Annotated in this window: 53 protein-coding genes (1 of these 53 cut by a window edge); 29 read left to right on the forward strand and 24 right to left on the reverse strand. The window is 70.9% G+C overall.

Annotated elements, in window-relative coordinates; translation table 11 throughout:
* The 5 genes from ngcE to HOV77_RS18750 all read left to right on the forward strand — a co-directional run.
* Positions 1-108: the 3' portion of an N-acetylglucosamine/diacetylchitobiose ABC transporter substrate-binding protein gene (gene ngcE, locus HOV77_RS18730; RefSeq protein WP_290863703.1), read on the forward strand. It extends 1,320 nt beyond the left edge of the window; only the last 108 of its 1,428 coding nucleotides appear in the window; its start codon lies off the left edge, out of view; the stop codon is at positions 106-108.
* 55 nt (positions 109-163) lie between these two features.
* Positions 164-1,069, forward strand: coding sequence for a sugar ABC transporter permease (locus HOV77_RS18735; RefSeq protein ID WP_290863704.1), 906 nt, complete (start codon positions 164-166; stop codon positions 1,067-1,069).
* 128 nt (positions 1,070-1,197) lie between these two features.
* On the forward strand, positions 1,198-1,986 hold the full coding sequence (locus HOV77_RS18740; protein WP_290863759.1) for a carbohydrate ABC transporter permease: 789 nt from the start codon (positions 1,198-1,200) through the stop codon (positions 1,984-1,986).
* 14 nt (positions 1,987-2,000) lie between these two features.
* Positions 2,001-2,984 carry a MurR/RpiR family transcriptional regulator gene (locus HOV77_RS18745; RefSeq protein WP_290863705.1) on the forward strand — a complete coding sequence of 328 codons (984 nt, stop codon included), beginning with the start codon at positions 2,001-2,003 and terminating at the stop codon, positions 2,982-2,984.
* Positions 2,968-3,888, forward strand: a complete 921-nt coding sequence (locus tag HOV77_RS18750; protein ID WP_290863706.1) for an N-acetylmuramic acid 6-phosphate etherase — start codon at positions 2,968-2,970, stop codon at positions 3,886-3,888. Before HOV77_RS18745 ends, HOV77_RS18750 begins: the two co-directional genes overlap by 17 nt.
* 130 nt (positions 3,889-4,018) lie before the next feature.
* Here the strand turns inward: HOV77_RS18750 and HOV77_RS18755 are convergent, their stop codons facing one another.
* Positions 4,019-4,960: a phosphotransferase gene (locus tag HOV77_RS18755; protein ID WP_290863707.1), complete on the reverse strand. Its 942-nt coding sequence runs from the start codon at positions 4,958-4,960 to the stop codon at positions 4,019-4,021.
* Positions 4,961-4,982: 22 nt separating this feature from the next.
* On the opposite strand from HOV77_RS18755, the gene HOV77_RS18760 reads away from it, so the two are divergent.
* Complete coding sequence (locus HOV77_RS18760) at positions 4,983-5,420, forward strand: thioredoxin family protein (protein WP_290863708.1); 438 nt, start codon at positions 4,983-4,985, stop codon at positions 5,418-5,420.
* A gap of 10 nt (positions 5,421-5,430) precedes the next feature.
* On the forward strand, positions 5,431-5,835 hold the full coding sequence (locus tag HOV77_RS18765) for a DUF4395 domain-containing protein (RefSeq protein ID WP_290863709.1): 405 nt from the start codon (positions 5,431-5,433) through the stop codon (positions 5,833-5,835).
* 120 nt (positions 5,836-5,955) lie between these two features.
* On the opposite strand, the gene HOV77_RS18770 is transcribed toward HOV77_RS18765, so the two are convergent.
* Together HOV77_RS18770 and HOV77_RS18775 are read right to left on the reverse strand one after the other, a co-directional pair.
* A complete protein-coding gene (locus HOV77_RS18770) occupies positions 5,956-6,618 on the reverse strand; it encodes a class I SAM-dependent methyltransferase (protein WP_290863710.1) in 663 nt (220 codons plus the stop codon).
* A 9-nt stretch (positions 6,619-6,627) separates the two neighbouring features.
* The gene (locus HOV77_RS18775; protein WP_290863711.1) at positions 6,628-7,170 is read right to left on the reverse strand and encodes an isoprenylcysteine carboxylmethyltransferase family protein; all 543 of its coding nucleotides are present in this window, start codon (positions 7,168-7,170) and stop codon (positions 6,628-6,630) included.
* Between the two features lie 162 nt (positions 7,171-7,332).
* Between HOV77_RS18775 and HOV77_RS18780 the strand changes: the two genes are divergently transcribed.
* The 4 genes from HOV77_RS18780 (at position 7,333) to HOV77_RS18795 (ending at position 12,078) form a co-directional block, all read left to right on the forward strand.
* Positions 7,333-8,160, forward strand: a complete 828-nt coding sequence (locus HOV77_RS18780; RefSeq protein ID WP_290863712.1) for a PASTA domain-containing protein — start codon at positions 7,333-7,335, stop codon at positions 8,158-8,160.
* Positions 8,161-8,319: 159 nt separating this feature from the next.
* Positions 8,320-9,933 carry an ABC-F family ATP-binding cassette domain-containing protein gene (locus HOV77_RS18785; protein WP_290863713.1) on the forward strand — a complete coding sequence of 538 codons (1,614 nt, stop codon included), beginning with the start codon at positions 8,320-8,322 and terminating at the stop codon, positions 9,931-9,933.
* A gap of 96 nt (positions 9,934-10,029) precedes the next feature.
* Positions 10,030-10,617, forward strand: a complete 588-nt coding sequence (locus HOV77_RS18790; protein ID WP_290863714.1) for a hypothetical protein — start codon at positions 10,030-10,032, stop codon at positions 10,615-10,617.
* Between the two features lie 99 nt (positions 10,618-10,716).
* Positions 10,717-12,078, forward strand: coding sequence for a hypothetical protein (locus tag HOV77_RS18795; RefSeq protein ID WP_290863715.1), 1,362 nt, complete (start codon positions 10,717-10,719; stop codon positions 12,076-12,078).
* A gap of 160 nt (positions 12,079-12,238) precedes the next feature.
* Here the strand turns inward: HOV77_RS18795 and HOV77_RS18800 are convergent, their stop codons facing one another.
* Together HOV77_RS18800 and HOV77_RS18805 are read right to left on the reverse strand one after the other, a co-directional pair.
* The gene (locus HOV77_RS18800) at positions 12,239-13,360 is read right to left on the reverse strand and encodes an AAA family ATPase (RefSeq protein WP_290863716.1); all 1,122 of its coding nucleotides are present in this window, start codon (positions 13,358-13,360) and stop codon (positions 12,239-12,241) included.
* On the reverse strand, positions 13,347-14,129 hold the full coding sequence (locus HOV77_RS18805) for an RNA ligase family protein (RefSeq protein ID WP_290863717.1): 783 nt from the start codon (positions 14,127-14,129) through the stop codon (positions 13,347-13,349). The genes HOV77_RS18800 and HOV77_RS18805 overlap by 14 nt, the downstream gene beginning before the upstream one ends.
* A 102-nt stretch (positions 14,130-14,231) precedes the next feature.
* Here HOV77_RS18805 and HOV77_RS18810 point away from each other — a divergent pair, with 102 nt between their 5' ends.
* Complete coding sequence (locus HOV77_RS18810) at positions 14,232-14,612, forward strand: hypothetical protein (RefSeq protein ID WP_290863718.1); 381 nt, start codon at positions 14,232-14,234, stop codon at positions 14,610-14,612.
* 63 nt (positions 14,613-14,675) lie between these two features.
* Here HOV77_RS18810 and HOV77_RS18815 read toward each other — a convergent pair whose 3' ends face one another.
* Positions 14,676-15,623, reverse strand: coding sequence for a polysaccharide deacetylase family protein (locus HOV77_RS18815; protein WP_290863719.1), 948 nt, complete (start codon positions 15,621-15,623; stop codon positions 14,676-14,678).
* A 111-nt stretch (positions 15,624-15,734) separates the two neighbouring features.
* On the opposite strand from HOV77_RS18815, the gene HOV77_RS18820 reads away from it, so the two are divergent.
* From HOV77_RS18820 to HOV77_RS18830, 3 genes are all read left to right on the forward strand, one after another.
* Positions 15,735-17,033 (forward strand): NUDIX hydrolase, encoded by a 1,299-nt coding sequence (locus HOV77_RS18820; RefSeq protein WP_290863720.1) that lies wholly within the window; start codon positions 15,735-15,737, stop codon positions 17,031-17,033.
* 171 nt (positions 17,034-17,204) lie between these two features.
* Positions 17,205-18,566: an FAD-dependent monooxygenase gene (locus tag HOV77_RS18825; RefSeq protein ID WP_290863721.1), complete on the forward strand. Its 1,362-nt coding sequence runs from the start codon at positions 17,205-17,207 to the stop codon at positions 18,564-18,566.
* Between the two features lie 65 nt (positions 18,567-18,631).
* Positions 18,632-19,549, forward strand: a complete 918-nt coding sequence (locus HOV77_RS18830) for an SDR family oxidoreductase (protein ID WP_290863722.1) — start codon at positions 18,632-18,634, stop codon at positions 19,547-19,549.
* Here the strand turns inward: HOV77_RS18830 and HOV77_RS18835 are convergent.
* Positions 19,546-20,517, reverse strand: a complete 972-nt coding sequence (locus HOV77_RS18835) for a YafY family protein (protein ID WP_290863723.1) — start codon at positions 20,515-20,517, stop codon at positions 19,546-19,548. The genes HOV77_RS18830 and HOV77_RS18835 overlap by 4 nt on opposite strands.
* Positions 20,518-20,541: 24 nt before the next feature.
* Here HOV77_RS18835 and HOV77_RS18840 point away from each other — a divergent pair, with 24 nt between their 5' ends.
* On the forward strand, positions 20,542-21,273 hold the full coding sequence (locus HOV77_RS18840) for an HNH endonuclease family protein (protein ID WP_290863724.1): 732 nt from the start codon (positions 20,542-20,544) through the stop codon (positions 21,271-21,273).
* A gap of 164 nt (positions 21,274-21,437) precedes the next feature.
* On the opposite strand, the gene HOV77_RS18845 is transcribed toward HOV77_RS18840, so the two are convergent.
* Positions 21,438-21,950: a phosphoribosyltransferase family protein gene (locus HOV77_RS18845; protein WP_290863725.1), complete on the reverse strand. Its 513-nt coding sequence runs from the start codon at positions 21,948-21,950 to the stop codon at positions 21,438-21,440.
* Positions 21,951-21,994: 44 nt separating this feature from the next.
* Between HOV77_RS18845 and HOV77_RS18850 the strand changes: the two genes are divergently transcribed.
* The 3 genes from HOV77_RS18850 (at position 21,995) to HOV77_RS18860 (ending at position 24,651) form a co-directional block, all read left to right on the forward strand.
* Entirely contained in the window at positions 21,995-22,993 is a 999-nt protein-coding gene (locus HOV77_RS18850; protein WP_290863726.1) for a Gfo/Idh/MocA family oxidoreductase, read from the forward strand.
* Between the two features lie 94 nt (positions 22,994-23,087).
* On the forward strand, positions 23,088-23,414 hold the full coding sequence (locus tag HOV77_RS18855; protein ID WP_290863760.1) for a YciI family protein: 327 nt from the start codon (positions 23,088-23,090) through the stop codon (positions 23,412-23,414).
* Between the two features lie 10 nt (positions 23,415-23,424).
* Positions 23,425-24,651, forward strand: coding sequence for a sigma-70 family RNA polymerase sigma factor (locus tag HOV77_RS18860; RefSeq protein WP_290863727.1), 1,227 nt, complete (start codon positions 23,425-23,427; stop codon positions 24,649-24,651).
* On the opposite strand, the gene HOV77_RS18865 is transcribed toward HOV77_RS18860, so the two are convergent.
* The 5 genes from HOV77_RS18865 to HOV77_RS18885 all read right to left on the reverse strand — a co-directional run bounded on the left by HOV77_RS18865 (position 24,648) and on the right by HOV77_RS18885 (position 27,962).
* Positions 24,648-25,127 (reverse strand): hypothetical protein, encoded by a 480-nt coding sequence (locus tag HOV77_RS18865; RefSeq protein WP_290863728.1) that lies wholly within the window; start codon positions 25,125-25,127, stop codon positions 24,648-24,650. The genes HOV77_RS18860 and HOV77_RS18865 overlap by 4 nt on opposite strands.
* Positions 25,124-25,441, reverse strand: coding sequence for a hypothetical protein (locus HOV77_RS18870; protein ID WP_290863729.1), 318 nt, complete (start codon positions 25,439-25,441; stop codon positions 25,124-25,126). The genes HOV77_RS18865 and HOV77_RS18870 overlap by 4 nt, the downstream gene beginning before the upstream one ends.
* A gap of 33 nt (positions 25,442-25,474) precedes the next feature.
* Complete coding sequence (locus HOV77_RS18875) at positions 25,475-26,185, reverse strand: protein phosphatase 2C domain-containing protein (protein ID WP_290863730.1); 711 nt, start codon at positions 26,183-26,185, stop codon at positions 25,475-25,477.
* On the reverse strand, positions 26,182-27,099 hold the full coding sequence (locus HOV77_RS18880; protein WP_290863731.1) for an EamA family transporter: 918 nt from the start codon (positions 27,097-27,099) through the stop codon (positions 26,182-26,184). Before HOV77_RS18880 ends, HOV77_RS18875 begins: the two co-directional genes overlap by 4 nt.
* Positions 27,100-27,164: 65 nt before the next feature.
* Entirely contained in the window at positions 27,165-27,962 is a 798-nt protein-coding gene (locus HOV77_RS18885) for a Bax inhibitor-1/YccA family protein (protein WP_290863732.1), read from the reverse strand.
* Positions 27,963-27,996: 34 nt separating this feature from the next.
* Here HOV77_RS18885 and HOV77_RS18890 point away from each other — a divergent pair, with 34 nt between their 5' ends.
* The gene (locus HOV77_RS18890; protein ID WP_290863733.1) at positions 27,997-28,362 is read left to right on the forward strand and encodes a DUF1304 domain-containing protein; all 366 of its coding nucleotides are present in this window, start codon (positions 27,997-27,999) and stop codon (positions 28,360-28,362) included.
* Between the two features lie 29 nt (positions 28,363-28,391).
* On the opposite strand, the gene HOV77_RS18895 is transcribed toward HOV77_RS18890, so the two are convergent.
* The gene (locus tag HOV77_RS18895; RefSeq protein ID WP_290863734.1) at positions 28,392-28,679 is read right to left on the reverse strand and encodes a hypothetical protein; all 288 of its coding nucleotides are present in this window, start codon (positions 28,677-28,679) and stop codon (positions 28,392-28,394) included.
* A 159-nt stretch (positions 28,680-28,838) separates the two neighbouring features.
* Here HOV77_RS18895 and HOV77_RS18900 point away from each other — a divergent pair, with 159 nt between their 5' ends.
* Entirely contained in the window at positions 28,839-30,038 is a 1,200-nt protein-coding gene (locus HOV77_RS18900) for a hypothetical protein (RefSeq protein ID WP_290863735.1), read from the forward strand.
* Between the two features lies 1 nt (position 30,039).
* Here HOV77_RS18900 and HOV77_RS18905 read toward each other — a convergent pair whose 3' ends face one another.
* Positions 30,040-30,669: a uridine kinase gene (locus HOV77_RS18905; protein ID WP_290863736.1), complete on the reverse strand. Its 630-nt coding sequence runs from the start codon at positions 30,667-30,669 to the stop codon at positions 30,040-30,042.
* 67 nt (positions 30,670-30,736) lie between these two features.
* Here HOV77_RS18905 and HOV77_RS18910 point away from each other — a divergent pair, with 67 nt between their 5' ends.
* Positions 30,737-31,984, forward strand: a complete 1,248-nt coding sequence (locus tag HOV77_RS18910; RefSeq protein ID WP_290863737.1) for an FAD-dependent oxidoreductase — start codon at positions 30,737-30,739, stop codon at positions 31,982-31,984.
* Here HOV77_RS18910 and HOV77_RS18915 read toward each other — a convergent pair.
* Positions 31,981-32,940 (reverse strand): GNAT family N-acetyltransferase, encoded by a 960-nt coding sequence (locus tag HOV77_RS18915; protein ID WP_290863738.1) that lies wholly within the window; start codon positions 32,938-32,940, stop codon positions 31,981-31,983. The genes HOV77_RS18910 and HOV77_RS18915 overlap by 4 nt on opposite strands.
* A gap of 55 nt (positions 32,941-32,995) precedes the next feature.
* Here HOV77_RS18915 and HOV77_RS18920 point away from each other — a divergent pair, with 55 nt between their 5' ends.
* Positions 32,996-33,295: a GNAT family N-acetyltransferase gene (locus HOV77_RS18920; protein WP_290863739.1), complete on the forward strand. Its 300-nt coding sequence runs from the start codon at positions 32,996-32,998 to the stop codon at positions 33,293-33,295.
* A gap of 139 nt (positions 33,296-33,434) precedes the next feature.
* On the forward strand, positions 33,435-34,178 hold the full coding sequence (locus HOV77_RS18925; protein ID WP_290863740.1) for a hypothetical protein: 744 nt from the start codon (positions 33,435-33,437) through the stop codon (positions 34,176-34,178).
* A gap of 54 nt (positions 34,179-34,232) precedes the next feature.
* On the opposite strand, the gene HOV77_RS18930 is transcribed toward HOV77_RS18925, so the two are convergent.
* Together HOV77_RS18930 and HOV77_RS18935 are read right to left on the reverse strand one after the other, a co-directional pair.
* Entirely contained in the window at positions 34,233-34,757 is a 525-nt protein-coding gene (locus HOV77_RS18930; protein WP_290863741.1) for a GNAT family N-acetyltransferase, read from the reverse strand.
* An 80-nt stretch (positions 34,758-34,837) separates the two neighbouring features.
* Positions 34,838-35,878 carry a site-specific integrase gene (locus tag HOV77_RS18935; protein ID WP_290863742.1) on the reverse strand — a complete coding sequence of 347 codons (1,041 nt, stop codon included), beginning with the start codon at positions 35,876-35,878 and terminating at the stop codon, positions 34,838-34,840.
* Positions 35,879-36,487: 609 nt separating this feature from the next.
* On the opposite strand from HOV77_RS18935, the gene HOV77_RS18940 reads away from it, so the two are divergent.
* Positions 36,488-37,660 carry an arginase family protein gene (locus HOV77_RS18940; RefSeq protein WP_290863743.1) on the forward strand — a complete coding sequence of 391 codons (1,173 nt, stop codon included), beginning with the start codon at positions 36,488-36,490 and terminating at the stop codon, positions 37,658-37,660.
* A 78-nt stretch (positions 37,661-37,738) separates the two neighbouring features.
* The gene (pip, locus tag HOV77_RS18945) at positions 37,739-38,659 is read left to right on the forward strand and encodes a prolyl aminopeptidase (RefSeq protein ID WP_290863744.1); all 921 of its coding nucleotides are present in this window, start codon (positions 37,739-37,741) and stop codon (positions 38,657-38,659) included.
* Here the strand turns inward: pip and HOV77_RS18950 are convergent.
* Genes HOV77_RS18950 through HOV77_RS18960 form a run of 3 tightly spaced genes read right to left on the reverse strand, consistent with a single transcriptional unit; the run spans position 38,574 to position 40,961 of the window.
* On the reverse strand, positions 38,574-39,572 hold the full coding sequence (locus HOV77_RS18950; protein ID WP_290863745.1) for a phosphotransferase: 999 nt from the start codon (positions 39,570-39,572) through the stop codon (positions 38,574-38,576). The genes pip and HOV77_RS18950 overlap by 86 nt on opposite strands.
* Before the next feature lie 11 nt (positions 39,573-39,583).
* Complete coding sequence (locus tag HOV77_RS18955; protein ID WP_290863761.1) at positions 39,584-40,222, reverse strand: DsbA family protein; 639 nt, start codon at positions 40,220-40,222, stop codon at positions 39,584-39,586.
* 31 nt (positions 40,223-40,253) lie between these two features.
* Positions 40,254-40,961 (reverse strand): M50 family metallopeptidase, encoded by a 708-nt coding sequence (locus HOV77_RS18960; RefSeq protein WP_290863746.1) that lies wholly within the window; start codon positions 40,959-40,961, stop codon positions 40,254-40,256.
* Positions 40,962-41,138: 177 nt separating this feature from the next.
* Here HOV77_RS18960 and HOV77_RS18965 point away from each other — a divergent pair, with 177 nt between their 5' ends.
* Positions 41,139-41,993 carry a phosphotransferase gene (locus tag HOV77_RS18965; RefSeq protein WP_290863747.1) on the forward strand — a complete coding sequence of 285 codons (855 nt, stop codon included), beginning with the start codon at positions 41,139-41,141 and terminating at the stop codon, positions 41,991-41,993.
* On the opposite strand, the gene HOV77_RS18970 is transcribed toward HOV77_RS18965, so the two are convergent.
* Complete coding sequence (locus tag HOV77_RS18970; RefSeq protein ID WP_290863748.1) at positions 41,990-42,400, reverse strand: HIT family protein; 411 nt, start codon at positions 42,398-42,400, stop codon at positions 41,990-41,992. The genes HOV77_RS18965 and HOV77_RS18970 overlap by 4 nt on opposite strands.
* Before the next feature lie 66 nt (positions 42,401-42,466).
* On the opposite strand from HOV77_RS18970, the gene HOV77_RS18975 reads away from it, so the two are divergent.
* Complete coding sequence (locus tag HOV77_RS18975) at positions 42,467-43,009, forward strand: YbaK/EbsC family protein (RefSeq protein WP_290863749.1); 543 nt, start codon at positions 42,467-42,469, stop codon at positions 43,007-43,009.
* A 58-nt stretch (positions 43,010-43,067) separates the two neighbouring features.
* Here the strand turns inward: HOV77_RS18975 and HOV77_RS18980 are convergent, their stop codons facing one another.
* Both HOV77_RS18980 and HOV77_RS18985 read right to left on the reverse strand, forming a co-directional pair.
* Entirely contained in the window at positions 43,068-43,814 is a 747-nt protein-coding gene (locus HOV77_RS18980; protein ID WP_290863750.1) for a methyltransferase domain-containing protein, read from the reverse strand.
* Positions 43,811-44,740: a DMT family transporter gene (locus tag HOV77_RS18985; RefSeq protein WP_290863751.1), complete on the reverse strand. Its 930-nt coding sequence runs from the start codon at positions 44,738-44,740 to the stop codon at positions 43,811-43,813. The genes HOV77_RS18980 and HOV77_RS18985 overlap by 4 nt, the downstream gene beginning before the upstream one ends.
* Before the next feature lie 106 nt (positions 44,741-44,846).
* Here HOV77_RS18985 and HOV77_RS18990 point away from each other — a divergent pair, with 106 nt between their 5' ends.
* The gene (locus HOV77_RS18990) at positions 44,847-45,158 is read left to right on the forward strand and encodes a helix-turn-helix transcriptional regulator (protein ID WP_290863752.1); all 312 of its coding nucleotides are present in this window, start codon (positions 44,847-44,849) and stop codon (positions 45,156-45,158) included.
* Positions 45,159-45,311 lie beyond the last annotated feature (153 nt).

The following is a 45,311-nucleotide window of genomic DNA, read 5'->3' on the forward strand; positions in this document are numbered from 1 at the left end:
TTCTTCTCCGGGCGTACCACGCCGGAGGAGTTCCTCAAGGCGTGCCAGAAGGGCGCCGACGAGATCGCCGCCGACAGCTCCTTCAAGAAGTACAAGCGCACCGCGTGATCCGGCTAGACGGAGGGGGAGCCCCGCGTGGGCTCCCCCTTTGGGAGGTGACACCGTGAAGCATGGGAAATGGCCGCTGCTGGCGACCTTCCTGCTGCCCCCGTTGGCGCTGTACGCGTACTTCGTGCTCTCCCCGTACGCGCAGACCTTCGTCATCTCCACGACGGACTGGCACGGGCTGAGCCGCAACTACAACGTCGTCGGGCTCGACAACTTCAAGAAACTGTGGAACGACGAGCACGTCTGGAACGCGCTGCTGCACAACCTGTGGCTGCTGCTGTTGCTGCCCGTCGTCACCATCCTCATCGGGCTGTTCCTGGCCACCATGCTCAACGTCGGCGGGCGCAGCGGGCGCATCACCGGCGTACGCGGGTCGTCGTTCTACAAGCTCGTCTACTTCTCCCCGCAGATGCTGTCGGTCGCGGTCATCGGCGTGCTCTGGACCGAGGTCTACAACCCACGGTCGGGCCTGCTGAACGCCGCGCTGCGGGCGATCGGCCTCGACGGCCTGGCCCAGATCTGGCTCGGCGACCCCGACGTCGCACTGTGGGCGATCGTGGCCGTCATGGTCTGGGCGAACGTCGGCTTCTACGTCGTGCTGTTCGGCGCGGCCATGCAGTCGGTGCCCAAGGACATCTACGAGGCCGCCGCGCTCGACGGCGCCAGCCGGTTCGCCACCATGTTCAAGATCACCGTGCCGCTGCTGTGGGACACCATCCAGGTCGCCTGGGTGTACCTGGCCATCATCGCGATGGACTCGTTCGCGCTGGTCCAGATCATGACCCGGGGTGGGCCCAGCTTCTCCACCGACGTCATCGGCGAGCGCGTGTACGACGTGTCCTTCGGGGACTCGCAGTTCGGCTACGGCTCGGCCATCGGCGTGGTCATGTTCTTCCTGACCCTCAGCATCACCGTGGTCGCGCTGCAACTGACCCGCCGCGAGAGGATCGAGCTGTCGTGAGCACTCTGACTTCGTCCGACCCGGCGCGTACGCCGGCCGCCGAGGAGGCGGTGACGACCCGTCGCGCCCCCGCGAAGGACAAGCGCAGCTTCGTCGACGGCACGCTCAACGTCTTCTCCCACGGGTTCCTGCTCGTCTGGGGCCTGCTGACCGTGCTGCCGCTGCTGTGGGCGGTGCTCAGCGCGTTCAAGAGCGACAACGAGATCCTGACCGACCCGTGGGGCCTGCCGGGCAAGCTGCGCTGGGACAACTTCACCCGCGCCTGGACGCACGGCCACATCGGCCAGTACTTCGTCAACACCGGCATCGTGCTGGTCGGCTCCCTGACGCTGACGATGCTGCTCGGTGCGACCGCGGCGTACGCCCTGGCCCGGTATCAGTTCTGGGGCAACCGGATCGTCTACTTCGCCTTCGTCGGCGGGATGATGTTCCCGGTCGTGCTCGCCTTCGTGCCGCTGTTCTTCGTCGTACGCGACGCGGGCATGCTGGACACGTTGCCAGGCCTGATGCTCGTGTACACGGCGTACTCGCTGCCGTTCACGGTCTTCTTCCTGACCGCGTTCTTCCGTACGCTGCCGACGGCGGTCAGCGAGGCGGCCCTGATCGACGGCTGTGGCCCGTTCCGGCTGTTCTTCCGGGTGATGCTGCCGATGGCCAAACCCGGCCTGATCAGCGTCGGCATCTTCAACTTCCTCGCGCATTGGAACCAGTACCTGCTGCCGGTCGTCCTGCTGAAGGACGAGAACAAGTACGTCCTGGCGCAGGGACTGGCCGCGTTGGCGGTCAGTGAGGGCTATCGGGGCGACTACTCCCGGCTGTTCGCCGGTCTGACCCTGGCCATGCTGCCCGTCCTGGTGGTCTACGCCGTGTTCCAGCGCCAAATCCAGGCCGGACTGACCGCCGGTCAGATGAAGTGACGGATGATGTGCCCATGACGACTGTTTCCTCCGGCGCCGCTTCCCCGGGCGCGCCCGCCTCCGGGGCGCTGCGCGACACCCCGCCGATCGACGCCGACTCGCTGCTGGCCCGGCTCCGGGGACTGCTGCCTTCACTGCCCGACTCGGAGCAGGCCGTCGGCCGGCTCGTCATCGAACAGCCCTCGGAGATCGCCCGGGCCAGCATCTCGGAGCTGGCCCGGCGGGCGGGCACCTCGGCGACGACGGTCACCCGGTTCTGCCGCGACGTCGGCCTCACCGGCTACCACGAGCTGCGGCTGCTGCTCGCGGTGGCGGTCGACCGGCAGCAGTCGGCCGGCCGGCACGTGCCGATCGGCGCGGAGACCGACATCGCCCCCGAGGACAACCTCCCGGCCATCTCCCAGAAGATGGCCCACGCCGCCCAGCGAGCGATCCAGGACACTGTGGACACGTTCGACCTGGAGGCGCTGGCGGCGGCGGTCGACGCCCTCAACGGGGCGCACCGGGTCTACCTGTACGGCGTCGGCTCCAGCGACGTCGTCGTGTCCGACCTCGACCACAAGCTGTCCCACCTCGGGCTCACCTGTCTGGCGTACTCGGACGTGCACCGCTCGGTGGCGTCCGCCGCGCACGTGAGCGCGCAGGACGTCGTCATCGCGGTGTCGCACTCCGGGCGCACCGTGGAAGTCCTCGACCCGGTCCGCGTGGCGAAACAGCGGGGCGCCACGACCCTGGCCATCACCAACTACCCCCGCTCACCCCTGGCTGAGATGAGCGACATCGTGCTGGCCAGCGCCGGCCGGGAGAGCATCTTCTTCCGCACCGGCGCGACCGTCAGCCGCATCGCTCAGCTCTACGTCGCCGACTGTCTGTTCGCCGCGCTCGCGCAACGCCGCGGCGATCAGACGTGGGAGGCGTTCGACCGCGCGCACGACGCGGTCTCGTCCCGACACTCTGCAGGCAGGACCAACAACCGTGTACGTGGAAGTCGAACCTGACGCTCCGACCGAACGCCGCAACCCCGCCTCCGACCGGATCGACGAGTTACCGCTGGCCGACGTGCTGCGGCTGATCAACGAGGCCGACGCGACCGTGCCGGCGGCGGTGGCGGCGGTGCTGCCCCAGATCGGCGAAGCCGTGGAGGCGGGCGTTCGCGCGCTGACCGGCGGCGGCCGCATCCACTACTTCGGTGCGGGCACGTCCGGCCGCGTCGCGTTCGCCGACGCCGCCGAGCTGCGCCCCACCTACGCGCTGCGGCCGGACCAGGTCGTCCCGCACGTCGCAGGGGGAGTGGACACCCTGTGGCGGGCCGCCGAACAGGCCGAGGACGACGAGACCGCCGGTGCGCGCGACGCCTCCGACGTCCGGCCCGGCGAGCTCGTGCTCGGTGTGGCGGCCAGCGGCGGCACCCCGTACGTCGGGGGCGCGCTGCGCCAGGCCCGCGCGCTCGGTGCGACGACCGGCCTGATCACGTCGAACCCGCAGGCGTCGCTGGCCGAGCACGCCGACATCTTCATCGCCGCCGACACCGGCCCGGAGATCATCACCGGCTCGACCCGGATGAAGGCGGCCACCGCGGCGAAGCTGATCCTCAACACGTTCTCGACGGCGCTGATGGTCAAGTGCGGGCGCACCTACGGCAACCTGATGGTCTGCGCCGTGCCGACCAACGCCAAACTCCGCCGCCGGGCAGTGTGGACGCTGTCGGCGGCCGCCCACGTCGACGGTGATCTGGCCGCCGAGGCGCTGGCCGAATCCGGCGACGACCCGTCGGTGGCGTTGCTGATGCTGCTCGGCGCGCCCGACCACCAGCTAGCCGACGTCGAAGCCGCGCGGCGGGCGCTGGCCGAGACCGGTGGCGCCATCCGGCCGGCGGTTTCCCGCCTCACCCGTTCTTCTTGAGCTGCGGGCGCTTTCGCGCTGGCCTGCTTGAGCGCGCTGGATCAGGGTTCCGGGTCGAATCTTGGGCCAAGATTCGACCCGGAACCCTGATCCAGCGCTTGCCCACGGCGGCCGCAGCTGATGCCGGCGCTCAGACCGGGTTGGGTTCGAGCAGCTCGCCGAACCAGCCCCAGATGCCCTCGCCGTACTCGGTGAGCAGTTTCTCGTCCGCGTCGCGCAGCGCCCGCCGGTACGACATCGCCCGGCTGATCTTCGTCACCGTCATCGCGGCGTCGGCCCACCGGACCAGGTCCGCCCGCGCATGCGTGTCCGTCCACGGCTCCAGATACGCGTCCCGCAGCCGGGCCAGCAGCGGATCGCCCTCTTCGACCTCCGCCTTGCGGGCGGCGACCCGCAACGTCACGAGCAGCGTCCCGAACGGGTACGCCACACTGGCGTCGCCCCAGTCGAAGAACGCGTGCTTCGGTTCGCGTACGAGGACGTTGGCGTCGTGCAAATCGTCGTGTTGCAGCGTCGGGGCGATGCCGGAGGCGGCCAGCTCCTCGGCGGCCCGCACGACGGCCGGCCGGACCGCCGCCAGCGCGTCGAGCTGATCGGTGACGTTGGCCCGGACGAAGGGATCGCCCAGCAGCAGGTCGAACAACTCCGGCAGTCGCTGCGGGCGCAGGTCCGGCGTACCCACGGCGAGCAGGTCGTCCACGTGCGGGGTGAGGCTGCGCTGGAGGTAGGCGTACTCGGCGAGCATCTGCTCCCACACTTCGAGCCGGAACTTGCCGTCCTCGGCGGCTCGCAGCGTCACGCCGCCGTCGGGGCTGAGCGACCAGCCGCGTTCGGCGTCGACCGCGAGCGGCACCACCACGTGCGCGGGGACGAGCGTCCCGAGCAAGCGCAGCAGCCCCGCTTCGTACGCGGTGTCGCCGAGGTTCAGCTTGAGCCACATGTCCCCGGCGCTGGTGGTGATCTTGGCCACTTGGGACCAGGGATATCGGTGGGGCCACGTGACCTCGTACGCGCTGATCCCGCGCGCTGTGAGTTCCGTCGTCGCCCAGTCTTCCGGCCGCAATTCGTTCACACCGGGAAGCTACCGTTGACGGGTGCCCTTGGTCAGCTTGTTTACCGTCGTCGTCGCCCTCGCCGCCGCGAGCGCGATCGGCGTCGCGTGGCAGCGCCGCAACGGGCGGTTCACGGTCCCACCCAGCGGACAGGAGGCTCCCATGCTGCAGGAACTCGGCTGGCAGCCGGGTACGCCGCTGACCCTGCTGCAGTTCTCGTCGGCGTTCTGCGCCCCGTGCCGGGCCACCCGCGTACTGTGCGAGCAGGCCGCGCAGACCATCGACGGCGTGCGCCATGTCGAGGTGGACGCCGAGTCACATCTCGACGCCGTCCGGGCGCTCGGCATTCTGCGTACGCCGACGGTCCTGCTCGTCGACGGCGAGGGGCACATCGTCCGCCGGGCGAGCGGGCAGCCGACCCGAGCCCAACTGCTGGGCGCGATCGACGCCGTTCTCGGCCAGTTCACAACCACTCGGTAACTTGGCATTCATGCAGCTGGACGTGCGTGGCCCGCGATTCGCGGCAGCGCTGACGACGGTCGTCCTCATCGTGATCGCGCTGACCCGGAGCGGCTGGCTGGCCGCCGCGCAGGCGATCGTCTTCGCCATCGGCGCGATCAGCGCCCGGCACGCCCCCTACGGCGCGCTCTTCCGAGTCCTCGTCGCGCCCCGGCTCGGCCCGCCGCGCGAAGTCGAGCCGGCCGAACCCGTCCGCTTCGCGCAGGCCGTCGGCTTCGTCTTCGCCCTCGTCGCCGCGATCGGCTTCCTCTCCGGCGCGACTGCCGTCGGCTTGATCGCTACCGCGTTCGCGCTGGTCGCGGCGTTCCTCAACGCCGTCTTCGGGCTGTGCCTCGGGTGTGAGGCGTACCTGTTGATGCGGCGACTGCGCGCCTGACTGCCCGCTGCGGCTGCGGGGCAAGATCATCGCAGGATGGGGGGATAACGCGGCCTTCCAGCGCGAGAAGGGGACGTTATCCCGGATAACGCGCAGCGCCAGTGCCAGCGTGGGCGCGGATCAGCCCGGCCGCCGGAACTCCGCCCGCCACCGCGCCCCGTTGCCGTCCGCGTCCGGCAGCAGTTCGATCTGGTCGGCGACGAGGCCGTTCGCGGTGAACAGGTCGATGTCCGCGCGGGTCAGTGGCCACGGCGGCCCGTCGGGCACCGGACCGTCCGGCCGTCGCCGCTGGATCACGATCAGCCGCCCGCCCGGCGCGACCGTCTCGCTGATCGCCGCGACAGCCGCCTCGCGGAGGCGTACCGGTAGCGCTTGCACAGTGAAGATCTCGATCACCAACTGGTACGCCTGACGCCAAGCCGGTGGCAGTTCGAAGAGGTCAGCGGCGACATAGTGGACGGAGGAGCCGGGGAACCGATCGCGTACGCCCGCGATCGCGCTCGGGGAGACGTCGAACGCGGTCACGTCGAAGCCGCGCGCGGCGGCGAACTCCGCGTCGTCGCCATACCCGCAGCCGATCACCAGCGCCGGTTCGCCGCCACCTTGCAGCTGCACCGCGTCGGCCCACTCGACCAGCAGCGGATGCGGCACCTTCGTGTCCCACGGCACGGTGGCGTCACCGGCTTCGGCCTCGGCGTACAGGCGCTCGAACCAGCCGGTCGCGTCGTTGTCCGCCGCCGCCTCGGCCGCCAGGGCCCGGGCGTGCTGATCAGGATCGGTCATGTTCCGATGCTATCGGGATGATCGGGTTTCGCCCGGCGAGTCGGACGGCCGCCACGGATACAGCCGCGGCAACCAGGCCGGGACGTGCCGCCGATACTCCTCGTACTCGTCGCCGTACGCCCGCAGCAGCGTCGGCTCCTCGTAGAACTTCACGAACGCGGCCGGCAGGATCCAGGTGACCACGGCGTAGGCGACGAGCACCGGACGGCCGAGCATCATCGCCTGCCCGACGACGCACGCGATGACGGCGACGTACATCGGGTTGCGGACGAAGCGGTAGAGCCCACCGAGAACGAGCCGCCGGGTGGGCGCGACCGGGGCGGGCGTCCCCGCGCCCTCCCAGACGAACTGGCCGAACGACCACAAGAGAGCGCCTGCTCCGACGGCCAGCAGAATCGCGCCGACCAGCTGCAGCACGAAGACGGTCGACCCGGTACGCCATCCGCCGGTCAGCCACCAGGGCACCAGCCCGGCGACCACTCCTGGCGCGACGACCAGGAACAACAGGCTGCCCAACGCGGCACGCCACCGATCCGGCCCGTTCTCCGGCATGACCGGCAGCGTAGTCCCGGCATCCGCAGTGGACGCCCCCGGCCCGCGTACGCTGACCGTTCGGCGTGAATCACTCACCTTGCGGGCGAGTGCCGGGAAGGACGCTGAACCTCACGATGTCCGATGGAAATGCCTGAGTTCCCCCGGACTTGAGAGGCTTCAGTGTCTGACAACGAGGCCGCCGGCCTCCCGAACGACTCCCAAGACAGCCCGCCGCGCGACGAGCGTGGCAGGTACGTCAACTCGCGCCGCCAGGCGGCCGACGCCGCGGCAGCGGAAGCGGCTGCGGCGAGCGCTGCTGCTGCCGACACGCCGTACGCCGCACCGTCGAACGAGCCGGTCGAGCAGGCGTACGCGGAAGAGCCGCCGGCGGCACCCACACCGGCTCCGGCTCCGGCTCCGAGCGAGCCGGCGTCCGGCGGGGCGACCACGCCGCCCGCCGCACCACCGCCGTCCTCCGGTACGCCGGAGAAGAAGCGCCGCCGCTGGTGGCTCTGGCTGCTCCTGCTGCTTCTTCTGTTGCTGTGCTGTGCCGCCGGACTGATCTACTGGGGCAACCGCGACGACGGCACCAGCTCGACGTCGGCCACGCCGTCGCCGAGTGCGGCGACCACGACGGCTGCCGCACCCACGTCCCCGAGCCCGTCTGCGGCGGCGACCGCCACCACGGAACCCGGCGGGGCGAGCGCGACCCCGACGACGAGCGCGGGCACGGGAACGAGCGTGTCGCCGTCGGCAGCTCCGTCGGTCTCTCCCTCGTCGGTCACGATCAGCGTCCCGAACGTCGTGGGGGAGAAGGCGTCGTCGGCGCAGCAGATCCTGACCGACGCCGGATTCTCGACGATCACCTGCAAGGATCAGACCGGCAACGTGGTGACCGCGTTGGACGGCTACGTCGTGACCGCGCAGTCGCCGAAGGCTGGCACCGCCGTCGCGGCGGACACGCCGATCAACCTCACCTGCAAGCCCTCCGCCGGCGGCAAGGGCTGAGCGGTAGGTGAGCTGACGCACGCTTCCGGGGCGTACTGCGCGTCCCGGAAGCGTGTTAGTCTGGCCGGACTATGGAGCTGTGACACCACCGACCTAGCCCGCGCCCGAGGTGACGACACCCGGCGGGCTTCCTTCAGACCCTTTCGGTGGTGTCTTTTCTTGTCTGCTTCCCCTTTTCTGGTCGCTCGCGACCTTGTGAAGTTCTACGGCCCCCGGGCCGTGCTTGACGGCGTACACCTGACCGCGTCACCCGGCCAGCGCATCGGTCTAGTCGGAGAGAACGGCGCCGGGAAGTCCACCCTGCTGCGGCTGCTGGCCGGCGTGGACGCACCGGACGCCGGGGAGATCGTGCGCCCGCCCGACCTCGGGCTGCTCCATCAGGAACTGCCGTTCGTCGCGACCGACACGGTGGGCGACGTGATCGCCGAGGCGCTCGCCGAGAGCCGGGCCGTCCTCGCGTTGCTGGAGGAGTCCGCCCGGCAGGCGGCCGACGACCCGGGTGCCGTCGACGTCTACGGGGAGGCGCTGGCCCGCGCCGAGCAGATCGGCGCGTGGGATGCCGACCGCCGCGCCGACGAGGTGCTGCACGGGCTAGGTGTGGCGACGCTGGGGCGCGATCGGCGGCTCGGCGAGATGTCGGGCGGCCAGCGGTCCCGGGTGGCGCTCGCCGCGCTGCTCGTGCGGCAGCCGTCGGCGTTGCTGCTCGACGAGCCGACCAACCACCTCGACGACGAGGCGGTCGTGTTCGTCGAGGAGCGGCTGCGGGCGTTGCCGGGCGTCGTCGTGGTGGCCAGCCACGACCGGGTCTTCCTCGACGAGGTCTGCACCGACATCGTGGATCTCGACCCGGCTCAGCACATGTCCGGCCGGCGCGGACCGACGCGGTATCGGGGCACGTTCAGCGACTACCTCGGCGCGAAACGAGCCGAGCGCGCCCGTTGGGAGCAGGCTTTCCTGGCCCAGCAGGACGAGATCAATCTGCTGCGGCACGCGGTCCGCGTCACCGCCCGGCAGGTCGGCCACAGCGGGCGCGCGCCCCGCGACGGTGACAAGAACATCGCCTTCGCCAAGGCCCGCGCGATCGAGGCCGTCGTTTCCCGACGCGTACGCAACGCGCAGCAGCGCCTCACGGTGCTCGAACGGGAGCAGATCCGCAAACCGCCGGCACCCCTGGAATTCCGGGCTCCGGCGATGACGGCGTCGGCGGACTCCGCGGACGGGCCCTTGGTCACCGTACGCGGACTGCGCGTGCCGGGCCGGGTTCAGCTCGATCGGCTGGACCTGGAACCGGCCGGGCGGTTGCTCGTCACCGGCGCCAACGGCAGCGGCAAGTCCACTTTGCTCAGTGTGCTCGCCGGCCGGCTCGACGCCGGGGAGGGCAGTGTGCTCCGGCGACGTGGTCTGCGTACCGCCATGTTGGCGCAGGACGACGAGTGGCCGGACTCGGCGCGTACCCCTCGGGAGATGTATGAGTCCGGCGGACCAGCAGTGCCCCTCGTGGAGCTGGGCCTGGTGGCGCCGCGTGATCTCGACCGGCCGGTGGGCGCACTGAGCGTGGGCCAGCGACGGCGCGTGGCACTGGCGTTGCTGCTGGCCCGGCCGCCGCACCTGCTGTTGCTGGACGAGCCGACCAACCACATCTCGCTGGCCTTGGCCGACGAGCTGGAGCAGGCGCTCGGCACCGCACCGGGCGCGGTCGTCATCGCGTCGCACGACCGCTGGCTACGCCGCCGCTGGACCGGGCCGGAGCTGGCCCTTCCCGTCCACTCATGAAGCAGTGGTGGCCGGCAGGCAAGTCCTGTCCGGCCACCGCTCGGATTGAAAACTACGGCGACCGGGTATGCGAGCCCCGCTTCGAAAGGAGGGGCCATGTCACCCGCACAAGTCGTTCTCCTGCTCGTGGTAGCCGCGGTCATCGCGGCGGCCGTCGTGATCGGAATCCGGATGCAGCGCAGTCGCAAGCTGCAGGCCACTTTCGGCGACGAGTACACCCGCCTGGTCTCCGAACACGAGACCAAGGCGGCCGCCGAGAAGGAGATGCTCGATCGGCAACGTCGGCACGCGGAGCTCGACCTTCGGCCACTGACGCCGGAGGCCCGGAGCAGATACGCTGATGAATGGCAGGAGGTCCAGGCGCGATTCGTCGACGCGCCCGAGGACTCCGTCGGCGCCGCCGACGAGGTCGTGACCCGGCTCGTGGGTGAGATCGGGTACCCGACCGGAGATTACGACGACCAGGTCGCGCAGCTGTCCGTCGACCACGCCCGAACGCTTTCGGCCTATCGGCAGGCGCACGAGATCAGCGAGCGCGCCCGCCGCCACGAGGCTTCCGTCGAGGAGCTCCGGCAGGCGGTAGTGCAGTACCGCGAGCTCGTCTCCGAACTGCTCGGCGAGGAGCCCGTGCCGCCCCAGCGGCCGCAGCCGACCGCGGAAAGTCGCCCGGCATCGCGGCCGTGACCCGCCGCGCCTCCCACGACGCGGCCACCCGTAGGCCGCGTACCACGACGCGGCAAGAGTTCACCGCGTCCACCGACGCGGCGTGAAAGGGGAAAGCTTATGCAGTCAGACCAGATCCGGGGGCCGCTGGCGCCTTCGGGTCAGCCGGAGGAGCCGCAGGTCATCGACGACTTCGCCGCCGACATCGACAACCACGTCACCGCCGACCCCGAGGTCGACGAGCAGCGGTTGGTGCCCGCGCAACGGGACCCCGCCGACTCGGAGACCACCGACTCCGTGACCGCCGAGCCGGCGGAGCCGGTCGCTGAGTCCGATGCTGAGTCCGATGTGGACGACGTGACCTCCGACGCCGAAGAACCTCCCGGCGATGCGGCCGCCGCCGACGAGGCGGACGTGGCCGACGACGAGCGCGTGAACGACGTCGCCGAGGCGCTCGCCGATGAAGCGGACGAGGCCGACGAGGCGGGCGAGCCATCTGACGAACCCGCTGACGCGGCGGAGACGGTGGACGCAGCCGATCTGGCCGAGTCGCCCGGCGACGACGCTACCGAAGCACCGAGCGACGCCGTCGACAGCGACGACACAGCGGAATCGCTCGCGGACGAGCCGGTGGACGCGGCTGACGTCGCGGACGAAGAAGCAAGCGCCGACGGCGATGTCGTAGACGACGAACCGGTGGACGCAGCCGACCTCACGGAGTCGCAGGGCGACGAGCTTTCGGCGGAGCCCAGCGCAGAGACGGACGGCGAGGCCGAAGCGGAATCGCTCGCGGACGAGGCCGACGTCGTGGACGAGGAAACGAGCGCCGAAGCCGACGACACCACCGAGCCTTCGGACACGGCGGACGCCGCCGACCTCGCCGAGTCGCCTGGCGACGAGCTTTCGGCGGAGCCCAGCGCAGAAGCGGACGTCGCGGACGAAGAAGCAAGCGCCGACGGCGATGTCGTAGACGACGAACCGGTGGACGCGGCCGACCTCACGGACGTCGCGGACGAAGACGGAGACACCGAAGCCGAGGACGCCACCGAGTCTGCGGACACGGTGGACGCGGCCGACCTGGCCGAGTCGCCAGGCGACGAGGTCTCGGCGGAGCCGAGCGCAGAGGCGGAGGTCGCCGACGAAGCCGACGACACCGACACGGAGGACGCGGCCGACGGTGCTGCGGCTGACATCACGGAGTATCCGCTGCCGGTCGTGGCCGGTGTGTGGGATGCGACAGCGGCCGAGGATCTGCGCCGCAGGTGGCACGAGGTGCAGGTGCGGTTCGTGGACGATCCGGCGGCTGCGGCGCGCGACGCTCAGGGTCTCGCCGACGAGGCTCTGGACGGCCTGACGGCGGCGTTGGCGGAGCGTAAGCGCGCCTTGTCCGAGTGGGAGGACGCCGAGGGTGACACCGAGCGGCTGCGGCAGGCCGTTCAGCGTTATCGGGATCTGTTCGAGTTCGCCCTGCCGAAGGAGTAGACGGCCGGTTGTGGTGGCCGCCGGAAGCCAGATCCGGTGGCCACCCACCCGGTTCACGGCCATGATCAGCGGAAGTTTCGCGGTGCTATAGCCCCGCGAAACTTCCGCTGATCATGATCCGCCGTGGAATCAGAGCGCTGATCATGATCCGTCCGTGGAATCAGAGCCGGGTGTCGAGCCAGGACACGGCGTGTGCCTCGGTCAGGTCGGGCGTCTCCCACCGGCCGATCATGCGCTCCACGGCGGCGGCCGGCACCGGCGACGTACGCGAGGAGTTGCGCGCCGAAACGACGCCGGGCGGCGCTTCGAGGGACACGACATGCACCCGGGCGCCGTAGCCGGCGGCGAGCGAGACGACCTGCTGGCGTACTTGGCGGGACACGTTCGTCGCGTTCCACACGAACGGTGTACGCGTCCGCAGAAAGGACCGCGCCTGAGCCCGAGCGGCCGCCAGCACCGGTCCCTGCGGCGCTGTCGGGCGTACGCCCAACGACACCCGCAACGCGTCGAGGCTGATCACCGGAAGGTCCAGACCGGCGACGTAGTAGTCCTTGCCGACGCCGGGCAGCCCGGACATCACGGTGACGGTGAAGGCCGTGTCGTCGTACGCCGCCCACCGCGGGTCACGCCCGGGAGTCGCGAAGTAGCCGTACCGCGCGTGGTCGTTGGCGAACGGAAACGGCCGGTCCAGCACCCCGAGGTCCGCGCAGTACTCGCGGTACAACGCGATGTTGTCCAGCACCGCCGACGCATCCGTGCACACCCGGCCGAGGATGTCGGCGGTCGCGAGCGTCGCCAGATCGTCGTTGCTCGCCGTGATCGACACCCGCAGCACGATCTCCTCCAGATCGTCGCGTTCCAGGGCCCAGAACGGGATCTGGTGGTGCCGCACCAACGCTGCGACCTGTTCGCGGAACCCGAGCGGGGCGTCGAGCTCCCAGAGGATGCGCCGGGCGGCCAGTTCCCCGCGCCGGGAATGCCCGTGCGCTGTGATCGATCCGTCCGCCTCTGTCCGCGTACAATATGGTTTCGCGACGTCGTGCAGTAACACGGCCGCGAACAACCGGGCCCGATGGTCGGGATCGAGCGCGCGCCACGACGGCAGCGACGCGAGCGCCTCGGCCGCGAGCCGCGTGTGGGTCGCGACGTCGCCCTCGGCATGGTGGCGCGGGTCCTGCTCGACGCCTTCCAGGCGGCGCAGCCACGCGAACGCCGAGCGCAGCCGCGGCCAATCGACCGTCCACTCCGGACCGCGCGGGCAGAGCTCGTCAAAGATGCGCATAGAGCGCCCCCGGATCGGCGAGACGGTTGGCCACGATCGGCCGCTCCGACCAGTGCGTGCCGGAGTCGAGGATCGCGGTCAGAAAGCTTGCGCGCACCCACTTGTAGCGCTCGACGACGCGGCCGTCCTCCTCCACCTTGAGGTACAGCCCCTCCATCTCGTCGGCGGCGTCGGTCTCCGCGACGACCCGATCCGCGTCGGTCCCCGCCTCCACCGCGGCCGCGCGCAGACTCTCGCGCCACCCGGCGGTCCGGCAGGTCGACCGCCCCACGAGCGCCGTCAGCTCACTCATCGCGGTGACGCGGCCTTCGCGCAGCACCGGCACACTCGTCACCGGCAGGCCCGCGAGCATCTCGCGGCGGCGGTCGGTGCTCAAGAACTCACTTGTACGCACATCGAACACATCGAATTCGCAGAAGTAGTGCGGCAGCGCGTCGTAGAAGACGGTGTGCTTGGCATAGAGCCATTCGCCGTAGAGCACGAAGCGATCGCCGAGCACCGGCCGAAGCCGGTCGGCGACCGTCGCCGCCCACGACTTGAGCGGCGCGAACTGCTTCTCGCGGGGACCACCGCTCAGATAGTGCCCCCGTGACTGGAGCAGCAGGCGGCCGTCGGCGTCGAAGCTGATCCCGGCGTTGGCGCCGTCGAGTTTCTCCTCGACGACCAGGTGCCGGCCGCGTACGGCGTCGAACGGCGCCTGCGCGAGGTCGTGGTCGCCCGGCTGCAGGCGCGACCCGGCCAGATGCGGCGTACGCGGATACTTGAACACCCGACAGTTATAGAGACTCGAAAACCGCTTGTGCCAGGGATTTCGCGAATGCGTGACACGCACGTGACACCGGTTCGCATTGATGCACTAGGGTGTGCGCTCATGATTCGGATCTCGACCAAGTACTTCTGGCTGGCGTTCATGTTCGCCTTCTTCAAGCCGTGGCTGGCCATCGACGGCCAGCAGCACCGGCTGCAGTGGGGCGACAACGCGATCCCGGCCGCGCCGGGGCAGCACCACATCACCATCTGGATCCCGTACCTGTGGAAGGTCGGCGAGGCCACCATCGTCGTCGACAACAGCTATGGCGAGGCGCAGGTCTTCTACGCGTCGCCGCCGTGGGCCTTCGGCGCGGGCGCGATCGGCACCACCCCCGTGGAGTCGCCGAACAAGACCCTCGCGCTGATCCTCGGCCTCGGCCTGCCGGCGCTGATCATCCTGTGCTGCTGCTGCGGGACGATCCTGTCGTCGATGAGCAACTGATCGAAGCACACCCCAGGGGGACGTCCGGACGCGGGCGTCCCCCTAATCGTGTCCGCTGCCGGGTCAGGTGTCCGTCGGCAGGGCCACGAGCCGGAATCGCGCCTTGAGCCACGGCAACAGCACCCGGTACGCCGCGATCGTGGTGGGCTTGCCGTTGTCGTGGGACAGCACGATGGAGCCTGGGCGTACGCCGCTTTCGATCGCGCTGATCACGTGGTTGGTCATCTGCGCGCCGGTGCCGTACTTGCTGCTCTCCCAGTCGCGCGGGTCCAGCGACCAGTAGATCGAGGTCATGCCGAGATCTTTGGCGATCTGCACGAGGCGCGGCGTGAAGTTGCCGCCGGGCGCGCGGAAGTAACGGATCTTCGCGTCCGGTGCGGCCGCGTGGATGACCTGGTTGGTGTGCTCCAGATCCCGCTTGATGTACGCGTCGGTCCGCTCGTCGGCGGCCAGGTCGAGCAGGTGCTGCCATGAGTGGTTGCACACCGTGTGGCCTTCGGCGACGATCCGGCGCACCAGATCGGGATGATCCCGGGCCCGGAAGCCGACCAGGCAGAACGTCGCCTTCACGCCGCACTGCTTGAGCATGTCCAGCATCTTCGGGGTGTTGATCGGATCGGGGCCGTCGTCGAAGGTGAGCGCGACGTTCTGCGTACCGGTGACACTGATCGACCCGGCCGGTCCGTGCCCGGTCGCGGGGGACCGCACCAGCGGAACCGTCGACCTGCACGACAACGCCCCCGACTCCGTACGCGAGCTCGTCGCGCTCGGCTTCGGGGACGGCTTGCGCGTCGGCGACGGGGTCGGCCGGGGCGAGGGCGTCTCGGCTGCCGACGGCGACGGCATCAGGCTGCTGATCTCCGGCGTCGGTGAACCGAGTCCGGAGGCACCCGGCGAAGCCGTCTGCGGCGTCGCGGTGCAACCAGCGATCAGCCCGGTGATCAGCAAGGCGACAGCGAGGATCGGGCCGAGCAACACCGGCACGACGCGCCGCGAGCGGATGGGAGGCACGGACGGCTCCTGGGGGTGCGGGGTGCCGCGAGACTACCCCGCCGACCGGAGCCGGCGATAGATCGGCGCTGTCACCGCCGTACGCCCAGGAGTGTGGCAGCATGCTCGCTCATGGGAGAAGACGAGCTGCGCGACGAGGTTCTCGCCGCGGCGGCGGCCTGGATGTGGACGCCGTACGACGCGATCGTCGCCACCAGCGACGACGTGACGGTAGCCGTCCATCAGGGCAAGGGGACCGTCGAACGGATCTCCGGTGACGACCCGGCCCGGCTCGTCACCCAGGCGTTGCGGCTGACCGGCGGCAACGGCGGCGACGCGGTCGTGTTCCCCGTCCATCCGGCCACCGTCCCGGCCGGACTCGGCGACGAGCTGACCCGGCGGGGCAGCGAGATCGTCGCCGAGCTCGACATCAGCGCGTACGACTTGGCCGGGGGACTACCCGCAGTGGACATCCCGGCCGACGTCACGGTCGAGCGAGTGCGCACGCCCGAGCAGCTCGCCGAGGTCTATTCGGTCTCCGCCGCCGCATTCGGCCAGCCGCTCCCGTCGGTTGAGTTCGCGGAGGCGGAAGCCCTGGAGCTGTTCCGCCCACAGGGGACCCTCTTCCGGTTTCTGGCCCGGATCGGCGGCCAGGCCGTCGGCTCCGGCGGGCTGACCGTCGAAGACGGCATCGGCAAACTGTGGGGCGGCGGGGTGCTGGCCGAGGCTCGGGGACAAGGTGCGTACCGGGCGCTGCTGGCCGCGCGGCTCGCCCAGGCGGCCGAACTCGGCGCGAGGGTCGTGATCGTCAAGGCGCGTACCGGGACGTCCAGCCCCATCCTGCGCCGGGCCGGGTTCGTCGCCTATGGCCGCGAGGTCCACCATCAGCTGCCGGTACGCCGCGCGTCGGCCGAGCACTACCGGTCGCTTCCGCACAAGATTCTCGGCTCCGGGGCGGTCTTCTTCGACGAGTCCGGCCGTGTGCTGATCGTCGAGCCGTCCTACAAGGACCACTGGGAGATCCCGGGCGGGGTCGTCGAGCGCAACGAGCCGCCGCTGACCGGGGCCCACCGCGAAGTCCTCGAAGAGCTCGGCTTGGACCGCCGGCTGGGCCGGCTGCTGGTGGTGGACTGGTCGCCGCCCCGGGGCCGCCGCACGGTGGACCTGATGGCGTTCGTCTTCGACGGCGGCGTACTCACCCAGGCCGACGTCGAGGCGATCCGGTTGCAGCCCGAGGAGCTGCGCGGCTACCGGTTCTGCCGGGTGGACGACGAGGTCAACGAGGCGGCCGGGCTGCTGCCGCCGATCCTGACCAAGCGGGTCGCCGCGGCGGTACGCGCCCGGGCGGCCGGGGTCACGGTGTACCTCGAGTCGGGGGAACCGATCGACGGAACGGTTACTCCTTCACAAGGACGAGCGACGATGTCGTGAAAGCGTCACGGCACTCAGCGGTACGCCCGATTCGACGGCATTGATTGCTGACTGTCTACTGTGGCGCACCGCACATTGTCAATCACCTGACGTCATTTTCATTTCCCTGGATGCCTTGGGGCTGGCTACGGTTCCGCCAATCCGAGCCACAAGCGCTTCCAGGAGTTCACTATGTACCCCTCCAGTCGTTCCACGGACTCTGCCGCGGGCCGGGCGATCGTCGTCGGCGGCAGCGTCGCGGGTCTGCTGGCCGCGCGCGTCCTCGCCGACGCATTCGGCCACGTCGTCGTCCTCGACCGGGACGAAATGCCGCTGAGTGCCGCCCATCGCAAAGGCGTGCCGCAGAGCCGGCACGCCCACGGGCTGCTCGACAAGGGCCGGGCCATCCTCGACGAACTGCTGCCCGGGTTCACCGCCGACCTCGTCGCGCGGGGTGCGGTCACCGCCGACACCCACGCCGACGTCGTCTGGTACAACGACGGCCGCCGCATGCTGCGTGCTCCGTCGGACATGACCGCGCTGTGCGTGAGCCGGCCGACGCTCGAGGCGTACCTGCGCAGCCGGGTCGCCACACTGCCCAACGTGGAGATCCGGGCCGGGGTCGCCGTCGACGGCCTGACGATCGCCGACGGGCGGGTCACCGGCGTACGCACCGAAGCCGAGACCCTGACCGCCGACGTGGTGGTCGACGCCACCGGGCGCAGCAACCGCGGCCCGGCCTGGCTGACCGAACACGGGTACGCCGCCCCGCCGGAGGACACCGTCAAGGCCGGCCTGGTCTACGTCACCCGCGAGTACCGGCGCGATCCCAGCGCGCAGGACTACGCCGCGATCGTCGTCGGCCACCACCCGGCCAACCCGACGAGCACCGGTACGCTCGCCGCCGAAGGCGACCGCTGGATCGTCACCCTGATGGGAGTCAACGACGACATCCCGCCGCTGGACGGTCCCGGCTTCGAGGCGTACGCCGCCCGCCTGGACGGCCCGGAGCTGTCCCGGCTGCTGGCCACGGCCGAGCCGCTGACCGAACCGGCCAAGTTCCGCATCGGCCCGAGCGCCCGCCGCCGCTACGAGCGCTGTGACCGGCTCCCGGAGGGCTACCTGGCCATCGGTGACTCGCTGTGCTGCTTCAACCCGGCGTACGGGCAGGGCATGACGACGGCCGCGATGGCGGCGCAGTGGCTCGGCCGGTGCCTGCGCTCGGGGACCGACGGGCTGACGAAGCGCTACTTCGCCGGGGTGACCGCCATCGTGGACACCCCGTGGGACATCACCGTCTCCGGCGACCTGCGCTTCCCGCACGTGCCCGGCGAGCGGACCGGGCGGGTCAAGCTGCTCAACGCGTACCTGTCGAAGGTGCACGTCGCGGCGCAGGCCGACTCGTTCGTCGGGCGGACCTTCCTCAAGGCGGTCAACTTCCTCATCAGCCCGCAGCAGCTCATGTCGCCGCGGATGCTGTGGCGGGTGTGGCGCGGCCGCAAGGCCCAGCCGGTCGCGCAGACTCCGGCGCGGGAACGGAGCCTGGCCGCCTGAACGACGACGCGTTCTTCCCGCCAAACCTGACGGTGGTTGTCCGGTTTGGCGGGGACGCTGGTGTCATGGACACACCTTTGAAGGGCCGGGTCGCCCTGGTGGCCGGCGCTACCCGCGGCTGCGGGCGGGCGATCGCGGTGCAGCTCGGACTGGCCGGAGCGACCGTGTACGCCACCGGGCGCACCACCCGGGCGAAGCAGTCGGAGATGAGCCGCCCGGAGACGATCGAGGAGACCGCCGAGCTGATCACCGCGGCCGGGGGCACGGCGTACGCCGTCGAGGTCGACCATCTCGTCCCCGAGCAGGTCGAGGCGCTCGTCGCCCGGGTACGCGCCGAGCAGGGCCGCCTCGATGTGCTCGTGAACGACATCTGGGGCGGCGACCCGTTCTCCGAATGGGACAAGCCACTGTGGGAGCACGACCTCGCCAAGGGTCTGCGCATGCTCGACCTCGGACTGCGTACGCACATCATCACCAGCCATTACGCGCTCGGGCTGCTGACGGAGAAACCGGGCGGGCTGCTGATCGAGGTCACCGACGGCACCGCCGAGTTCAACCGGGCGTACCGGGGCGAGTTCTTCTACGACCTCGTCAAGGCGTCGGTCAACCGGATCGCGATGGCGCAGGGCGAGGAGCTGGCGAAGGCCGGCTGCGTCGGGGTCGGCGTGACACCGGGGTTCCTGCGCTCGGAGGCGATGCTGGACCATTTCGGCGTCACCGAGGCGACGTGGCGGGACGCAGCCGGTCCGGACAATCCGCACTTCTCCTTGTCGGAGTCACCGGCGTACTTGGGCCGGGGTGTCGCCGCGTTGGCGGCCGACCCCGACGCCGCCCGATTCAACGGGCAGACGCTGAGCAGTGGGCAGCTGGCGAAGGAGTACGCCGTCGTGGACACCGACGGCACCCGGCCCGACTTCTGGGCGTACGCGGCCGAGAACGACCTGGAGAAGCAGGAAGTGATCGACGACGCAAAGTGGCGTTAGGCCTCCGGTGAATTGCGGGCGGCGAGCTTGCGGCCGGTCTCGGCCAGCGCTGCCCGCAACTCCGGCGGATCGAGCACCTCGACGTCGGGCGCGAGCGCGATCAGCTGGTGGTGCGCGATGTGGACCGTTTCGACCAGCAGCTCGACCTCGACCCAGCCGTCCGAGCCGGGCGGGCCGATCGCGCCCAGCCCCTCCACCGAAGTACGCCCGAGGTGGCGAGCCAGGTCCGGTAGCACCCGTCCCGGCACGCGTACGCGGACGGTGGCGTGCAGGATGCTGCGGTCGAACTCGGCGGCCGATTGGGCCCAGTACTCGGCGAGCACGAAGCCTTCCGGGCGGTCGAACTGCTCCCCGACGCGGTCGGCTGAGCGGATGCGGGACACCCGATACGTGCGGTACGCGCCGTCGGTGCGGGCTACGGCGTACCAGATGCCGGCCTTGAGCACGAGCCCGAGCGGGTCGGCGATCCGCTCGACCACCCGGCTGCCGCGCTCGTAGCGGATGATCAGCCGTTGCCGGTCCCAGACGGCGGCCGCGACGTCGGCGAGACAGGGCAGGTCCTCGTCGCGATGGAACCAGCCGGGCGCGTCCAGATGAAACCGTTCGCCGAGCTCCTGGGCTCGCTCGCGGGCGTCGGCGGGCAACGTCGCGAGCAGCTTGGCCTGGGCGGTGCTCGCCGCGCCGGCCAGCCCGAGATCGGCCAGCGCCGCCGGGACGCCCGCGACGAACAGGGCGGCCGCCTCCGGGCCGGTGAGCCCGTCCAGCCGCGTACGCCACCCGTCCAGCAGCCGGATGCCACCACCGCGACCGGGTTCGGAGTAGAGCGGCACCCCCGAAGCCTGGAGCGCGGCGACGTCCCGCAGGATCGTGCGCTCGGAGACCTCCAGGATCGCGGCCAGCTGCCCGGCGGTGGCGCTACGCCGCGCTTGCAGGGTGAACAGCAACGCGATCAGCCGCTCCGACTTCACCCCGACACCCTATGGTGATGGTTGATGAAGCGCTATCGGGGGGAGCTCGTCACGCTGGTGCTGCTGCTGGTCGTGGCGGCCGGCGTCGCCTGGTGGTGGGACCAGGGGCACCTCGACGATTCTCCGCCGCCATCCGCGACCGCGTCTGCTCCGACTGGCGGGGTGGCGGCTTCGTCAGGCGGGGTGGCGGGCAAGGACGCGGCGCTGGCGCTGCTGGCCAAGCTGCCCCGAGCCGCGCAGTCGCATTGGGACAGCTACACCCGCGAGTCGTTCGGCGATCCGCTGTGGACCGACGACACCGACGCCCCGGGCGGCCACAACGGCTGCGACACCCGCGACGACGTGCTGCGCCGGGACCTGACCGGGGCCCGGATCGGCACGACCAACCCGTGCGTCGTGCTGTCCGGGGCGTTACACGACCCATACACCGGCAAAGTGCTTCCGTATGACCGCAGCCGCGCCTCGGAGATCGAGATCGACCACGTCGTCGCGGTGGCCGCCGCCTGGCGGGCCGGAGCCTGGTCGTGGCCGCTGGAGCGGCGGCGCGCCTTCGCCAACGACGTCGACAACCTCCTCGCCGCCGACAAGACCACCAACCAGGACAAGCGCAGTCAGACGCCGGACAACTGGAAGCCGCCTCGCCGGGAGGCGTGGTGCGACTACGCCCGGCGCTACGTGACGGCCAAGAGCCGGTACGCGTTGAGCGTGACCTCGCCCGAGGCGGCCGCGCTCGGCGAGATGCTCACCACCTGCTGACCGGCGTCTCCGCTGCCTTTCCGCGCGGCCCTCTCCGCGCGGCCCTCTCCGCGCGGCCCTCTCCGCGCGATCATGAACTATCGGTCGTGGTCGGCCGGCGTGTCGTGTCCCGGACGCCCTGATCGTTCCCCGGCGAGCCTGCTTCGTGGCGAGCGGTCAGTGGGTCAGCGGGCGGCTTCCAGGTCGGCCCGGGTCAGCAGCGCCCGCAGCCCGATCCCGTCCTCGGCTAGCGCCTCGGCGCCGCCTTCCTGCCGGTCGATGACGCACAGCGCGGTGTCGACGAGCGCGCCGAGGCCGCGAAGCTGCCGGGTCGAGATCGCGATCTGCCCGCCGGAGGTGACGACGTCCTCGACGATCACGACACGCCGCCCGGCCACGTCCGCGCCTTCGGCGAGCCGGCGGGTGCCGTACTCCTTGGCCGTCTTGCGGACGAACGCGCACGGCAGCCCGGTGTGCCGGCCGAGGGCGGTGACGACCGCGATGCCGCCCATCTCCAGCCCGGCCAGCAGCTCGGCGTCGCCGGGAACGAGCGCGGCCAGCGCCGCTCCGACTTCGTCGAGCAGCACGGGGTCGGCCTCGAACCGGTACTTGTCGAAGTACTCCGTCGCGACGCGGCCGGAGCGCAGCCGGAACTCTCCGGTCAGGTGACACACGTCTTGGATCCTGGTCGCCAGCACGGCCCGAGCTTATCGACCGCCCGCCGACCCGGTTAGATGGGAGCATGGCCGACAAGATCAGGTGGGGTGTGCTCGCCACCGGCGGCATCGCCGCCACGTTCACCGAAGACTTGCGTACGCTGCCCGACGCCGAGGTCGTGGCAGTGGGGTCGCGTAGTCACGCCAGCGCCCAGGCGTTCGCCGACCGGTTCGGCATTCCCCGCGCCCACGGCAGCTGGCAGGAGCTGGCCGACGATCCCGAGGTCGACGTCGTCTACGTCGCCAACACGCACAACGCGCACTTCCCCGCGGCCGAACTGATGCTGCGCGCCGGCAAGCACGTGCTGTGCGAGAAGGCGTTCACCCTGAATCTCGCCCAGGCCCAGGCGCTGATCGAGCTGGCTCGCGAGCAGGGTGTCTTCCTGATGGAGGCCATGTGGATGCGGACCAACCCGGCGTTTCGCCGGATGCTGGAGATGCTGGCCGACGGCGCGATCGGCGAGATCAGCACCGTGCACGCCGACTTCCACCTGGCCGGGCCGTTCGCGGCGGACCATCGCCTGCGTGACCCGCACCAGGGCGGCGGCGCGCTGCTCGACCTCGGCGTGTACCCGGTCACGTTCGCCCACGCCGTGCTCGGGGTCCCGTCGTCGGTGACGGCGTGGTCGGCGCTCAACCCCGAGGGCACCGACGCCAATACCGGCATGCTCTTCGGGTACGCCACCGGCCCGCACCAGGGTGCGCTCGCCGCCCTGACGTGCGGCATCACGGCCGACAGCCCGGTACGCGCAGCGGTGTCGGGCAGCCGGGGCCGGATCGTGCTGGACTCGATCTTCTTCCGGCCGGAGGAGTTCACCCTGCACCGGGCCGGCACCGACCCGCAGACGATCCGGGTGCCGTTCACCGCCCGGGGCATGGTCCACGAAGCCGTCGAGGTCATGCGCTGCGTCCGCGAGGGTCTGCTCGAGAGTCCCCTGGTCAGCTGGCAGGACACCCTCGACGTGATGGCCCTGCTGGACGGCGTACGCGCCCAGGTCGGAGTGGTCTTCCCCGGCGAGCGCTGAAATTTCTTCCGGGCGGTTGTCCGGTCGGCCGCCCGCCGATCGTCATCGGGGTGAAAGCATCAAGACCGGCGAAGGAGAAATCACCGTGAAGTACATGATGTTCGTCTGCGTCGACGGCGACCCGGATCCCGACAAGACCGACGAGCCCGACATCGACGAGTGGGTGGCCACGAACGACGCGAAGGGCCGCCGTCTGCAGGGGCACGTGCTCGCCCCGAAGACGTCGGCGACCACGGTCCGCGTACGCAACGGCCAGCTGCTGATCTCCGACGGCCCGTTCACGGAGACCAAGGAGGTCATCGTCGGCTACGACCTCATCGAGTGCGCCGACCTCGACGAGGCGATCGAAGTCGCGCGTACGCACCCGATGGCGCGCGGGGGCCGCATCGAGATCCGCCCGTTCGCCGACTTCGAGCAGTGACGGTTGTGCGATGACGCAGTCTTCGGCCGCGGCGGCACGGGGCGTCGCGGCCGGGGCGGCGGCCGACGCCTATCCCCGGATCGTGGCCGCCCTGATCCGGGTCACCGGCGACTGGACCCTCGCCGAGGACAGCGCCCAGGACGCTCTGGCGACGGCGCTGGAACGATGGCCGGTGGACGGCGTACCGGACAATCCGGGGGCGTGGCTGATGACGGTCGCCCGGAATCGGGCGCTGGACACCATCCGCCGGGCCACCGTCGAACGCCGTAAGCTCCGCGACGTCGCCGTCCTGGCGCTGACCGCGGCGACCGGCGAGCCGCAGCCGCCGGACGAGGTCGTCGACGACCGGCTACGGCTGATCTTCACCTGCTGTCATCCGGCGCTCCCGCTGGAAGCCCGCGTCGCGCTGACGTTGCGCACGATCTGCGCCGTGCCGACGGCCGACATCGCCCGCGCCTTCCTGACCAGCGAATCCACGATGACCCGGCGGCTGACCCGGGCCAAGGCGAAGATCGCCGACGCGGGCATCCCGTACGCCGTCCCCGAGGGCCCGGCGCTGACCGAGCGGCTCCCCGGCGTGCTGGCCGTGCTGTACCTGCTGTTCACGCACGGCTACAACGCCGACGGGGAACCGGCGTTCGCCGCCGAGGCGATCCGGCTCGCCCGCCTGCTCGCGCAGCTCATGCCGGCCCAGCCGGAGGCGTCGGCCCTGCTCGCGTTGCTGCTGTTGCAGCATTCGCGCCGGGCCGCCCGCCGCGACGCCGACGGCAACCTCGTCACCCTCGACAAGCAGGATCGGGCCCGCTGGGACCACACGGCCATCGACGAGGCGACCGCGTTGCTGCGCGACCTCCCCGAGGACGGCCCGTACGCGCTCCAGGCCCGGATCGCGGCCTGCCACGCGACCGCGCCGTCACCGGAGGCCACCGACTGGGCCACGATCGCCGGCTCCTACGACCGCCTCGTACGCCTCCAGCCGAGCCCGGTCATCGAACTGAACCGGGCCGTCGCCCACGGGTACGCCTTCGGCCCCGCCGCGGGCCTCGAACTGCTCGCGAAGGCGAGGGCCGGGGGAGCATTGGACGACTATCCGCTCGCCTTGGCGGCCGAAGCCGACCTCACCGCCCGCGACGGCGACCACGAGCGCGCGGCGGACCTGTTCCGCGAAGCGGCCGCCCGGACCCACAGCGAGTCCGAGCGGCGGGCGCTGCTGGAACGGGCGGCCGAGAACGCCTAGTCGTCCCAGCTCATCGACAGGTCGGCGATGGTGACACCGGGCACCGGCTTCTTCGGCGGGTTGAACGTCGCCAGTGCGGCGTTGTGCCGCATCGCGTGCAGCATCGCCTCGCCCTGGCCGGGAAAGCGCGTCTCCAGGTCGCCGGCTTCCAGCAGATCGTGCGCCGACGACAGAGGCAGCAACACCAACGCCGACCTCTCGGGGTCGCCGAGCTGCTCGGCCAACGCAAGATCCACAACGAACTCGGCGAGCAGGTTGCGGCCGAGGCTGTCGGTCTGCCCGTAAGCGGCGACGAACGCGGACGTGGGCACGCCGACCTGCGTGATGACGCTGTACGCCTCGACGTCGTCCGGGTCTTCGCCGATCGCGGAGTTCTCCTCGTTGACCAGCATCAGGTACTCGCCGACGGCGGCTGCGTCGTCGAGGTTGGCGTACTTGAGCAACGCTGACTCGTCGAGCACAGTGCGGATGGTCACGCCGCCTCCTTGCGTGCCTGCTCCAGGGCGGCCAGCCGAGCGTCGGCCTCGTCCTTCGCCTTCTGCGCGCTCGCCAGCGCCCGGGCGGTGCGCTCGGCGTCGTTGGCCGCCATCTGGCGGCGCAGGTTCGCCCGGACCTTGGCCCGGACCTCGGGATCGACATTGCCGATTGCTCGCTCGACCATGGCTTCCAACCGCACGCGGCGGTCGGTCGCGCGGGCGGCGGCGGTGAAGTAGGCGGACACGTTGTCGACGTTTTCGATCAGCCGGGCGACATCCTCCGGCACGGTGATAGTCACACGCTTCGCGGGCATACCGTCATACTATCGCCGCGCATACTTTCGCGCCTAGATGACATTTGCAATGGCCACGGTCGCGTTGTCGTTGCCACCGGTCGCCATCGCCTCGGCCAGCAAGGACGTGCACATCTCGGCCGGAGTCGCGCCCGAGCCGAGGATCTGCGCCAGCTTCCGGTAGGACACTTCCTCGCCGATTCCGTCGGTGCACAGGCACAGCACGTCACCCGGGCGCAGCGCCACGTTCAGCACGTCCGGCTCCGGGGCGTCCGGGTGCCCGATGAAGCGCAGCAGGTGGTAGCGGGCGGTGTGGGCCTGCGGCGAGTCGTGCGGCCACCAGCCGTTGATCGCGCCGAGCCAGGCCTCCGTGTGGTCGACGGTCAGCTGCTCCAGCAGCCCGTTGCGCCAGCGGTAGCAGCGCGAGTCGCCGACCTGCGTGATCCAGGCCTGCGCGCCGTCGACGATCAGCGCGGTGAGCGTACAACCGGTGAGTTCCGGCCAGGCCCGGCCGCCGTCGATCACGCGCCGCTGGCACTCGGCCACCGCTGCGCGCATCAGCTCCGCGGTCGGCTGCCCGGTCCGCGTCATCTCCAGGAAGGTGTCCACAGTGGTACGCCCGGCGAAGGCGCTGCCCCGGCCGGACCCCATCCCGTCGGCCACCACGAGCACGGGCCGGTCGGGTGAGCCCTCGACGGCGAGCACGTCGAAGTTGGCCGGGTAACGGTTGCCGACCTGGGTGTCGCCGGCGACGGAAAGCTTCACTTCCGGGACGCTACCGGCTGAGCCTCCGCGTCGGCCGCCGGGTCCGGCGTCGGGTTCTTCTTGTCGGCGGCGCGCTGCGTCGCCAGCACGGAACCGGCGAGCACGAGGGCGAAGCCGAGCCCGATCCCGGCGGTGAACGGCTCGCCGAGCACGACGACGCCGAGGATCACCGCGACCGCTGGGTTGATGTAGGTGATGACCGGGCCCCGGACCGGTCCCACCTCGGCGATGAGCGCGTTGAACGTGGTCAGCGCGACGGCGGTGCACAGCACGGCGAGCACGAGGACGGCGACGATCACGTCGGCGTCCGGCAGCTGGGCGGGGTGCTGGATGATCCCGGCTGGGGCGTAGACGAGGGCGGACAATGCCAGCGACACCGCCATCACGGCCAGCCCCGGCACGCCCTTGAGCTGCCGGTTCAGGATGAACGGGCCGACGGCGTACCCGATGACGACGATCGCCATCTGGATCAGCGCCCAGGCGTCGTCGGCGGACAGGTCGAGCCCGACCAGCGCGGCCACGCCCGCCAGCCCGATGCCCAGGCCGACGATGCGGCGTGGGCCGAGCCGTTCGCCGCCGGTGGCCCAGCCCAGCAGCGCCGCCACTAGCGGCACGCCGGCGATCAGCAGCCCGGCCAGGGAACTGCTCAACCGCTGTTCAGCCGAGGTCAGCAGGAACCAGGGGACGGCGATCTCCGCCGCGGTGAAGGCCAGCAGCGCCTTCCAGTGCGGCAGCAGCGCCCGCAGCTGGCCTCGGGCGATCGCGATCGGCAGCAGGATCAGCGCGGCGATGGCGCAGCGCCAGAACACCACCGACGCCGGAGTCAGCCCGCCGACGGCGATCTTGATGAACAGATACGGCACGCCCCAGATGACGCCCAACGCGGCGAACAGCAGCCAACCCTTACGCGACACGGCCTCATCTTAGGCCGCCGGGCAGACATGATCCGATCCCGGCGGCCTTTCCGGCGTCGGCGCGGCTAGCCCCGGCCGCGGAGATAGCTGAGCAGCCGCAGTACCTCCAGGTACACCCAGACCAGGCCGAGGATGATGCCGAAGGCGGCGTACCAGCCGTAGCGGGCCGGCAGCCCGTTCCGGACACCCTGCTCGACGAGGTCGAAGTCGAGGATGAAGGTCAGCGCCCCGATGATGATCATGGCGATGCTGAAGACGATGCCGATCGGCCCGGCCTCGCGCAGCCCGGTGTTCACCCCGAACAGCGCCAGCACCCAGTTGCCCAGCATCAGCACGACCGCGGCGATCAGCGCGCCGATCACGCCCTTGGTGAACCGCGGGGTGGCCCGGATGACCCGGAACCGGTAGAGGATCAGCATCACGAAGAAGATGCCGATGGTGGCCGCGACCGCCTGGGCGACGATCCCGGGGTAGATCGTGTTGAACCACTCGCTGATCATCCCGAGCGCCGCGCCTTCGAGCAGCGCGTACGCCCCGATGAGGATCGGGCTGGTGGACTGGCGGAAGCTGACGATCAGGCCCACGATCAGGGCGGCGATGCTGCTGCCGAAGACGGCGATCCCGGTGAGTTCGGCGGGGACCCAGATCCAGGCGGCCGCCGCCGCGACCGTGAGCAGCGCCATCAGCGCCAGGCTGCGGCCGATGACGCCGTCGACGGTCATCAGCCCGGTACGCGCGCTGGTGACTGCGCCGGGGTAGGTCGCAGTCCCGCCGGCGCCGGGCTGATACCAGCCGGGATCGCCGTACGCGCTGGTCCCACGAGTCTCGGACAACTTCCCCAATGCCGGGTTGGAGCTCTGCATCCTCCGATGGTGACACGGCCCGCATACTGTCGGCATGAATCTGGTGGCCGTGCTCGCGGCGATCCTCGCCGGCCTGCTCCATGTGCTCATCTTCGCGATGGAGTCGCTGCTGTTCGGCCGCCCCGAGGTCCACCGCCGGTTCGGGACCGCCTCGTCCGACGTGGACGCCGTCCGGCCGTGGGCGTTCAACCAGGGCTTCTACAACCTGTTCCTCGGGATCGGGGCGCTCGCCGGGGTGGTCGTGTCCGGCACCGCCGGGCGTACGCTCGTCGGCTTCGCCTGCGCCTGCATGCTCGGTGCGGCGATCGTCCTCGTCGCGAGCGAGCGGCGGATGGCCCGCGCTGCCGCGATGCAGGGATTCTTCCCGCTCGTGGCGCTCGTCGCGCTGCTCGCCGCCTGACGCTCGCCGCCGACTGCGCTGTGCACCGCCTACGACAAGGGCGGCGCGGGAATGCTCGGATCGACCGGCAGGCTCGGCGGCGTCACCGGAAGGCTGGGCGCGCCCGGCACGCCGGGCGTACCGGGAAGGCCGGGCGGGCTGACCGGCAAGGTGGGGGCGCTGGGCAGGCTGGGGGCGCCGGGCACGCTCGGGGGCGAGACGGGCAGCCCGGGCAGGGACGGCGCGCTGATCGGGAAGAGAATGCCGAGCAGGCCGCTGATCAGGGCACCGATGGCACTGAGGAGTCCGCCGATGGCGTCCACGGTCGTCACCTCCAAGGGGTTGGGGTCACTCTTCAGTATCGGACATTAGGTACGAAAGTTTCTATAGCCCAATAGGGTACTTACACCTCCTTTCGCCAAGATCGTGGCGGGCGCTCGCCCGGCTCGGCACGCTCCGGGTACTCTGCCGACACGTCCTGCTGGGGAGGGCAATACGTGGCGCGCGTAGTACTCGTCGCCGGGGTGGCGCTGTGCGCCCTCGGCGTACTCGGCATCGTCCTGCATCTGCTGCGGCGGGGGCGATGGCGTACCTTGCGATCGTCCGCCGAGCTCTACCGGCGCGCCCGGCAGGCGCTCGACTCCAGTGTGGACGCCACCGCGGCCGGTTCGGCCGTCGAGATCGGACGGGAGGCCCTCGAGGCGTGGACCGCCGCCGGCACCCCGCCGACCTCCGCCCGCCTGCGCCTGCGCGTCGCCGGCCTGGCCATGGCGTACGCCGACGGCCTGCGCCGGGCGGGCCGCCCCGAAGACGCCCTCCCGCACCTGATCGCCGCCCAGGCGGTGGTGACCGAACGGGCCGACGCCGATCCGGCCCGCCACCGGCCGCTGCTGGCCGAGGTGCTGACCGCGACCGCCGCCACCGAAGCCGACCTGGGTCACCTCGACGAAGCGCTGCGCCTCGACGGGAAGATCATCCCGCTGCTCCGTGAGCTGGCAGTGGACCGCCGGGACGCGTACGCGCGCCCGCTCGGGCTCGCCCTGGCCGCCGAAGCCCGGCACTTCCACGAGAACGGCCGGGCCGCCGAGGCGCTCGCCGCCGCACACGAGGCGACGGTTCTGCTGCGGGCCGCCGACCCGGTCGCGCTCGCCGCCGCCGGCACGGCGTACGCCACGATCCTGCTGGCCGCCGGACGCGACGAGGAAGCCCTCACCGCCGTCAACGAAGCGGTCACCTACGGCGCACGGGCGTACGACGGGCAGTCGTTCGAGCACTGTGTGACGCTGACGGTGCTCGGCCGGTGCCTGCTGGCGCTGGGCCGCGCGCCGCTGGCCGAGGCGCCGTTGCGGGACGGGCTCGCGTTGGCGCGTACGGCCGCCGAGCGGCAGCCGCGTCAAGGCCGGCGCTGGCTGGCCGAGATCCTCACCGCGACCGCCGAGATGCTGACCGCGCTCGACCGCCCGGCCGACGCGGTGACCGCCGCCCACGAGGCCACCCACCTCGCCACGCCCGACGACGGCGGGCAGGCCCGCGCATTGTGGGCGCTCGGCGCGGCTCTGCTCGCCGGGGGCCTGCCGGCCGAGGCGCGGACCCCCGCCACCGAAGCCGTCGCGCTCTACAAGCAGCTGGCCGACGCCCGGCCCGGCCGGTTCCACCGCGAGCAGGCGCAAGCCCAGGAGCTGCTCGCCCGCCTGTGACTCACTCCAGCACCGCCGGGCGCCGCGGATCCTCCACGCGCACCACCAGGTCCGCGACCGTCTGCGGGTCCACTTCGCTGTCATAGCGCTGGTACGCCGGAAGCCGCCACCGGTCGGCGTCGTCGGTGTGGCGGGCCAACGCCGCGGGGGACTGCTGCAGGTGGACGGTGAAGTCGAACGGCAACCACCGGCCCAGCAGCAACGCCCCGTCGACGAGCACGACCCCGCCGGGCGGCAACGTCACGTACTCGGCCCGGGTCGCCCGGTCGGTGACCGGATTCCACAGTGACGGCAGCACCCGGCCGGTGCCGCCCGGGTCGAGCGGTTCCAGCACCTCCCGCAGCAGCCCACCGGCGTCCAGCCAGTCGTCGTAGTACGCGTCCGGGTCGGTCCGCCCGTGTTCGAACCGCAGCGACGCCGGGCGCAGGAAGTCGCCGGCCCGCACCCGCAGCACCGGCCGCCCGCGTACGCGCAACGGCCCGGCCAGCGCATCGGCGAGCGCCTGCGGCCCGGCCGGGGGAGCGCCGTCGATCGCAATCCGGGGCCACGGCGCGACCTCGGCGTCGAGGGCGTCGATCCGGTCGGCGACCTCCTCCACTAGTCTGTCGAAGCTCACCGGCCGGAAACGCACGCCACCATTGTGGCCCGCCGGACCGTCCTGGCTGCGCCCGGCCGCGCACGGTGCAAGAGTGGAACCCATGGAGTCCGTCGTCATCGTGGGCGCGTCCCTGGCCGGCGCGAAAGCCGCCGAGACACTGCGCGCCGAAGGGTTCACCGGCCGGGTCGTCCTCGTCGGCGAGGAGACCGAACTGCCGTACGAACGCCCGCCGCTGTCCAAGGGCTATCTGCTCGGCAAGGATCCCCGCGACAGCGGGCAGGTCCACGACGAACCCTGGTACGCCGAACAGAACATCGAACTCAGGCTGGGCGCCCGGGCGGTGTCGATCGACCGGACGGGCCACACCGTCGCGCTCGCCGACGGCCAGTCGCTGCCCTACGACCGGCTGCTGCTCGCGACCGGCTCCCGCGTACGCACCCTGGACGTGCCCGGCGGGGAGAACTCCGGGATCCGCTATCTGCGTACCCTTCCCGACGCGGACCGATTGCGCGCGGACCTGCGGCCCGGCACCCAGGTCGTGGTGATCGGAGCCGGGTGGATCGGCCTGGAGGTGACCGCGGCCGCGCGTGAGCACGGCTGCACCGTGGCCGTCGTGGAGACCGAGACGCTGCCGCTGCGCCGCGTGCTCGGCGACGAGCTTGGCGCGCTCTACCGTGACCTGCACGCCGGGCACGGCGTCGAATTCCACCTCGGCGCGGCCGTACGCGAATTCGGCGGCCTGGACGGGCACGTGACCGACGTCGTCCTGACCGACGGCACCGAGATCCCAGCCGACCTGATCGTGGTCGGCGTCGGCATCCGCCCGGCCACCGAACTCGCCGAGGCCTGCGGCCTGGAGATCGACAACGGTGTGGCGGTCGACGCGCGGCTGCGCACCAGCGATCCCGACATCTTCGCGTGCGGCGACGTCGCCGCCTGGAACAGCCGCCTCGTCGGCGCGCGCATCCGGGTGGAGCACTGGGCGAACGCGCTCAACGGCGGCCCCGCCGCGGCGAAGTCCATCCTCGACCGCGACGAGCCCTACGACCCCGTCCCGTACTTCTTCTCCGACCAGTACGACCTGAACATGGAGTACTCCGGCTACGTGCCGCCGCACGGCTACGACCAGATCGTCGTCCGGGGCGATCTCGCCGTCAAACCGGACGGCACCGCGCCGGAGTTCCTCGCCTTCTGGGTCTCCGGCGAACGGGTCCTGGCCGGCATGAACGCCAACGTCTGGGACGTCGTCGACCCCATCCAGGAGCTCGTCCGCGCCGGCTACCGAGGCGAACGCGTCGACCCGCGCAAACTCGCCGACCCGTCCGTCCCGCTCACCGAACTGCTCTAAAACTCGCGCACGAAGGCCACGTGCCGCCGATCCACGGCGAACCCGGCCGCCTCGTACACGCCCAGCGCGCCGGTCGGATTGTCGGCGTCCACGCCCAGCGCAGCCCGGTCGTAACCCTGCTCGGCCGCGGCGCGCAGACACGTCGCGATCAGCGCCGAAGCCAACCCCCGGCGGCGATGCTCCCGCAGCGTGCCGATCGTGGAGATCCACGCCTCGCGGCGGCCCGTCGCCACCTCGTCGGCCTCGAAGAACTGCGTCAGCAGGAACGCGGCCATCTCGTCGCCGGCCAGCGCCACGTAGGACAGCTGCGGCACGAAAGCGCGCGTACCGGTGTACCACTGCTTCCAGGACTCCTCGTCCTGCGGTGAACTGCCCCAGTGATCGGCGAACGACTCGTTGCGTACGCGCAACGCCGCCAGGTCATGCCGCGCGTGGTCGAACCCCTCGACGCGTACGCCGTCCGGCAGCACCGGCGCGGGAAGCTCGCCGTCCAGCGCCCGCTGCATCGTGAAGAACCACCGCTGCGGCGCGAAACCCGACGCCGCCAGCAGGTCGGCCTTGACCGTGTTGTGCTCGTGCACCGAAGCGTGCAGTTCCAGCGGGGCGTCCGGGAACCGTGACCGCGACACGGCCGGCGCGGTGTCGATCGCCCACTCCACCAGCCGCCGACCCAACCCCTGCCGCCGGTACGCCGGATCCACCACCCCGTCGAAGAAGACCCGGTTCACCGGATTGGCAGTCGCCCGGTTCCGCAGCACCCCCGTCGCCACCAGCCTGTCACCGTCCCAAGCGGCCAGCGTTCCGTGCTCCGGCGACACCAGGGGATCGGCGAGCTCTTCGGCCAGATCCTCCGCGTCGTAATTCTCCCCGGTCTTGTCGACTTCCTCCGCCCGTGCGGTCAACGCCGCCCAGGCGGCAGCATCCTGCTCAGTCATCTGCGTCCACCGCACCGTCATGCCGGGCAGCGTAGGTCGGTCCCGGGCCGCCGGGCGACCGAATTAGGCTTACCCCATGCAGCTCACCGTGGCCGACGTGCCCGAACGCGAACGATTCGAAGCCCGCGACGGCGACGAGCTCGCCGGTTTCGTCACCTACCAGCTCACCGGGGCGATCATCGCGTACACGCACACCGAGGTGATCCCCGAGTACGAGGGCAAAGGCGTCGGCTCCACCCTGGCCCGCGCCGTCCTCGACGACGCCCGCGCCAAGGGCCGCACCGTCGTGCCGATCTGCCCGTTCATCCACGGCTGGCTCGACAAGCACCCGGAATACGAGGACATCGTCGCGCGTACCACCCGCAAGGTCCGCTAGTCCGCCGAACCACCCGGTACGCACGACGGTACGGACCCACCGGACGGCCACAAAGATCCGTACCGCTCCCGATGCCCCGACCGGCGGCGACTCCCTAACGTGAGATCACCTGAGCCCGACCTCACCCCCGGAGAACCCGATGCGCCTCACCGCGACCGCCGCCGCACTCCTCGCCGGCCTCGCCCTCCTGGCCGGCTGCCAGAGCACCGACGAACCAACCGCCGCACCCTCGGCGAACACCACCGTCGGCCCAGCCGCCACCACCAGCACCGAGGCGTCCCCGCAACCGTCAGCCGCAACGACCACCGCAGCCGGCTGCGCCATGACCGGCACCGTCACCGGCGGCGACGGACCCGCCCTGCAGTTCATGAAGGCCTGGCTCACCTGCGACACCACCAAACAGAAGAAACTCACCAGCGACGCCGCGTACACCCAAGTCACCAAGATCGGCGTACCCAAGCTCGACATGACCTGGACCAACGCCAGCTGTGAAGGCGCAGCCGGAGCCACCTACTGCACCTACCGCAACAAACTCGGCTCCGACCTCATCATCCGCAGCCGCAACGACGCCACCGACCACGCGATCACCGAAGTACGCCTCGACGCCACCGTCTACTACACCGACGCCGAGAAGTACGCCCGCGAATACCTCGACGCCTTCGTCAACCACAACAAACCCCGCATGATCGCCCTGTCCTCCCAGAGCGTCGTGGACTCCGTCGTCGCCGACGCCCCACCCGCCGGATACACCCTCACCCTCACCGGCGAACCCCACTGGGTCTACAGCGCCCAGTTCACCACCACCGGCGAATACTGGATCGTCACCATCCACAACCCACTCGGCAAAGCCCACGCCGTCACCGCCTTCGGCAACGCCGGCTGACCGAGCCACCCCCAAAGCCCGCCGCCCGCGCGTACCCCCGTCGCGCGGGCGGCGTCACACGCCGGGAAGCTGCTTGTAGAAGAACGTCGTCGGCCGCAGCACACTCCACGGATCCGCCGAATGCCCCGGCATCACACCCAGCTCCACCCAGCCCGCCGACCGATACAAACCCTCCGCCGGACTACCCGTCTCCGTATCCAGCACCAGCAACGACACACCCAACCCCGCAGCCGCCGCCTCCACCGCGCCCAACAGCGCCCGGCCCACCCCACGACCCCGGGCGCGCGACGCCACCATGAACTTCGCGACCTCCGCCCGATGCCGCCCGTTCGGATACTCCAGCTCCAGCTTCAGCTGCACCGTCCCGGCCACCCCGGACCCGTCCCGCGCGACCCACAGCACCGTGCGCCCGCCCACGACCGACGGCTCCACACCCGACCACCACACACGCGCCTCGGCCAGCCCGAACGGCAGCAGAAACCCCATCGACGCCCCGCCCGCGACCGCGTCCACGAGCACCTCGGCCAGACCCTCCGCCACGGCGCCGAACCCGTCCGCCCCGATCCGCACAACCTCCACGTCCCGCATGCTAACCACAGCGGGCGGTGCGCCTTCGGCAGACGAAGCGGTGGGGCCGGCCGCCGGGCCGGCCCCACCGATCACAGATCGATCTTCGCATTGGGAGTCGACCGCCAACGGTCGACGTCATCCATGTAATCCAGCACCACGGCGGACCGCTTCGACCAGCGACCACCACGCGCGATCTCCACGATGTCACCACCCGCCGCGCGGGCATCAGTCGCCCAGCCCCGTCGCAACGAATGCGGAACCAGCTTGCCGTTGAGCTCGGCTGGGTCGATGTCGGCCAGCTCGACCGCCCGTTTGAAGATCTGCTCCACCGCCGTGCCGGACATCCGGTACGCCGTCCCGATCCCTTTCTGCTGCACCTTGCCGTACCTGACCGGACGGAACAGCGCACCCTCCTTGACACCTTCGGCGGCCAGTAGGTCGACCCACGCCTTCGCCGCCCGCACCGTGCAGTACTCCGGATTGGCGGAATAGGGGATGACGGTGACCGCGCCATGCCCATCTTGGTCGGTCTTCGACTTGGCCAGGTAAACCTCGAGACCCTGCGAGGTGAAGGTCAGGTCGCCGATCCTCAACACGCCCAACTCGGACCGGCGAGCCGCGAACCGGTAGCCGAGCAGGAGAATCGCGCGATCGCGTACGCCCGTCGGAGTTCCGAGATCACACGTGTCCGCCAGTTGGCGTACGACATCCGTCCGCGCGGCAGCAGCCCTCCTAGGACGATATCCCTGCTCGATCCGCACGTTCTTCAGCCCCCGCAGCGCGGCCGTGACGTATTCACTCTCCGCCCATGGCACGGGCGGGCGGTGCATCCGGTGCGCTCGCCGGATCGCCGCCATCGCGACACCGGCGGACGACGGGGCGCAGTCGGTGTTCACCGTCAGGTGATGGAGGTACGACACCAGCGTCTCCTCCGATGCCGGAAGGGGATTGCGATCGTTCTGCCCACACCACGTCGCAAAGTCCGACCAGGCCCGCTCGTACGCCCGGCGGGTGTTCTCGGCCAGCCCCGCCATGACGGTCTGCTCGGCGCCGTCGTCCACGATGCGGTCCCGAGCGCCGGCGGATCGGACCGGTTCCGATCCGCCGATAATTGCCAGCTCGTCGTCCACACGCCTCTCCTAACAATCTTGGGATAATGCATGTTAACACAAGTAAGCGCTCGGGCATCGCATTGCGGATTTGTCGTGTCGCATTATTGGATTTGATTTACTAGTAATCCAATAATTGCCAGTCGCCCGAGCTCAACCGCGCTGGCGGTCTCGCCAGCGTCGCTGAGCCGCCGCGTTGCACTCTCGACAGGTCAGCAACTTGCCTGACCCCGGGGCTCGCACGGAGCGGCTCAGCAGATTAAGAGCGCAGGGCGTCGTCGGTGTACAGAGCCTGTTGGTAAGGGTTCGAGGCGCGCGAAGATCACGTGCCCGTGCCGAATTGTCCGAGTTCCATGATCATGGTCAGTTCTGGACTGCGATAGCGACGCAGAACTGACCATGATCATGGACGGCCATGATCAGCGGAAGATTCGCGGTGCCATCACCCCACATTTTCTCCGTTGATCTCCGCCAACACTTAATTGATCTCCAAAAACTCCTCTGACCTGCGTAAACGCCCTCAGATCGCCGTAGAGCGCCGAAAACGCCCTGGTGAGGGGTAGGGACTAGGGCGAAACACGCCCAAAAGGCCCACCTGGGACTGTCAGAGGGTCCCGCTAGGGTCTGCGCATGATCCAGATCGCCGTCGTTATCGTCGTCGACCCGGCCGGCCGGGTGCTGCTGCAACTGCGCGCTCCGGACAAGGCGGCCTTCCCGGACCTGTGGGCGCTGCCGGGCGGTGTGGTCGAGCCCGGCGAGTCGCCGGAGGAAGCGGCGCGGCGTGAGCTGGTCGAGGAGACGGCGTTGCGGCCGGACGGGCCGTTCGTGTTCTTCGGGTACGACGTTCTGCCGGAGCGTGATGTCGAGCGGTTCGTGTTCGTCGCGGAGACGACGGCGTCGGCGGATGACTCGGTGCTCGGTGAGGGTGTCGCGTTGGAGTTCGCCGATCCGGAGTCCATCTGGGACGGTCGGGCTCTCGTCCACCTCGACGTGGATGTCCTAGGAAGATTCCTGGAGTCTCGCCGGAAACGGCCGGACAAGGCGCTGCTTGTGGTGCCGCAGTGGCAGGGTTCGTCGCGGCCGGATGCGCGCCGTCTGGCTGCGGGTGCCGGGTTGCTGGCCGGGCCGTTCGGGGCGTTGGAACATACGTTCGTCGAGGTGCCGGATGGCGTACCGCCGTGGTCTGCTGTGGAGGAAGTCGCCGCGCGGACGTCGAAGGCGGTCGCGGAGCTGGCGGGACGGTTCGTGGTGACGGTGGGTGGGGATTGTTCGGTGGACCTCTCCCCTGTCTCCGCGGCGTCGGCGCGGTTCGACGATCTGGTGGTGGTGTGGTTCGACGCGCACGCGGATCTGAACACGCCGGAGTCGTCGCCGTCGGGGGCGTTCCACGGGATGGTGGCGCGGACGTTGCTGGGTGAGGGTCCGCCGGGGTTGGTGCCGGAGCGGCCGTTGCGCCCGGATCAGCTGGTGCTGGTGGGTGCGCGTGATCTCGATGCGGGTGAGGTGGAGTTCGTGGCGCGGCAGGGTGTGGCGGTGGTGTCGCCGGAGGACGTGCTCGAGGTGGTGGGCCGGCGGCGGGTGTATGTCCATGTCGATTTGGATGTTCTGGATCCGTCGGTGTTCGGGTCGGTGGGTTTTCCCACGCCGGGTGGGTTGTCGGCGGCTCAGTTGACGGGCGCGCTGCGGGGGCTGGTCGCGGAGCGGGTGGTGGTGGGGGCGGCGGTGACGGAGTTCATGCCGGTCTCCCCCGCCGATCCGGCCGCGGAGGTGGCCTGGTCCGTGGTGCGCGAGCTGCTGGTTTAGCTGGTACGCCGAAAGGTGCGGTGGTCATCATGGGCAGGCCCTGATATAACAGTGCTGTTAGATCGTGAGGGGGCGGACATGGGGATGCTCGACGTCGGCGACGGCAACCACATCTTCTGGGAGGTGCTGGGCAATCCCGAGGGCAAGCCGGCGGTGTGCGTACACGGCGGGCCGGGGTCGGGGTCCGGTCCCTCCTGGGCGCGCCACTTCGACCTGACGAAGTACCGCGTTGTGCTGTTCGACCAGCGTGGGTGCGGCCGGAGCACGCCGAACGCGGCCGACCACGCCACGTCGCTCGCGGCGAACACGACCCGGCATCTGATCGCCGACATGGAACGGTTGCGGGAGCATCTGGGCGCCGAGCGGTGGCTGGTGTTCGGCGGTTCGTGGGGTTCGACGCTCGGTCTCGCGTACGCCGAGGCGCATCCGGATCGGGTGTCGGAGCTGGTGCTGTTCAGCGTCGTGACGACGACGGCGGCCGAAGTGGACTGGGTGACCCGGCAGATGGGGCGGTTGTTCCCGGCGGAGTGGGATCGGTTCGCCGGGCATCTGGAGCCGGCCGATCGGGATGGGAACCTGGCGGCGGCGTACGCGCGGCTGCTGAACGATCCCGATCCGAAGGTCCGGGCCGACGCCGCCGCCGAGTGGTGCGCGTGGGAGGACACCCATGTCGCCGTCGTGTCCGGTCCGGACCCCGATCCCCGGTACGCCGATCCGAGGTTCCGGCTGCAGTTCGCCCGGCTCGTCACGCACTACTGGGCCAACGCCGGGTTCCTGCCCGACGGTCAGCTGCTGGCCGACGCGGTCAAGCTGGCCGGGATCCCCGGTGTGCTGGTGACCGGGCGCGCCGACGTGAGCGGGCCGCCCGATGTCGCGTACCGGCTGGCTCAGCGCTGGAGCGACGCGGAGCTGGTCATCGTCGGCCCGGCTGAGCACGGTGCCGGTCATCCGGAGGTGAGCCGGGTGCTGCGGGACGCGCTGGCGCGATACGCGCGATGAGGGCGAGCTGCTCCGGGGTGGGCAGCAGCCGCAGCGTCTCGTCGATCTCGGAGTCGGCCCAGGCCCGGTCGTCGCCGTCGGTGTCCGGATCGGTGGCGATGCGGGCCTGGTGCAGCAGGAAGTTGAGCCGGTCGGCGAGCAGCATGGTGTAGTCGGCCGGGCCGGTGAGACGTCCCGGTCCCCCGGCGTCCACATAGGCGTCGTAGCACTCGCGCATCCGGTCCGGGTCGTCGGTGGTGAACCACGCGTACAGGGTCTGGATCAGCTCGCGGCCGGGTTCGGCCGGGCCGAGCTGGTCCCAGTCGAGCACGACGAGGTCGCCGCCGGGTCCGGCTTGGACGTTTTCCGGATGCAGGTCGCGGTGGCACAGCCGCAGGCGTGCCGGGTCGGGTGGGGTGAGGACGGCGGTCAGCCGGGGCAGGTCCTTGCGCAGCCGGTCCAGCCGCGCGGACCAGGGCCGGTCGGCGAACCCGGCGAACTGCGCGGGCTCCGGGGCCTGGTGGTACCACGGTTCCTGGCCGGACGCGGGGGGCGCGCACGAGTGCAGGCGGGCCAGGAGCACGCCGAGCCGGGCCGGGGTGTCTGGTGCTGCGGGGTCGACGGGGTGCAGGTCCACCCAGTCGTAGAGGCGCAGCAGTCCGCCGCCGGGCGCGGGGACGAGCAGCCGCCCGTCGCCGGCCGGGTGGGTCGCCGGGACGCGTACGCCGGCGGCGGTCGCGCGGCTGGTCAGGTCTAGTTCGGCGGCGAGCTGCCCGGCCGGTGGGGCGGCGAACGAGTGCTTGAGCGCGTACCGGCCGTCGCGGGTGCGTACCTGCCAGATCCGGCCGAGCGCGCCGCGGGGGCCCGGGGTGACGGCCACCTCGGAGTCCCAGCCGTATTCGGCGTACGCCGCCGCGAGCAGCGGATCGGTCACATGGTCCAGTATCAGCCCAGGCCGTTCTCGGCGAGGACCTTGTTCAGCTCTGCGGTCAGTTCGTCGCCGCTCATCTCCTCGGCTCCGAAGATCTGTGGCGCTTGCCCGGGGAGGTGGATCATCAACGTGGGATAGCCGGGCACGCCGAGGTCGCGTACCTCTCGCATCTCCCGGAGCGCACGTTCGTGGACCTGGGGGCTGTCGAAGGCCGTGACGACCTGGTCGGGGTCGAGGCCGAACTGTTCGGCGAGCGCGCGGTAGGTGTCGGGATCGGACAGCGAGTAGCCGTCGAGGAAGAACGCCGACTGCATCGCGCCCGCGAACTCCAGTGCCCGGTCCGGGGCCTGCAGGCTCAGGGCGATCAGCCCGTACGCGGGACCGTGTGAGTCCATCGTGAAGCTGCCTTCCTCGACCAGCGCGCGGTAGCCGGGGCCGAAGACGGCGCCGAGGGCTTCGGTCACCTTCTCGTTGGAGGTGGTGGTGAAGCGCAGGGCGTTGAACGGCTTGACGCGGTCGCCGACGCGCATGCCCGCCGACAGGACCCGGACGGTGATCCGGTCGGCGTTGTCGCGCGCGAACTTGTGCAGCGCGGGGGCGAACCCGTAGCACCATCCGCAGTAGCCGTCGAAGGCGTAGGTGAAGGGGATCATCACCCCGCGTACGGTAATCGAAACCCGGCGTCTACATAACCCGGTCTTGGATCAGAAGATATCCCCCGTACGCGAGGCAGGCGAGGTTCGCGGCGGCGAACACTGCGATCCAGAGCCCGGCCGGAATCCCGGTGATCCGGGCCAGCTGGTCGGGGTCCGAACCGGACCGTCCGCGGCGTCGCCGGGGCACTTCCAGCACCGGTTTCACGCCGCCGATCAGCAGGAACCACACCGCCACGTAGGTGATCGCGGCCTGGGTCGCCTCGGCGGTGTAATAGGACACCGCGAACACGATCGCGCCGGTGACGGTGACCGACAGCAGCCCGAACCAGTTGCGGATCAGCAGCAGCACTCCGAACAGCAAGATCAGCGCGGTCCACAGCAGTAGCGTCACCCGGCCCGTCGCCAGGACCGCTGCGGCCGCGAGCCCGAGCAGCGACGGCATCAGGTAGCCGGCCGACAGGGTCAGGACCATCCCGAGACCGCGTGGCTTGCCCCGGGCCAGCGTCAGCCCGGACGTGTCGGAGTGCAGCCGGATGCCGCGCAGCTGCCGCCCGGTCAGCACCGCGACGAGCGCGTGACCGCCTTCGTGGGTGATCGTGATCAGATTGCGGGCGAGCCGCCACACCGCGGGGATGAACACCGCGGCGAGCGCCGCGGCCGCGGTGGCCAGGATGAGGCCGGACGCCGGGGGCGCCTGCACGGCGGTGAAACGGTCCCAGAGATCGGAGAGGCTCACGGCGGCGCAGCCTACCCCAATCGGCTTTCCTGCGCCCCCGGCCCTCTCCGGATCTTCCGGAGGTCGGCCCGGGTATCGCGGCGAGCACCGCGACGGCCAGATACAGCAGCCCGCTCCCCCAGCGGACCGGAATATCCGCTTCGGCCGCCCGCCGGGCCCAGCGTTACGCTGCGCGGCGTGACAGCGCCGGTGCCCCGCCTCGACCCGTACGCGGCGATCGCCCGCATCGCCGAGACCACCGGTGTCCGGCTGCGCTATGCCGGGCGCTGCCCGGGTGGCGAGGTCGGGGCGGCGTACGTGCGCTGGCCGGACGGCACCCGGTCGGTGCTCACCAGCGGCCGGCCCGCCTCGGTGGCGCTCATCCCGGTTGCGCGGGCGGCCGGCATCCCAGCCCCGGACTATCTGCTGTGCGTCGACGACCTCGTCGTGCAGGAGCTGCTGCCCGGCGTACCACCGGCGACGCTCGACGACGACGTGCTCCGGCAGCTGCTGGCGGTTCACGACCGATTCGCCGGGCTGCTTCCCGACGGGTCTGTTCCCGGCGCAGGCCGGCCGCTTCTCGACCCGAGCCGGCCGCTGGAGCTTTTTCTGCGGCGCAGCGGGCCCGGGTTCTGCGTCCACGAGACCCTCGCCGCGTATGACGCCCGGACGCGGGCGCTGCTGGCGCGCGTACGCGAAGCCGGGGAGCAACGCGACGTGGCCGACGGCGACGACCTGGTGCACATCGACTTCCATCCCGGCAACACGCTGTTCGACGGCGGCACGCTCACCGGTGTCGTGGACTGGGACGGCGCCGGGCGCGGCGACCACGCCTTCGACTTGGTGACGCTTCGGTTCGACGTGGCGCTGCGGAATCCGGCGTTGCTGCCGGCGGTCGACGAGCGGCTCGCCGTGCTCGCTCCGGATCGGCTGCGGGCGTACTGGGCGCACATGAGCCTGCGGCTGGTCGACTGGGCGATCCGCCATCACGGCCCGGACGAGGTCGGCTTCTGGCTGCGTACCGCGGCGGACTGGCCGCTGGACGCGGCCTAGAACGCGGCCCGGATCTTCGCGGCGACGTCGTCGGCGTCTTGCGGCGAGGCGTACTTGGTGCGGGGCCAGAAGAATCCGCGCAGCCCGTCGCCCTTGGTCCGCGGCACGACGTGGGTGTGCAAGTGGGGAACGCTTTGGCTCACCACGTTGTTGAGCGCCACGAAGCTGCCCTGCGCGCCCATCGCGGACTGCACCGCCACGGCGATCCGCTGCACCTGTGCGAAGTAGGGGCCGACGTCGGCGGCGGGCAGCTCGGCCAGGACCGCGATGTGCTGTTTCGGCACCACCAGCACGTGGCCGGGGAACAGCGGCCGGATGTCGAGGAACGCCGCCACCAGGTCGTCGGAGTGCACCATGGCCGCCGGTTGCCGTCCGGCGGCGATCTCGCAGAACAGACAAGTCGCCATCGGCCGTCAGCCTACGCGCCCGCACCGACGCGGACCGGCGCCGCCGGTGGCCCCTATGCTGGCGGGATGACTGACACGCCCATCGGCCGGTTCGACGCCGCCTGGCCCGTGGCCGAGCGGCCCGATCTGGTCGCGCCGCCGGTGGCCGCCGCCCTCACCGGCTGGGCGCACGCCGCGTCGGTGCTGGTGGTCGACACCGACCCGGCCAACGCCGACACGGCCGTCTTCGGCGACGTGTACGCCGTCCCGCCGGAGCAGTCGGCCAACTGCGTCGTGGTGGCCGGGCGTCGTGGCGACACCACCACGATGGCGGCGTGCGTCGTACTGGCCAGCACCCGCGCCGACGTCAACGGCGTGATCCGTAAACGCCTCGACGCGCGTAAGGCGTCGTTCGCGTCCATGGACGACGCCGTCGCCCAGACCGGCATGGAGTACGGCGGCATCACCCCGATCGGCCTGCCGCCGCAGTGGCCGCTGCTGATCGACGCCGCCGTCGCCGGTACGCCATGGGTCGTCATCGGCAGCGGACGCCGCCGCGGCAAGCTGCTCGTCCCGGGCAAACTACTCGCCGAGCTGCCCGGCGCCGAAGTCCTGCCGCTGGCGAACTGACCTCTCCCTGGACCGCGGCGTCGCCGTCTGCGCGACAGCGGCGCGGGTGCGCGACGCCTCAGGCGGGACGCATGCGGTACACGCAGGTCCGGTAGGGCATGTCGACGACGTCCCGGCCGGCCAGGTCCGGGTGGGTGCCCGCCAGCGCCGCCAGGTCCCGTTCGAGCCGCGCCTGTTCGCCGGCGTCGGCGGTCAGGTAGTAGGAGCGGGACCGGGCCAGGTCGACCAGCGCCGCCGGGGGGATCGGCACGGTGTGCTCGAAGATGCCGAGCTCCGGCTCGGTGAACCAGGGCGTGACGGGCGCGTACGGCCAGCCCTGGTCGAGACCCCAGCCTTCGTTGCCGACGACCGCGGAGAACGCCGACACCCACGGGGTGCGCTCGTCCCGGATGTTCCACATCGGAGCGAACACGCCGCCGGCGCGCAGCACGCGGCCGATCTCCGGCAGCGCCCGTTCCGGGGTGAACCAGTGGTACGCCTGCCCGACGACGACCGCGTCGACCGAGCCGTCCGGCAGCGGGATGTCCTCGGCGCTGCCGGCCAGCACGTCGGCCGCCCGATCGGGGCTGGCGGTGGTCAGCCGGGCGGCGGCGACGGCGCGCATCTGCTCGTCGGGTTCGACCGCGGTCACCTCGTGCCCGGCGGCGAGCAGCACCGCGCCGAGCAGCCCGGTGCCCGCCCCGAGGTCCAGCACGCGCACCGGCTTGCCGCCGAGCGCCCACGTGATCGCCGACGGCGGGTAGGTGGGCCGGATCGTGTCGTAGAGGCGGGCAGCCGAGCCGAAGGACAAACCGGGGGTGATCATGCTTGGGAGCGTACCGGGACCTGGGGGACTCGGGCGGCGGCCGGTGCGGACACCCGCCGGTGGACGGCGGTCGCGCCGAGCAGCGCCACGACGGTGACCGCCGCGCCGGTCAGTTCGGCCGGGCTGAGCCGGGCTCCGCCGATCACGGCGATGACCAGTGCCACGATCGGCGTCAGGTTGATGAACAGCACCGCGGTCGTCGCGCCCAGCGAGCGTACGGCGACCGTCCAGACCAGCGCGGCGACGACCGAGCCGACGACGGCCACGTAGACCAGGTGCGGGGTGACCGACCAGACCGCAGCCGCGCTGGGCAGGTGTGCCAGCCCGGTGAGGTCGGCGACGGCGGTGACCGCGACCGTCACGACCGCTCCGCCGATCATCGTGAGGGCGGTGTAGCGCAGCGGGCTCCAGCCGGGGAACTTCCCCGCGCCGTAGGTGAAGATCGACCAGCCGAGCGCGGCGCCGAGCGCCATCAGGTCGCCGAGGCCGAACGCGCCGAAGCCGCCCAGGTGCCCCTTCGTGATGACCAGGGCGAGCCCGGCCAGCGCGGCGACCGCCAGGGCGAGGATCGCCGGATGGGGGCGTACGCCGTCCAGCGCCCAGCGCAGCAGCTGGGTGAGGATCGGCGAGGTGGCCGCCACCAGGGCGACGTTCTGCGGCGACGTGTAGCCGAGCGCGACGATGAGCAGGATGCTGAACGCGGCGAACCCGGCCGCCCCGTAGCCGGTGGCGGCGAGCAGGCGCCCTTCGTAGCGCAGCGCGCCGCGGCCTTCCCGCCAGACGAGGACGGCGGCGATGACCAGCGCGCCGAGGACGAACCGCAGGCTGCTGAAGTGGTACGCGTCCAGTTGCCGCAGCGCGGCGGCGAGCACGCTGAACTGGACGCCCCAGATGAGGACGGAGGTGAGGGCGGCGGCGCGGCCCATGGCGATCCCCTTTCGGACCAGGTATTGTTCGAGAAGATCCGAACAAGCTCCACCCTAGGAGCATGTTCGAGAAAAGTCGAACTATGGCCCGAGTGAGGACGGTCACGTGAACCCCGACGAACCGGCGCTGACCGAGGTCCCCGTCACCGCGGTGCTGTTCGCCCTCGCCGACCCCGTACGCCTGCAGATCGTCGGCGAGCTGTCCGGCGGCGGCGAGCACCCGTGCGGCCACCTCGGCCCCGACATGCCCAAGGCCACCCGGTCACATCACCTCAAGGTCCTGCGCGAGGCCGGGCTGACCAGCACCCGCCGCGAGGGCACCACGAAGTTCGTCCGGCTGCGCGCCCAGGAGGTCGGCGAGCGCTTCCCCGGGCTGCTCGACGCCGTCCTCCCGGTCCCCGCCGAACCCGCCCGTTGATCAGGCCCGCCCGGGGTCGATCAGGGCGCCGGGCACACGACACCCCGGGTGATCACGCCCGAAGGTGGCTCTTCGAGGGTTTCCGTGGGTGTGGGTGAGCATGTCGTATAGGTCTGCACCCCGTCTGACCTCTATGTTTCGGATTGTGATGAT

It is taken from the genome of Hamadaea sp., from assembly GCF_013362815.1.
In the GTDB taxonomy this organism is placed as follows: domain Bacteria; phylum Actinomycetota; class Actinomycetes; order Mycobacteriales; family Micromonosporaceae; genus Hamadaea.

Coding starts and splice junctions, on each gene's coding strand:
- HOV77_RS18745 (WP_290863705.1), top strand. CDS start 2,001: ATGACGACTGTTTCCTCCGGCGCCGCTTCCCCGGGCGCGCCCGCCTCC.
- HOV77_RS18765 (WP_290863709.1), top strand. CDS start 5,431: ATGCAGCTGGACGTGCGTGGCCCGCGATTCGCGGCAGCGCTGACGACG.
- HOV77_RS18770 (WP_290863710.1), bottom strand. CDS start 6,618: ATGACCGATCCTGATCAGCACGCCCGGGCCCTGGCGGCCGAGGCGGCG.
- HOV77_RS18775 (WP_290863711.1), bottom strand. CDS start 7,170: ATGCCGGAGAACGGGCCGGATCGGTGGCGTGCCGCGTTGGGCAGCCTG.
- HOV77_RS18790 (WP_290863714.1), top strand. CDS start 10,030: ATGTCACCCGCACAAGTCGTTCTCCTGCTCGTGGTAGCCGCGGTCATC.
- HOV77_RS18795 (WP_290863715.1), top strand. CDS start 10,717: ATGCAGTCAGACCAGATCCGGGGGCCGCTGGCGCCTTCGGGTCAGCCG.
- HOV77_RS18800 (WP_290863716.1), bottom strand. CDS start 13,360: ATGCGCATCTTTGACGAGCTCTGCCCGCGCGGTCCGGAGTGGACGGTC.
- HOV77_RS18810 (WP_290863718.1), top strand. CDS start 14,232: ATGATTCGGATCTCGACCAAGTACTTCTGGCTGGCGTTCATGTTCGCC.
- HOV77_RS18820 (WP_290863720.1), top strand. CDS start 15,735: ATGGGAGAAGACGAGCTGCGCGACGAGGTTCTCGCCGCGGCGGCGGCC.
- HOV77_RS18825 (WP_290863721.1), top strand. CDS start 17,205: ATGTACCCCTCCAGTCGTTCCACGGACTCTGCCGCGGGCCGGGCGATC.
- HOV77_RS18830 (WP_290863722.1), top strand. CDS start 18,632: ATGGACACACCTTTGAAGGGCCGGGTCGCCCTGGTGGCCGGCGCTACC.
- HOV77_RS18840 (WP_290863724.1), top strand. CDS start 20,542: ATGAAGCGCTATCGGGGGGAGCTCGTCACGCTGGTGCTGCTGCTGGTC.
- HOV77_RS18850 (WP_290863726.1), top strand. CDS start 21,995: ATGGCCGACAAGATCAGGTGGGGTGTGCTCGCCACCGGCGGCATCGCC.
- HOV77_RS18855 (WP_290863760.1), top strand. CDS start 23,088: ATGATGTTCGTCTGCGTCGACGGCGACCCGGATCCCGACAAGACCGAC.
- HOV77_RS18860 (WP_290863727.1), top strand. CDS start 23,425: ATGACGCAGTCTTCGGCCGCGGCGGCACGGGGCGTCGCGGCCGGGGCG.
- HOV77_RS18870 (WP_290863729.1), bottom strand. CDS start 25,441: ATGCCCGCGAAGCGTGTGACTATCACCGTGCCGGAGGATGTCGCCCGG.
- HOV77_RS18885 (WP_290863732.1), bottom strand. CDS start 27,962: ATGCAGAGCTCCAACCCGGCATTGGGGAAGTTGTCCGAGACTCGTGGG.
- HOV77_RS18890 (WP_290863733.1), top strand. CDS start 27,997: ATGAATCTGGTGGCCGTGCTCGCGGCGATCCTCGCCGGCCTGCTCCAT.
- HOV77_RS18910 (WP_290863737.1), top strand. CDS start 30,737: ATGGAGTCCGTCGTCATCGTGGGCGCGTCCCTGGCCGGCGCGAAAGCC.
- HOV77_RS18915 (WP_290863738.1), bottom strand. CDS start 32,940: ATGACGGTGCGGTGGACGCAGATGACTGAGCAGGATGCTGCCGCCTGG.
- HOV77_RS18920 (WP_290863739.1), top strand. CDS start 32,996: ATGCAGCTCACCGTGGCCGACGTGCCCGAACGCGAACGATTCGAAGCC.
- HOV77_RS18925 (WP_290863740.1), top strand. CDS start 33,435: ATGCGCCTCACCGCGACCGCCGCCGCACTCCTCGCCGGCCTCGCCCTC.
- HOV77_RS18940 (WP_290863743.1), top strand. CDS start 36,488: ATGATCCAGATCGCCGTCGTTATCGTCGTCGACCCGGCCGGCCGGGTG.
- pip (WP_290863744.1), top strand. CDS start 37,739: ATGGGGATGCTCGACGTCGGCGACGGCAACCACATCTTCTGGGAGGTG.
- HOV77_RS18955 (WP_290863761.1), bottom strand. CDS start 40,222: ATGATCCCCTTCACCTACGCCTTCGACGGCTACTGCGGATGGTGCTAC.
- HOV77_RS18970 (WP_290863748.1), bottom strand. CDS start 42,400: ATGGCGACTTGTCTGTTCTGCGAGATCGCCGCCGGACGGCAACCGGCG.
- HOV77_RS18975 (WP_290863749.1), top strand. CDS start 42,467: ATGACTGACACGCCCATCGGCCGGTTCGACGCCGCCTGGCCCGTGGCC.
- HOV77_RS18980 (WP_290863750.1), bottom strand. CDS start 43,814: ATGATCACCCCCGGTTTGTCCTTCGGCTCGGCTGCCCGCCTCTACGAC.
- HOV77_RS18985 (WP_290863751.1), bottom strand. CDS start 44,740: ATGGGCCGCGCCGCCGCCCTCACCTCCGTCCTCATCTGGGGCGTCCAG.